Raw genomic sequence first — 53,105 nt, 5'->3', positions numbered from 1 at the left:
ACATCGCAGAAGCCGATACGCTAGAGAAACTCGAACAACTCTTGCCATGGAATGCTCCGCTTGAGAAAGCTTCAAAAAAAGTGACTCAGTACAGCTAGGGGTAGAGTGCTGATTTATTGGCACTTACAGTCGTCCTGTAAGGATCGATGGAGGCAAGTGCTTGCCGAAGCAGATAGAGTTAAGAAAAAACATCTTTTAACCCTAGAAGCAGCAATAAGTAAAAGTCAAACAGACGAGATGCAATCAAAGCAGCTGCAATTGGTTATTCCTAAAGCGCTACATGATTCGTATCTAGAGGAACAGAAAGCTTGGCTTCTGTCTGTTTCCGACTTCTCGTCGTATGTACTGGAAAGGCAGATAAATTAAAGAAATTTAAATCTAAATAGTAAGTAGCATGATTGGTGACTGTAAAAAATCATGCTACATCTGAATAATTGTGAATTACTGACTAGGATATCGACCCCATCTGTACCCTTGCATAGTCATACAACTATTAACAAGATTATTCCTTTCAGAAACACTTTCAATTTTGTTCATGCCAACTTTGAACTCACATTCAGCATGTGCATTCTGTGCCTGATGAAAACTTATGCCATCTTGATACCAAAATGTCCTTGATGGAGGGTTGCCATTGCATCCGGTTATAATTAAAGCACCTGCAATCAATCCTATGGCTTTTTTCACAATAAACTCCGTTAATGTCTGAAAAATCCTAACAAAAACAAAGACATTACACTTTTGTCGGCCCTTGATCAAGTCCAAAATTTGATAATTAAAACAATTTAATAGTCGTATTTTTTAGTTAATATATTGAAAATAATATGTTTTTTCGGTTATTTAAATCAATTTTTCAATATCTCTTGCCAGAAATTATAGGCCATTGACGATATGAATTTCTTTCTTTATGGTGACTCTTATAAATGACATCAGAGGCGTATGGTATCGATAAGTTTGGCAAAAATGGCCTGAAGTATGGATGGATAAACAGTGTCCCTCCCTGACCGCCACTTACTTATTAATCAATAAGTTACGTCAAACTTTATCGAAGACTACATGATTGCTCTCTGGTGTGCCACTTAACGGTGACACTTGGGGTAAAAATTTATGCCAACTTCGATTCCACATACCTACCGAAAACCCAGCAGTGCGATGGACTAATCAAACTTCACAAAGCACGAAATGACAAAAATGTAATCTACCCGTCATGTTTCAGAAAGACGTGAACGACTAATATGAATGTGAAACTATTCAATAAGGAGTTCGTCATGCGTAAAGTACTTATATTAGGTGGATTATTGGTCGCATCAACAGCGGCATTTTATGTCTTTGCAGGCAGCCATCAGCAAGCAGGGCATCATGGTCACCATGGGCATCATGGCAGTAGCCCAACTCAAGAGTCAGTCTCTGCTTCTGTAGCCGCGTACCAAGCGATTAACGATCAAATGCATTCTGCCATGAGTATCGAGTTTACAGGTGATGCAGATATCGATTTTGTTCGTGGTATGATTCCCCACCATGAAGGTGCAGTAGAGATGGCCAAAGTGGTGTTAGAGCATGGTAGTGATCCAGAGATACGTGCTTTAGCTGAAGCTGTTGTTGAAGCACAAGAGGAAGAGATCGAAATGATGCGTCGCTGGCTTGCCGAAAGAGGGCTTGATTAATCTAAATGAAAATACTGATTGTCGAAGATGAACATAAAACCGGAGACTATCTTCGTCAAGGATTGAGCGAAGCGGGTTTTGTGGTTGATCTGGCCCGAGACGGTATCGATGGTATGCACTTAGCACTGACAGGCGAGTATGACCTGTTAGTGCTGGATATCATGTTACCGGGTATCGATGGTTGGGGGATTCTTCAAGCGGTACGTCGAGCAGAATTGGAAATGCCCATTCTTTTTCTAACGGCAAGAGATAGGGTTGAAGATCGCGTGCAAGGATTAGAAATGGGTGCAGATGATTATCTGATTAAACCCTTTGCCTTCTCCGAGCTGCTCGCCAGGATTAGAAGTTTATCGCGTCGCGGCAAAAGTAAAACTATCGACAATTTTTACATTGCGGATTTAGAACTCGATATTGCCAAACGTCGTGTCACTCGCAGCGGTCAAAGAATCGACTTAACTGCAAAAGAGTTCAGCCTACTAGAATTACTGTTAAGGCGTCGAGGCGAAGTGCTTTCTCGTTCCCTCATTGCTTCACAAGTCTGGGATATGAACTTTGATAGTGATACCAATGTAATTGATGTTGCCGTTCGTCGTTTGCGCGCTAAAGTGGATGAGCCTTTCGATCCGAAACTCATTCGGACCGTCAGGGGAATGGGCTACGTTATCGAGGTTGATGAGGTGTGAAGCGATCCTTGTCCCTCACGGCACGATTAGCCTTTCTGTTTGCTTCCATGGCCTGTGGTTTGTTAGTACTGATGGCGATTTTCATCGATCGAAGTGTCTCAGCTCATTTTGATGAACTGGATCTCTATGATTTATCAACAAAACGGGTTCAGCTTGAAACCTTAATGAGTCAAATCACCTCTGATGATGAGCTTGAACGACTGCCAAGTCGTATTCATGATGCCTTTGTAGGTCGTGATACCGTTGCTTTGTTGATTAATGTCACTCAACCATCATGGCAATATGCTTTAAACGCCGATAGATTCAGTCATATTCAAGACAACCTTCAAAATTCTCAGGATTCGTTTCTAAAATGGGAGACAGCAGAGGGCGTTCGTTTTATTGGCCAAGCCACTAGGTTAAAGATTGAAGCATTCAGCTCATCTGACATGAATCTGTTGATTGGATTAGATATTTCTCATCATGTCCATTTTTTAAATCAGCTAAGACTCTATCTAGGTATTGGTATATTGGGAGCGACAGGACTGGCCGGATTACTGGGTTGGCTTGTCGCACATAAAGGACTGGCACCTATCCGCAGAGTTGCTTCAACTGCTCGTCGACTCTCTGCTAAACGACTAGAAGAGCGTCTTTCGAGCGATGACGCGCCTACCGAAATGCAAGAACTGGTGGAAGCATTTAATGGTATGTTAGAGCGCTTAGAAGCATCATTTCGTCGATTGAATGAGTTTTCTGATGATATTGCCCATGAGTTAAGATCACCCGTTTCTAACTTAATGACTGAAACGCAGGTTGCACTTTCCCGTGCGCGATCTGCTGAAGAGTATCGTGAAGTTCTACATTCCAATTTGGAAGAGTTTGATCGCTTAGCACGAATGATTGCGGATATGTTGTTTTTAGCGAAAACGGAAAATGGGCTACTGCCAACGCCCTTGCAAACGGTTCGATTGGAACATGAAGTCAGCGCTTTATTCGAATTCTATGAAGCTCTTGCTGAAGAGAAGCAGCTACCGCTCATTCTTGAGGGGCAGGGGAGTGTGATCGGTGAGCCGCTGATGTTGCGAAGAGCGTTATCTAATCTGCTATCAAATGCTATCCGTCATACCCCAGCAGGGGGTGAGATTTTTATTAAGATTCACCCACAAGACAGCGGTGTCAGACTGACCATCAGTAATCCGGGTGAGCCCATTCCCTCGGATCAAGTTTCACGTATATTCGAGCGTTTCTATCGTGTTGATCCATCCCGATCAAGGCAAGGAGATGGATCAGGGCTGGGTTTATCGATCACTCGTTCCATTGTTGAAGCGCATGGTGGTCAAATTTCTGTAGAATCTAGCCAGTTAATGACCACTTTTACAGTAAATTTTCCTCGGTAAACCCAAGTGCTTGCAGAACCTTCAAAAAATCCAACTTTCGATTTGAGTCGTAATAAATGACAAAATTAACGAGAGATACGCTATGCAACAGCACCCTGACGAACACTCACGTATTATTGAAATGGCATGGGAAGATCGCACACCCTTTGAAGCCATAAAGTTACAGTTTGGTTTGTCTGAACCCGAAGTGATATCCATGATGCGATCAAGTCTTAAACCCTCTAGCTTCAGACTGTGGCGGTCTCGTGTCAATGGACGAAAAACGAAGCATCTCCAGTTACGCAGTCCTGAAGTGAAGCGTGGTTATTGTTCAAGACAGTATAAACACCGATAAGCTGTTCTATCTTCATACCTATTTATACGAAAGCCCTTTAAAATACTTTCATCATAAATGGATGAACTGAAGGTTATTGGAATGCTACGTTTTCTAGGCAATGTGATTTGGATTGTGTTCGGTGGTTTTGTTATGGGGGTTGCATGGTGGCTAGCAGGACTGCTTGCACTGATCACCATTATTGGAATTCCCTGGGCACATTCTTGTTTTGTGTTAGGTCTGTTTGCATTTTGGCCTTTTGGTCGACAAGCGGTAAATCGTCGAGAGATTAAAGGTACCGATGACATAGGTACAGGCTGCTTGGGGCTGATAGGTAATATTATTTGGTTTATTTTTGCAGGTATTTGGTTAGCCATCGGCCATCTCACTGCAGCATTGCTGTGCTTTATCACGATTATCGGCATCCCTTTTGGGGTTCAGCATATAAAACTCGCATTGATCGCATTAGCACCTGTCGGCCAAACGGTTGTAGAAATCGATAGGCAGCGATGGGATTGATCATAGATCTATGATAGAGAAATATTCTGCTACACTCATCTTTTCGATACATGGTTTTTATTTTTAAATGAGACTGTCAGTTTGAGTAAGAGTCTAATTGTTGTCGTTGTTTTACTTCTAAGCGGTTTGTTATTAACTGCTGGGGTTGAGTTATACGATCGTGGACGACATGACAAAGTGACACTTAACAAATTATCTGAACAGCTAGCGACTCCTGCTTATCAACTAGAGACCAGCCTAAAATCTATCATTGAGGTCAATGAGTTTTTTGCCAGGTTATTAAATGATAATCCGAATATAAATACTAGAATGTTGGCTAGTTTTGCTGAGGAGTGGATTAATAAAAACCCTTTGGTTACCAGTGTATCATCATCTAAAGAGTATCTTGTTGATTTTGTGTACCCTTTGCGGGGAAACGAAAGACTTATTAATTTAGATTACAGGCTAAGGCCTGAGCATATTGAAGCTATTCAATTAGCCTTGATCACCAATAATACTGTCGTTGAAGCGCCTATACGTTTGTTACAAAATGGTCGTGTGGGCGTTATTATCAGCTCTCCCTATAAGCTCAGTTCTGTTCAATCCCTAAGAGGTATTTCTTGGGGTATGACATCCATGACTGTTGATTTGAACAGTCTCTTGAATGAAACGGGTTTTTTAAATCCTGCTTTAGATTTTAACATCACAGTAAGAAAACTTCATGATAGTCAGCAATTTGTCGACATTGTTGGGAATTCAAGAAATTTAGGGCGTTTGTATGTCAGCCAAACCATTGATCTACCAAATGGTCAATGGGAGTTGCTTGCTTCTGAAAAGGTTATTTCTTCCTATAGTGTTTTTCGCATAGGTCTAATACGCTCTATCGGCATTATTATGACTTTAACAACTATTTTTGTTTTGTTGAGGTATTTAAGTCGTCCTTCTTTGCTTAAAAATGGTGATTCGAATTATGTTTCAGATAATACCTTTACGTTTAAGAGTATTATCCGCTTGTGTTTAATTATTCCGTTCACCTTGATTATCGTAATGTCCAATATCTTTTCTTATAAAGCTTCTATGAAAAGTGCTGAGCAACTTAAGCAGGCTCAGATATTCGAGATTTCTGCTCAGTTGCATGAGAAAGTGAAGGAGTTCTTTACCATCCCTAGCCGTATTTTGATCTTTAACGCCGAACAATTTCGTTTAGGTCTTATCGATCTTGATAGGCCGGATCAAATGTTACAAAGCTTTCATTTACAGCTTCGTCAACATCCGCTTCTCACTTTTTTATCGGTTGGTACGGTTAAGGGCGAATATTTTGCAGCTAGCCAACCCCCCAGAGGAGAAGATAGGTCTGTACGTATCATTTATGCCACGATTGCTAATGACCGTATCATCAGAATTTATCAAGCTGATGATTTGGGGCAGCGAAGCGAATTATCATCTGTCGGAAATGAATATTTTGATGCGCGTACACGGCCTTGGTTTAGGTCAGCGATTGCGTCAGACACGGTGCAATGGTATCCGATTTATAGATACTTGATTAAAGACTTAGAGGGGATTTACGACACCCTTGGATTCGGTATGTCCGCTGTGATAAGGGGACTCGAGCAGGAACCGATAGGTGTGATTACAGCGGACGTGGCTTTATCTCAGGTTGATGAGTTTCTAGCAAGTTACATGGCACGCTTAAACGGCATTGCTTTTATAGCGGAGAAACCAAGTCTAGAATTAATAGCAAGTTCTGCAGCAGAGCCAACTTTCTTTTTTAGTGGTAACCAAACACTCAGAGTGACGATCTCTGAAAGTAGTAATCCTGTGATTCGCCATATAGGGAATAGGATTGAAACAGCTGAGTCGAATTTCGGTACTGAGTTTATCAACATTAATAATGAACGATATTTAATTGATTGGCAGATAATTCACATACCTAATGGCCCGCAGTTTACGATTGGCGTTGCATTACCTGAAAGTCATCTTGTTTCACCAGCACGAAGTGTGTTGTTAACAAATGTCATATTAACACTGTTTCTTTGGGGTGTTATGTTGATCACTACGCTTCTGCTTACACGTTGGTTTGCCAATCCAATGCACTCTTTGAATGATTGGTTGGCTGGCATCATGTCGGGCGATTGGAATGTTAAGCCTCCCATCGCAAGTCGATTCAAAGAACTTGAAGATATTCGTCGATCGACGGGTTTAATGGCTCAGTCTTTTAAGCAAACTATTGATACGTTAGAAATTAGTCTCAAAGAAAAAACTAAGTTGCTTGACGATACTGAGCAGCAGTTAAAAGAGATGTCGACCTCTGATCCAGTCACGAGTATGGCTAATAAGCATTATTTTGAGCGATTTTTTTCTCAAGAATGGTCAAGAGCGGAGAGAAGTCGTCAATCTATGGCAATAATGTTACTGGAGTTAGATGATTTTGATCTTTACCTAGATCTATTTGGTGACCTAGATGGAGTGGAAGCACTGCAGCAGATCGCAAAAGTACTGAATGACTCGCTTATGTCGTCTATTGATTTAGTGGCTCATTTAGGAGTGGGTCAGTTTGCGATCATCACACCCAGTACTGAGTCAGAAAATGCAATGATTCTCGCTGAAAATATACTCCGAGGCATCGAGTATCAAGGAATAGTTCATCCTAAATCAGAATCTGGGGTGTTTACGGCTTGTGTTGGCGTGGGTGTATATCAAGGGGGAAGTGATATTACCCCTGAAACGTTTATTGAATCGATTGAAGATGCTCTTAAACAAGCGAAAGCTGAGGGTAATAATCGAGTAGTATTAGCGGATGATGTGGCTCACTAAGGTATTTCTTTCCCTGTGAGCCACTGTCTATTTAATCGATTAAAAATATCGCCAAGCGCCTAGGTCCATGCGCACCCATTTGTAGTTTTTGTTCAATATCGGCACTGCGCGATGGGCCAGTGATCATATTGACCGTTCTGGGCATCTTGCCTTGGTTCAGCTCGCGCACTTTAGCCCAGGCTTCTTCATACACGCCGACAATGTCGCTGCGGTTTAATACCACTAAGTGGTTGTCAGGTAGAAAGTTCAACGTGGTTGGGCTGTCAGGGCGCGAATACAGCATTAGCGTGCCGGTTTCAGCAATACCCAAAAAAGCAGTGGTTAAACTGGCGAGATCTCCCGCCTGCGCAACCCCAGTTCGGATATGAATAGTTTCAGGCAGTTTTTTACAGAGTTCAGGTAGTGGCGCGTCAACAGCTGCAACCAGATCTGTTATAGAGTATTGATCGAGCCACTCAGCAATGGCGCTGGGCAGTGCTTTTAAACTGTTTAATTCGATCACATCTGCGGCTGCTTCACGAGCCATATCTATGAATAATTGCTGGCACTCTTTCTCAGGAATCTGTGCGCGAGCCGGTATTAAGTTCGCTTTATGGGCTGCTATTCTGGATGCAACAGCATCACGGTCAGCAGCGCTGGGCTCAGTGCGACCTAATCCACGTCTGATTTGACCTAAAATCTCTGCTTTGCTCATGATGAAGCTCCATTTTTTTGCTTTTCAGACCACAGCTGCATAAAGGTTTTGTCACTAGGCGCAGGCATATCTCGTCCATCCGTCCAGCCACTAGCGAGCGGCAGTTTGTTTATGCGAGCTTTTTTTCCAGCTAGAGTTCTAAGTGCAAGATTACTAAAGCTACTCAATTGTCGATACAAAGCGGGGCGCTTGGCAAAGAACCCCCATACGCCAATACCCCATCGTGCTGCTTTAGGTGTCAGGTGTTTTTCAAATTCATTGCGACGCCAGTAGCGCATCAGCTTAGGCAGCGGGATTCGAACAGGACAGACGGATTCACACTTGCCACAAAAGGTGGATGCGTTGGGAAGTAGAGCGCCTTTTTCAATACCAATCATTTGAGGGGTCAGTACCGAGCCCATAGGACCTGGATAGACCCATCCATAACTATGCCCACCGACAGCACCGTAAACAGGGCAGTGATTCATACAGGCAGCACAGCGAATGCATCGCAGCATCTCTCGCAGTTCTGATGCAATCATCTCACTGCGACCGTTATCCACTAGAACAACATGGTACTCTTCTGGACCATCTTGATCGCCTTCACGACGAGGCCCAGTAGATAACGTGTTATACACGGTAAATTCTTGCCCAGTAGCAGAGCGTGCCAGCAGGCGTAAAAACAACGTCATATCTTCCAAAGTAGGAACGACTTTTTCAATCGAGGTCACCACTATGTGGGTTTTGGGCAGAATCTGTGTCAGGTCGCCATTACCCTCGTTCGTCACAATAATACTGGAGCCTGTCTCGGCAACCAGAAAGTTCGCGCCGGTAATACCGACGTCCGCCGCCACAAATTTGTTGCGTAACTCTTCACGCGCTTCTTGCATCAGTACCGCTGGGTCCATCGACTTGGGCTTATGGTGATTGGCGTGGAAGGTTTCAGAGACATCTTCAAGGTTTAAGTGAATGGCTGGTGCGATAATATGGCTGGGGTGCTCACCACGCAGTTGCAAAATATACTCACCTAAATCGGTTTCAACCGGGGTGACGCCGTTAGCTTCCAAATATTCGTTCAGATTGATTTCTTCGGTGACCATCGACTTGCCTTTGGTCACGGTACGCGCATTCTTTTCTTGGCAAATTTTTAGAATCGTTTTACGTGCATCTTCCGAGGTGCGACACCAGTGAACATGGCCACCGTTCTCTAATACCTTGGACTCAAAAGCTTCAAGGTAGATGTCTAGGTTTTCGATGATGTGATTTTTTAAGTCACGTGCTTCATCACGCAGTTGATCAAATTCGGGTAAGCGTGCCATGGCAGTGGCGCGTTTGTGTGGAAAGCCTGTTTTAACGTTACCCAGTGCTTTTTGCAGGCCGACATCCTGCAGGGCAATACGCGCGTTTTGCTTAAAGTCGGGGCTGGTAATTTGCATGGTTTTCTCCAGTTATCCGGCTTTAACCGATGATTGAGCTTCGCCGAGGGCAGGCTGGTCGGTCATGCCTGCTAAAATTTCGACCACATGACGTACTTCAACCGCATGGCCTTCACGTTGCAGTTTGCCTGCCATATTCAGTAAACAGCCAAGGTCGCCGCCTAGTAAGGTTTTCGCACCGGCATCGACGATGTTTTGTGTTTTATTGCCCACCATACGATTGGATATGTCTGGGTATTTAACGCAGAATGTGCCACCAAAGCCGCAGCAGGTTTCACTTTCTTCCATCTCTTTTAACTCGACACCGTCGACTTGTGCAAGCAATTGGCGAGGTTGGGCTTTGATGCCCAGTTCACGAAGTCCAGAACAAGAGTCATGATAAGTCACACTGCCATTAAACGTGGGTGCGGTTGCATCAACCTTGAAGTCATCGATCTTCAGAACATCGACCAGAAAGCTAGTAATCTCAAAAGCGCGCTTTTTTAAATCTTCAGCGCGAGCTTTCCATGGGTCATTGTCTTCAAACAATTCAGGATAATGATGCAGCATACCAATGCAGGAACCAGATGGAGCAACGACATATTCAAAGCCATCAAACGCAGCAATGGTTTGACGGGCAATATCGGCACTGGTGCTATAGTCACCGGTATTAAAAGCGGGTTGGCCACAACAGGTTTGTTGAGAGGGTACCTCGACTCTACAGCCAGACTGTTCAAGCAGTTTAATGGTGGCAAAGCCCACTTCTGGACGATACAGATCAGCAAGGCAAGTGATAAACAAGCCCACGACAGGTTGATTCTTATTTGTATTCACGCTCTATCCTCAAAGGGTCACACATCCATACACGATAGGTGATAAATCGTCTAAAATAAATGCAAAGTCTTAAACTGGTCTTACCAAATGACGATTCCTCCTCAATTGACAGCAAAAGAGCGTTTGCAGCAGTTTCTGATGAAACAGATTGCAGCGGGTGAGTTGATACCCGGTAACTCGCTTCCATCTGAGCGAAAGTTGGCATCCGATTTCCAACTATCACGTAATTCTGTTCGAGAAGTCATGCAGTCTCTGCAGCAAAATAATTTGGTTGAAACCACCCAGGGTGGCAGAAGTCGATGTCAAAATTTGCTGCAGCCTCATTTGGAGATGCCTAAATCGGTGGAGATGAGCCTTGCGCTACAATTAGACGTGATGGAAATGCGAGCATTCTTAGAGGGTGAAGCGGCCTACTATTGTGCCTTGCGTGCGACGGATGAGCAGTTACGCCTGTTAAAAATTGAATATCAAGCGATGCAGCAGCGCCGAAGAGGGCAATCTACCTTGCATAAGGCGAAAGCGGATTTAACCTTTCATATGATGATCGCAGAGTCGAGTCATCATCTACTGTTGATCAGCTTTAGCCAGTTATTTTATGCGCGTTACTTTAATGCCATTCATGAAGTGTTATCGACCACGCTGAAACGCTATGGCCGTTATCCTGACGGGATTGGACGGCAGCACGAGAAGATTCATAAAGCCATTCAAGCGCGCAATGCAGAGCAAGCGCGCTTGGAAGCCAGTGAACATATTTTATATACCCGCCGCTTGCTTGAAGCCAGTTGAGCTGGCTTCAGGGCTGCGAGCAAATGCATTTAGGACTGCCTGCAAGGTTGCCGCAGAAGTGTCTTCCGCAATTGTGACAGCCGAGTAAGTCATGCCTGCAACGCTCAACGCAACACAGGCTTGGGCTAAGGCATGAGTTCCTTGGGTCAACGCCCGTTCATCAAACTGAGTCACCTCAATGTGCACTCCAAAGCGTTTTTCTAACGCATGGACTAAGGCTTCAACAGCACCACTGCCTTGTCCTTCAAACGGTGGTTGTTGACCATCGACATTAAAATGACCTTTGACCACACCTTCGGTGGTGTGAATGTCGTAGCCTTTTAATGTCCAACCTGCAACGGCATCATGGAAATGTTCATCAAACAGTGACTTGATCTGTAAAGAAGTGATCTCTTTGCCGGTTTTCTCAGAGGCGTTTTGTACCACGCGGCTAATTTGACTGTGCATCCACTTGGGCAATTCCACCCCATAATCACGCTCTAATATTAAAGCGACTCCACCTTTACCACTTTGGCTGTTGATGCGAATCACGGCTTCATATTCGCGGCCAATATCACGCGGATCAATCGGTAAGTAAGCCACTTCCCAGTGCGTTAATTGATGTTTTTCGTGATAGTTAATCGATTTGCGAATGGCGTCCTGATGGCTACCTGAAAAAGCGGTATAGACTAACTCGCCAGCCCATGGATGACGTGCGGCAACCGGCAACTCGGTGCAGTATTCAACCACTTGGATAATCTCTTTGATATTAGAGAAGTCCAGTTCGGGGTCGATGCCTTGAGAATACAGGTTCATGCCCATGGTAACGATGTCCATATTACCGGTACGCTCACCATTACCCAACAGGGTGCCCTCAATACGATCAGCACCGGCCATGACACCCAATTCTGCCGCAGCAACACCGCAGCCACGGTCATTGTGAGTGTGTAAGCTGATGATGACTTGCTGGCGTTGCGCTAAGTGGCGACAGAAGTATTCGATCTGATCCGCAAATACATTAGGCGTCGACATTTCCACCGTTGCTGGCAAGTTGATAATGACGCGACGACCTGTTTCTGGCTGCCACTCGGCAATCACCGCATCACAGACTTCAACGGCATAGTCTAATTCTGTACCGGTAAAGCTTTCTGGTGAGTACTGAAACTGCCATTCAGTTTGCGGATAGCGCTCTGAATATTCTTTGACCCAGCGAGCACCTTGAACGGCGATCTGCTTAATACCATCGCGGTCTAAACCAAACACCTGTTCACGCTGTACGGTGGAGGTGGAATTGTAAACATGCACAACGGCTCGTTTTACATTTTCCAAGGATTCATAGGTGCGAGAAATTAGATCTTCACGCGCCTGAGTGAGCACTTGAATGGTGACATCATCAGGAATCAGATCGTCTTCGATTAACTTGCGCACAAAGTCAAAGTCAGGCTGAGAGGCAGAAGGAAAGCCCACTTCTATCTCTTTAAACCCCAGTTTCACCAATAGTGTGAACATGCGTGTTTTTTGTTCAATGTTCATCGGATTGATTAGCGCTTGATTACCATCGCGAAGGTCAACACTACACCATAATGGTGCTTGTGTGATCTGCTTGTCCGGCCAAGTGCGATCGGTCAAGCGCACTGGGGTAAAGGGACGATATTTGCGATGGTCAAACATAATAAAATCCTGTCAATCGAAACGTTGATGTATAGAACATAGTTTACGCTGATTGTTGCGCAATAGCTTTGCGAAATGTGTCTAAAAAAGATTTATTCCGCAATGAAATTGAATCAAAAGTTATATATAGTTATTAAAAATTGCGAAATAAGTGGAGTAGTTGAAAGATGCATGTTGAATTAGACCGTTACGATGTGAAGATTTTACAGATACTTCAGCAAGATGCCTCGATCTCTAATCAAGAGCTTGCCGATCGCATTGGATTAACCGCTGCTCCCTGCTCAAGACGGGTAAAGCATTTAATAGATACCGGGGTCATTGAACGCCAAGTGGTTAGAGTCAATGAACGAAAAGTAGGCTTAAACTTGATTGCTATGCTACATATTATTATGGATAAGCATATTCCTGAGCGATTTGAAGCGTTTGAAGCTGCCATCGCAGAAATACCTGAAGTGATGGAATGCTATCTGATTACTGGGCATGACGCTGACTATCAGTTGAAAGTTGCCGTAGCGGATATGGACAGCTATCACGACATCTTGTTGGGAAAAATTACCCGAATTATGGGTGTCAGTGGTGTTAAGTCATCTTTTATTATGAGAAAGGTGGTTGATACAACGGCGGTACCTTTACGCTATGTTTAAATCTCTTTACCGGGGATCGTGAATGCAGAGCAGTGTACTTTCCAGAAGAGGTAAGTTTGATGACTAAATCTGAACTTAAAGCATTGGCTTTATCGCTACCCAAGGCAGAGTTGCATCTTCACATTGAAGGCAGTCTAGAACCTGAGTTGATGTTTACCTTGGCTAAACGCAATGGTATTCGGCTTTCTTATGCCTCGGTTGAAGAGATTCGTCAGGCGTATCAATTTCAAAATCTACAAGAATTTCTGGATCTTTATTATCAAGGTATGTCGGTTCTGCAGACCGAACAAGATTTTTATGATCTCACGTGGGCTTACTTACAGCGTATTCATCAGGAAGGTGTTGTTCATACCGAGATCTTTTTTGACCCTCAGGGACACCTGGAACGAGGTATTTCATTGGAGACGCAAATCCAAGGCATACATAAGGCATTAGTCAATGGACGTTCTGAATTAGGTATTAGCTTCAAGCTGATTATGTCTTTCCTGCGTCATCTATCCGAGCAAAGTGCTTTTGAGACATTAGCATTAGCCATGCCTTGGTTAAGTGTTATTGATGGTGTTGGTCTTGATTCGTCGGAGGTAGGTCATCCGCCAGAGAAATTTACTCGAGTATTTGCTAAGTGTCGTGAGCTAGGTTTGCGTGTGACCGCGCATGCAGGCGAGGAAGGCCCACCTGAATATGTTTGGCAGGCGTTAGACCTATTGAAAGTTCAGCGAATTGATCATGGTAATCGTGCGCTAGAGGATAGCGCATTGGTGGCTTGGCTAGTCGAAGAACAAATTCCTTTAACCATGTGTCCCTTATCGAATCTAAAGCTCTGTGTGATTAAGGATGTAGCAGATCATCCGATTCTTCGATCATTAGAAATGGGATTGTTGGTTACCGTGAATTCAGATGATCCAGCCTATTTTGGAGGTTATATGATGGATAATTTTAACGCTTTGATTGATGCATTGCCTTTGACGGAAGATCATGTTCGACAACTGGCTAAGAATAGTTTTGTGGGGAGTTGGTTGTCAGCTGAAACTGATCACAGCAAGCCCAATCCTAAGTGAATGCTAGAATTTCAACTTCATGTCTGTATAATATTCATAAGCTGTACTTGGTTTGTACGGCTTTTTTATTTTCCAGCATTCAATATGCTTATGTGGCCTGTCGTAGGGGTCACCACTAAGATAAGGACTTACTCATGCCTGTAATTACACTCCCGGACGGCAGTTCACGCCAGTTCGATGCACCTGTTTCCGTATTTGACGTTGCCGCTGATATCGGCGCTGGTCTTGCTAAAGCCGCTCTCGCTGGCAAAGTGAATGGCCAATTAGTCGACACCAGTTTCACCATCGACGAAGACGTACAACTGGCTATCGTTACAGCCAGGGATGAAGAGGGCGTCGATATCATTCGTCACTCTTGTGCACACTTGATGGCGATGGCAGTACAAGATCTGTTCCCGGGTGCGCAGGTCACGATAGGTCCCGTGATCGATAACGGCTTTTACTACGATTTCGCCTATGAGCGTCCCTTCACGCCAGAAGATCTTGAAAAGATCGAAGCGCGCATGAATGAGCTATCTAAGCAGAACCTACCCGTGCATCGCTCACTGATGAGTCGTGACGAGGCGGTAGCCCTGTTTGAAGAGATGGGTGAGTCATACAAGGTTGAGATCATCAGTGATATCCCTTCAGACCAACCTTTGTCTTTCTATAAGCAAGGTGAATTCATCGATCTTTGTCGTGGTCCTCACGTGCCATCTACGGGTCACATCAAAGTCTTTAAATTGATGAAAGTGGCCGGTGCTTATTGGCGCGGTAACTCAGAAAACGAAATGCTTCAGCGTATCTACGGTACCGCTTGGGGTGATAAAAAAGATCTTAAAGAATATCTATTCCGTCTAGAAGAAGCGGAAAAACGTGATCACCGTAAGCTGGGTAAATCCCTGCATCTATTCCATATGCAAGAAGAAGCGCCCGGAATGGTGTTCTGGCACCCGAATGGCTGGAAAATCTATCAACAGATTGAACAGTACATGCGAGCCAAACAGATTAAGCATGGCTACCAAGAGATCAAAACGCCGATGGTGGTCGAGCGATCTCTTTGGGAGAAGTCAGGTCATTGGGATAAGTTCCATGAGGAGATGTTTACCACTCACTCAGAAAGCCGTGACTTTGCTATCAAGCCGATGAACTGTCCTTGTCACGTTCAGGTGTTTAATCAGGGTTTACGTTCTTACCGTGATCTGCCGTTGCGATTGGCTGAGTTTGGTTCATGCCATCGTAATGAGCCATCGGGTGCATTGCACGGTATTATGCGCGTGCGTGGCTTTGTTCAGGATGATGCGCATATTTTTTGTGCTGAAAGCAGTATTCAAACAGAAGTTGCCAGTTTTATCGACTTCTTGCATGAAGTGTACAACGATTTCGGCTTCAGCAACGTTATTTATAAACTGTCTACTCGCCCTGAAAAGCGTGTGGGTTCTGATGAAAGCTGGGATAAGGCTGAGAAAGCGCTTGCGGATGCACTTGATGCAGCAGGATTGGATTGGGAAGAGTTGCCAGGTGAAGGTGCTTTTTATGGTCCTAAAATCGAATTCTCGTTAAAAGATTGTCTAGGACGTGTCTGGCAGTGTGGTACTATCCAAGTCGATTTCTCGATGCCGGGTCGCTTAGGTGCTCAGTTTGTGAACGAAGCGGGTGATCGTGAAGTGCCTGTGATGTTGCATCGTGCAATTCTCGGGTCTTTTGAGCGCTTTATCGGTATACTGATAGAACATTACGCAGGCGCATTGCCACTTTGGTTAAGTCCAAAACAAGCCGTGGTTTTGAATATTACCGATAAACAAGCTGATTTTTGTCAAAAAGTGAACGAAAAACTGCAAGAAGCGGGGATTCGTTCCGATATAGACTTGAGAAACGAGAAGATCGGCTTTAAAATCCGCGAGCACACTTTACAGAAAGTGCCCTACTTGTTAGTGGTAGGTGACAAAGAAGTGGAATCCGGCAGTGTGGCTGTGCGTACACGTACAGGTGAAGATCTAGGTAGTGTTGCCGTTGATGATCTGATTGCACAGCTTAATGCTGAGATCAGCCGCAAGGCGGCTCAAGAATAAAGAACTCGTCAGGAGATAGAATTATCAGGCGTGATAACAAAAGAGGTGGCCGAGCAGCGTTGCCACCCATTAATGAGAATATCCGTGCAACTGAACTGCGCTTAATCGGTGCAGATGGTTCACAGGTTGGTGTCGTAACAATAGATCAGGCGCTTGAGATGGCTCAAGCGGCTGAACTTGACCTAGTTCAGATCTCTGATTCTGATCCTATCGTCTGTAAAATTATGGACTATGGAAAGCATCAGTATGAACTGAAGAAGAAAGCAAATGAGGCTAAGAAGAAACAGACTCAGATGCAGGTCAAGGAAGTGAAATTCCGTCCCGGTACGGAAGAAGGGGATTATCAGGTAAAACTGCGCAACCTGATACGTTTCCTTGAAAGCGGAGACAAGGCTAAGGTCACACTTAGATTCCGTGGTCGTGAGATGGCTCACCAAGAGCTGGGCATGCAACTGTTAGAGCGGATCGAAGCTGATCTGACTGAATACGGTAGCGTTGAACAGCGTGCTAAAATGGAAGGTCGTCAAATGGTCATGGTGATTGCTCCGAAGAAGAAATAGTCACTCGTGCAGCTAACCCGCAAACCGAACAGTCTTCTGAACGGTATGTGGGTTTTTGTTGTTTGGTTTGTGACCAATTAATAAACGAATGCGTGGAGAAGAGTAATGCCAAAGATTAAAACTGTCCGCGGTGCGGCAAAGCGTTTCAAAAAAACTGCCAATGGCATCAAGCACAAGCAGTCCTTTAAAAGCCACATTTTGACCAAGAAGAGCACCAAGCGTAAGCGTCAGCTTCGCCCGATGGCCCAGGTTCACGAGAGTGATATCAAACTGGTTAAGCGTATGCTCCCGACACTGTAAGTGTCTCTTGTGTTAAGACTGAAATTTTATAGGAAGGAAATGTTATGCCTCGCGTAAAACGTGGTGTTGTGGCGCGTCGTCGTCATAAGAAAATTCTGAAACTGGCCAAGGGTTACTACGGTGCTCGTAGCCGTGTATTCCGTGTTGCTAAACAAGCGGTTATCAAAGCTGGTCAATATGCTTACCGTGACCGTCGTCAACGTAAGCGTCAATTCCGCGCTTTGTGGATCGCTCGTATCAACGCAGCTGCACGTATCAATGGTCTGTCTTACAGCCGTTTCATCGCTGGCCTGAAAAAAGCCAACGTCGAAATCGACCGTAAAGTACTGGCTGATCTAGCGGTTAACCAACAGCATGCGTTTACTGCTGTGGTTGAAAAAGCTAAGGCTGCACTGGCGTAAGCCAACACCCACCTATTGGTAGGTTAAAGACTGATAGATAAGGGGAGGGGTGTATACCTTCCCCTTTTTTTTGCGGAGTTTGAGTAATGGAAAATCTTGCACAATTGTTGGAGCAGGGTAAACAAGCGGTAGCACAGGCAGATAATGTGCGTCTACTTGATGAGGTGCGTGTTCAGTATCTGGGTAAGAAAGGTGAGCTTACCCAGCTATTGAAAGGTCTTGGCAAACTCTCAGCAGAAGAGCGTCCAGCAGCTGGCGCTAAGATCAACGAAGCTAAAGAAGCGTTACAAGAAGCCTTGGATGCGCGTAAAGCACACCTTGAAGCAGATGCGCTGAGTGCTAAATTAGCCTCTGAGAAAATCGATGTGACCTTGCCAGGTCGAAAAACAGATTTAGGCGGCATGCATCCAGTGACGCGGACCTTGGAGCGAATTGAAGCCTTTTTCGGTAGCATTGGTTACAGTGTTGCAGAAGGCCCAGAAGTTGAAGATGATTATCACAACTTTGAAGCGCTCAATATTCCTGCGCATCACCCGGCTCGTGCCATGCACGACACTTTCTACTTTGATGCACACACCTTACTTCGCACGCATACCTCACCTGTGCAAGTGCGAACCATGGAAGAGAAGCAGCCACCCATTCGTATCATCTGTCCTGGTCGGGTTTATCGTTGTGACTATGATCAAACTCACTCGCCGATGTTCCATCAGGTGGAAGGGTTGTTAATAGATAAAAACGTTAGCTTTGCAGACCTAAAAGGGACCTTAGAAGAATTCTTACGAGAATTTTTTGAAGAAGACGTCAAGGTTCGCTTCCGTCCATCTTACTTCCCATTTACTGAGCCTTCCATCGAAGTGGATATCGACCGTGGTGATGGCAAATGGCTTGAAGTGCTTGGCTGTGGCATGGTTCACCCGAAGGTATTTGAATACTCTGGTATCGACCCTGAAGTTTACACCGGCTTTGCGTTCGGTATGGGGGTAGAGCGTTTGGCAATGTTGCGTTACGGCGTCAATGACCTGCGATTGTTCTTTGAAAATGACCTACGATTCCTCGGTCAATTTCGTTAATTCATCAACAAGCAGGTTTTATAGGAAAGCAGAATGAAATTCAGTGAACAGTGGTTACGTGAATGGGTTAAACCCGCTCTATCAACACAAGCACTTGCTGATCAGCTTAGCCTTGCTGGTCTAGAAGTTGATGAAGTGAGCGATGTTGCAGGTCATTTTGAAGGCGTTGTGGTTGCCGAAATAATCAGTGCAACACAGCATCCAGACGCTGATAAATTGCAAGTGTGCCAAGTCAGTGATGGCAGCGAAACCTTTCAAGTCGTCTGCGGTGCAGCCAACGCAAGGGCAGGTCTGAAAACCGCTTTTGCTCGTGTCGGTGCGGTGCTTCCTGGTGATTTTAACATCAAAAAAGCAAAACTACGTGGTGTTGAGTCCATGGGTATGCTCTGTGCTGAAGATGAGCTGGGCATCTCCGATGACCACGGCGGTATTATGGAGTTGGCTGCAGATGCGCCGGTGGGTCTGGATTTGCGAGAGTTCTTAAATCTCAACGATAGCTTGATTGATGTCGACCTAACCCCTAACCGAGGCGACTGTTTAAGCATTTCTGGGCTAGCGCGTGAAGTGGGTGTACTAAACCAAGTGGCGGTAACGTCGGTTCAAGTTGCAGACGTTGCGCCTGTTTGTGCAGATACTTTCTCGGTGAAATTGGAAGCCCCACACGCCTGTCCACGTTACGTAGGACGTGTCATTCGTAATATCAATCCAGGCGCAACCACACCGCTATGGATGCAAGAAAAACTTCGTCGTTCCGGCATTCGTAGCATTGACCCAGTGGTCGATGTCACTAACTATGTCCTGCTGGAGTTGGGACAGCCAATGCACGCGTTTGATCTGAATAAACTCAGTGAAGGCATCGTTGTACGCATGGCGAATGCGGGCGAAACACTCGTGCTGTTGGATGAAACAGAAGTCACTCTCAATGATGACACGCTGCTGATTACCGATGCCAAAGGGCCTTTGGCTATGGCAGGGATCATGGGAGGCGATGCCAGCGGTGTGACCGATGAAACGCGCGACATCTTCCTGGAAAGTGCCTTTTTCAGTCCATTATCTATCGTGGGTCGTGCTCGTAATTATGGTCTGCACACCGACTCGTCACATCGCTTCGAGCGTGGTGTCGATTGGCAATTGCAGCGTAAAGCCATCGAGCGCGCAACGGCATTATTACTCGATATCGTCGGTGGTGAGCCGGGTCCTGTGACAGAAGCCTTCAGTGAAGTAGATCTTCCCAAGGTTCCTGTTGTGATCCTAAGAGAATCACGTGTCAATTCGATGTTAGCAATGGAAATGCCCCAGGCAACGGTTGAAGATATCTTGTCTCGCCTCGGAATGACCTTGAATCGTCGTAATGACCAAGCGTGGGATGTCACCGTTCCTTCATGGCGTTTTGATATCACGCTAGAAGTTGATCTGATAGAAGAAATTGCGCGTGTTTACGGATATGACAATTTACCTGTTCGTACACCCATTGCTCAATTACCGCTGCCTCCAATTGCTGAAAGGCAAGTTACACTAAACCGCATTCGTCGTCATCTGATGAGTCGTGACTATCAAGAAGCGATTACTTACAGCTTTATTGAAGCGGGTTTATCCGCTCAATTTGATCCGGATACTCAACCTTTGGCACTGGCCAATCCCATTTCCGCGGAAATGGCGGTGATGCGAACGTCTTTATGGCCTGGTTTGGTGAAGGCAGTGTCTTACAACCAGAATCGTCAACAGGCTCGTATCCGTTTATTTGAAACCGGACAGCGCTTCCTACCGCAGCCAAATGGTGGACTTCTTCAGCAAAATACGATCGCTGGCGTCATTACTGGAAATCGTGATGCTGAAGGCTGGGTTGCCGCTAAAGATAAAATCGATTTCTTTGATATTAAGGGTGATGTAGAGAGTTTATTAGCGCTGGGTGGTTGCCCTGAAGAATTTAGCTTTGCCGCAGCCGAACATCCAGCCTTGCATCCTGGTCAATCTGCGCAGATCCTGCGAGCAGGTGAGGTTGTTGGCTACCTAGGTGCGTTACATCCGTTGTTGTTAAAGAAGTTAGACCTTAATGGTCCTGTATATCTATTTGAGCTACAACAAGATGCTGTTACCTTAGGTCACTTACCCCGTTATTCGGCACTATCTAAGTATCCTGAGATGCGTCGTGATCTATCGTTAATCGTTGATGAGCAGATCGAATTTGATACGATTCGTCGTACCGTCATTAATCAGGCAGGGGATGCACTGAAAAAAGTCACACTTTTTGACCTATATCAGGGTCAAGGTATTGAAGCAGGAAGAAAAAGTCTTGCTTTGGGCTTGACCTGGCAGCATCCTTCGCGCACTCTTACTGATGAAGAAATAAACAATAGTGTAAAAGCAGTTGTGGCCGCACTAACGAATGTTTGTGGTGCATCATTGAGAGAATAAAAACAGGGTGATTGTCATGAGCTCTTTGACCAAAGCCGAAATGGCAGAACGTTTATTCGACGAACTAGGCTTGAATAAACGCGAAGCCAAAGAGATGGTAGAATCTTTTTTTAACGAAATACGTGAATGTCTGGCATCCAACGAACAGGTTAAGCTTTCAGGTTTTGGGAACTTTGATCTGCGCGACAAACGTCAGCGCCCGGGTCGAAACCCTAAAACGGGTGAAGAAGTGCCAATTTCAGCACGTAGGGTGGTTACGTTCAGGCCTGGCCAAAAACTGAAGGAGCGTGTGGACACCTATGCCGGAAGCCGGAGAGAAGAGTCCTGAGCTGGAACCCATTCCGGGTAAGCGTTATTTTACGATAGGTGAGGCCGCTAAGCTTTGCGACCTCAAACCTCACGTATTGCGCTATTGGGAACAAGAGTTCAAGCAGATACAGCCGGTAAAGCGAAACAACCGCCGCTACTACCAGCGCCAAGATCTATTGCTTATACGGCAGATAAGAAACCTGCTGTACGAGCAAGGCTTTACTATTACAGGTGCTCGTCAATGGCTTAGTAGTGATGAAGCCAGTGATGACACTACGCGTTATCAACAACTGATAAGACAAACGATTAACGAGCTAGACGATGTTCTTAAGTTGTTAAAATCAGTTAAATAAATGCTTCACAGATTCAATTCCTTGGTGTAGTATTTGCACCCTCTTCGGATCTTATCAATAGATCCAGATACAAGGTATAAGTACAGTCGGGGCGTAGCGCAGCCTGGTAGCGCACTTGCATGGGGTGCAAGGGGTCGCAGGTTCAAATCCTGCCGTCCCGACCAATTTTACGATAAATAAGTTAATGTCAATTCAGCCGTTAATTGACCAACCTAAAAGCATCTAATCCCTCCAAAAGACCGTATACTCCATGAATAATACATTCCGAAGAAAGGTCTTATATGTCGAATTCAAGCCCATCGCAAGATAAAGAAAAGCCACAGCGTCTTCCATGTCGCGGTTGTATGCCAGATTGCCCTAATTACGATAACTGTGATGGAACGCCTTGGCGTAGTGACAAAATCCCAAAACCAACTCTAAATTGATTGGTTATATATCCTGACACATTCAGTTTAGTCATGCGTTAACGTAAAAATGACAGACTTATTGGCAAGTCTAGACAAAAAACACCCGCTAAAAAGCGGGTGAATATCCAACATGACACTCGTTTGCTAAGGCATCAACTCCAATTCCCTCCGAATTTCTTCAGCACTAGGTCTTAGTTGCGGCAATCCTCTGCGTTCTCTGCGTTGTGCTAGAAGGTAGAGAATCGGTGACGCAATAAAGATCGATGAGGCCGTGCCAACCACGACACCAAATAACATTGGTATAGCAAAGCTGGACACAGCGCTACCCCCTGCAATAGCCATAGGTAACAAAGCCAGTAGTGTGGTCACTGAGGTAAAGAGTGTCCGAGTTAGGGTAGAGCTTATGCTCTCATTTAATAACTGCAGCATGGGTTTATGGGGTGTTAATCTTAAGTTCTCTCGAATACAATCAAACACCACCACCTTGTCATTCACCGAATAACCGATCAACGCCAGCAGTGCGGCCACCGCCGTTAAATTGAATTCAACACCGGTTAGCACGAAAAATCCGATGGTCTTGGTAAGGTCCAAGGCAATCGTGAGCGTTGCTGCCAAGGCAAAATGCGATTCAAAACGCCACCAGAGGTAGCTCAGCATACCTAAACCCGCAAACAGAATGGCCAATAGCGTCATATCACTAAAATCGCCACTGACTTTAGGGCCGACTAACTCAGTACGAGGAAATTCTGCATCTGCATCGGCCGCCAACACCGTTTGTTTCAGTTGTTCAACCTGAGCGTTAGCGACAGCTTGTTGACCTTGTTGTAAGGGCAAGCGAACAAGGTATTGTCCAGTGTCTCCTGACTCTTGAAGGCTTGCATCTGCTAGACCACCTAACACCAACTGATGACGTAGTGTTTCAGATGGCATGCCATCGGTATGTACCTCGACTAAGGTTCCTCCGGTAAAGTCGATACCGTATTTCATGCCCGGTTGAAAAAACAAACCCACTGATACAATGGATAGAGCTAGGGATAACGCTAAGCCGAAACGACGAGCAGCCATCAAGTTAGGCGCTTTTTTACTTAAGCCCTCTAACCAAGGAATACCGGCTATTTGCAATGTTCCACGAGCTTTACCCCGTATGCGCCATTCCATCAGTAAGCGCGTTAAAGTGATAGAGGTAAATAATGAGGTCAGTAAGCCTATCCCAATAGTGACCGCAAAGCCTTTAACCGGTCCACTGCCAAAGAAAAACAGTAAACTGACCGCGATTAAGGTGGTGATGTTTGAATCAAGAATGGTGCTCCACGCGCGTGAAAAACCCTCTTTCAGCGCCATGGCGGCAGAGTAGCCTTTGCGAGCTTCTTCTTTTATACGCTCGTTGATCAAGATATTGGCATCGACCGCCATACCCAGCGTTAAAATGATACCGGCAATGCCAGGAAGAGTAAGAGTGGCGCGAAGTAAACTCAGTACTCCTATAATCAGCCCTAAATTCGCCATCAGGGCCACACAAGCGATCAATCCCCAGCTGCCGTAGACTGCAAGCATAAAGGCGAGTACTAAGACTGCCCCGATTAATCCAGTAGTAACGCCCATATGGATCGCATCACTGCCAAGATCAGGACCGACAGTTCTCTCTTCAATAACCTGTAAGGGAACGGGTAAAGCGCCGGCTCGAAGTAATAAGGCTAAATCGCCCGCTTCTCTGGGTGTAAAGCTACCACTGATTTCGCCAGAACCACCACCGATGACACTACGAATCACTGGTGCAGTGATTACCTTATCATCTAATACGATGGCTAAGGCTCTACCTATATTGGCACGGGTTAACTCAGCAAAGCGCTTTGCACCTTCAGCATCTAAGGTGAAATTAACCACCGGAGCACCGGTTTGCTGATTAAAGGCCAAATGAGCATCACTGATATGCTGTCCTTCCAAGGCAACGCGTGATTCAAGACGAAAACGCTCTTCACCAAGACTATCCCATCGATCCATAGTGAGACCGCTAACCTGTGACCTATCCGCCACCCAGTGGAAGGTCATTTTTGCTGTGGTGCCTAGTAGTTCACGTACCTCTGCTGGATCAGCTACACCAGGCATCTGTACTAAAATGAACTCGCGTCCTTGTCGTGTAATGCTAGGCTCGACCAGTCCGGTCTCATCCAAACGGCGACGCACAACTTCCAGAGTGCTCTCCATAATTTCATCGGTAATGACTTCATCATTGGACAGTTTCATGGCTGCTTTATCGACTTGCAGAAGCAGGTGAGAACCACCCTGTAAATCCAGCCCTAGTGACAGGGTGTTTTCGGTATACCAAGCGGGCAATTGCTTGGCCAATTGGCTGGGTAATAAGTTAGGGACTGCACTAAACAGCATAGAGAGCACTAGCAAGCCACAAATAGCAGCACGCTGATAAAAACCTTTCATAGGTAACTCCATCAAAAAAAAACTAAGCGAAACTGCCAATGTAACGGCAGCAGTAGGAAGGCTTAGTGTTTAGGGGGAGCTCTTAATAGTGGTTGGAAAAAAAGCCGAGCAGTTGCCTGAGAAGGGGCTGATGAGAGAGGTTTTAGGCAGTGATCTGCCAGTAGTGCAACCACCAAAGCGGCGAAAAGGGCCAAAAAGTGATTAGGTGTATCAGAAGAGGTGGGTTCTAAATCATCTTCAAGCAGTTGAGCATCAGAAATTCGATGCTGTGAAGGATATTGTGAAGATTGAAGTACGACGGCCCAGCTTTTCGATTCTGAAATAAATCCTGTTTCAGTCTGAGTCGAATGTGGGGTCGGGAAGGCCGTAAACACCAACCACAGCAAAGCGAGCAGCAACATCTGAATTGAACCAGATTGTCTGGAGGTGCAAGCAGGCATGTAAGATTGTGTTGGCTTCAAGATGTGTCTTGACCTGAATAATTAATGATCAATTATCGATCTAAGTCATATGACTGTCAAACACTTCATCTATCTTGTCTGTCATTGAGGCGGTCTGTGAATCTGCGTTGAAACATTTTTTGACAAAATTTGGATTTGTGGGCGCTTGTATATATAATACTCGCCTTCAAATTCGTGTGGTGCGTTATGTATTTGAATAATTCTGCCGCACTATTTTAAAACCCTAGCTTATTGAGATGACTATGTCAGCAGATTTATCCCTATACAGAAACATTGGTATCTTCGCCCACGTCGATGCTGGCAAGACTACTACGACTGAACGTATCCTCAAACTCACCGGTAAAATTCATAAGTTAGGTGAAGTTCACGAAGGTGAATCGACTACTGACTTCATGGAACAAGAAGCTGAGCGTGGTATTACCATCCAATCAGCAGCAGTAAGCTGCTTCTGGAAAGGTCACCGTTTTAACGTAATCGATACCCCTGGGCACGTTGACTTCACCGTTGAAGTATATCGTTCACTAAAAGTATTGGATGGTGGTATTGGTGTGTTCTGTGGTTCTGGTGGTGTTGAACCCCAGTCAGAAACCAACTGGCGTTATGCAAACGACGCTGGCGTATCACGTCTGATCTTCGTAAACAAACTAGACCGTATCGGTGCTGATTTCATCCGTGTTACCGAACAAGTTAAGCGTGTTCTAGGTGCTAGCCCACTGATCATGGTGTTGCCAATTGGTGTGGAAGACACGTTAAAAGGTGTTGTTGATCTACTGACTCAAAAAGCCTACGTGTGGGATGACTCTGGCATTCCTGAGAATTTCGAAGTGACTGACGTACCAGCTGATATGGCTGATGACGTTGAAATGTACCGTACACAGTTGATCGAAACGGCCCTAGAGCAAGACGATGACCTGTTAATGGCATACATGGAAGGTGAAGAGCCTTCAGTTGAAGATATCAAGCGCTGCATCCGCAAAGGTACTCGTGACCTTGCTTTCTTCCCAACTTACTGTGGTTCTGCGTTCAAGAACAAAGGCATGCAGTTGTTGCTAGATGCCGTTGTTGATTATCTTCCTTCGCCGACAGAAGTTGATCCACAGCCTTTGACTGACGAAGAAGGTAATGAAACTGGCGAATACGCTATCGTTTCAGCAGATGAGCCATTCCGTGCACTAGCATTCAAAATCATGGATGACCGCTTTGGTGCCCTAACCTTTATTCGTATTTACTCAGGTGTATTGAATAAGGGTGATACCATTCTTAACTCGTTCACCGGTAAAACTGAACGTATCGGTCGTATGGTAGAGATGTACGCAAACGATCGTATCGACCTGACCAGTGCTCAGGCAGGCGATATCATTGCGTTGGTTGGTTTGAAAAACAACACTCAGACTGGTCACACCCTTTGTGACGTTAAAAAGCCTTGTACTCTAGAGCCAATGGTATTCCCAGAGCCAGTAATCTCTATCTCTGTTGCACCTAAAGATAAAGGTTCTATGGAGAAAATGGGTGTTGCGATCGGTAAAATGGTTGCAGAAGATCCAACCTTCCGTGTTGAAACGGATGAAGATTCAGGTGAAACCATTCTGAGAGGTATGGGCGAGCTACACTTAGATATCAAAGTAGATATCTTAAAGCGTACTTACGGTGTTGAACTAGTTGTGGGTCAGCCTCAGGTTGCTTACCGCGAAACGATCACACGTGCTATCGAAGACAGCTACACGCACAAGAAGCAATCCGGTGGTTCTGGTCAGTACGGTAAGATTGATTACCGCATCCGTCCTGGTGAGCAAAACTCTGGCTTTACCTTCAAGTCTTCTGTTGTGGGCGGTAACGTTCCTAAAGAGTACATCCCTGCAATTGAGAAAAGCTTTGCCGGTATGATGTCTGAAGGTACTTTAGCAGGCTTCCCAGTATTAGACGTTGAAATCGAACTGTTTGATGGTGCATACCACGCAGTAGACTCATCAGCGATTGCTTACGAAATCGCTGCTAAAGGCGCTTTCCGTCAGTCTATGCCAAAAGCAGGTCCACAGTTACTTGAGCCAATCATGAAAGTTGACGTGTTCACACCAGAAGATCACGTGGGTGATGTTATCGGTGACTTAAACCGTCGTCGTGGCATGATTGCGGGTCAAGAAGCCGGTGTGACGGGCGTTCGTATCAAGGCTGATGTACCACTATCTGAAATGTTTGGTTACATCAGTTCACTACGTACAATGACATCGGGTCGCGGTCAGTTCTCTATGGAGTTCTCACACTACGCACCATGTCCTGCAAACGTCGCTGAAACTGTTGTGGCTAAAGCGAAAGAAAAGAAAGCTGCTCTAAAAGCTTAATCGCTAACAGCTTAAATAAGCCCCGCCAGAGTAATCTCGCGGGGTTTTTTCTTTATTGAAGAATGCAGGTTAGGATGTTTTTCATATTAATCTGAACCTCCCATCTCTTTGAGTATTTTTTGAAATTCCTCTCGAATCCACATGCAACGATGATCTTGATGGTTTCTTTCATGCCAATACCAATAAAAATTGACCTTAGGTAAATTTAGTTCGTTAGGAAGTGGCGTAATCCAGATAGGTTGTTCAGCAGCAATGCGTTCTGCTACGCGTTGTGGCAGCGTAAATAATAGGTTGCTACCACTGCAATATTCCGCAACAGAATTGAACCCTGCCAGTCTGACCATCACTTGGCGTTGATAACCTTGCTCTGCTAACACCTTATCCATAAACCCAGGTCCTTTACCCGTGATTGATACTAGTCCGTGAGGCGCTGTTATATAGTCTTTAATAGTTAAAGGTCGATTTGCTAAGGGGTGTTGTGCATCCATCACGCAAACGATCGGCATTTGATCAACATGAAAGCGGTGTAACCTAGACTCCGAGTGTCCTGGCGCAATTCCACTTAAGCAAAAATCCGCCTCGTCACGATCCAGCATGTTAAAGCTATCACCTTCCTGACGAAGAATTTCGAAGCGCATGTAAGGTGCTTGCTGTCGAAGAATACGAATTAATTTAGGTATATACAGCGACAATTCCATATCTAAACCGGTGATACGAATTAGGTGATCATCTATAGCAGGATCAAACTGTGGTTGTGAAATAAGCTCTTCAAGCTGCTTTAAGTGCGCCTTTAACGGTGCTTTCAATGCCAATGCACGTGCACTTAGGTCGTAACCATCACCAGTCCTGACCAGTAACGGGTCTTTAAACCCATCTCTTAAGCGAGTTAAGGCGCGACTAACGGCAGGCTGACTCATGTGTAACCCTTGCGCAGCCCGAGATACATGACGCTCTTCTAAGAGTCGATCCAGGACCACTAAAAGATTCAAATCAAAGTTACGTAAATTCACTTGATGCATAGTGGTTATCCTTATAATTCATTAGAAGAATAATACTGGAAGCGATAGACTGCAATCCAGTTTAAAAGGAAGCAGCTCAGGAAGCGGTTATATGGCTTTGAATAGACACTTGATGAACTCGAAGGATAGCTACGGTTGGATCAATATTGCTGTGCACTGGGTCATGGCACTGATGATGTTAGGGATGTATCCATTAGGTCTTTATATTGTGTCGCTAGGATATTACGACCCTGGATATAGAATTTATCCAAACCTACATCGCAGCTTGGGAATCATCTTGGCAATCTTGCTATTGATGCGTTTGGGCTGGCGAGCCGTCAACCCAACACCACGAAGTTTAGCCCAGCAGCCTTGGGAAAAATGGGCCGCACACTCAGCGCACCTATTGCTGTATGTATTGCTCGTGATTGTTTTAGCATCAGGGTACTTTATCTCTACTGCTGATGGTCGAAGCATTCATGTCTTTGATTGGTTCCAAGTGCCAGCATCACCTTGGTTTCGTCGCCAAGAAGAGCTTGCAGGCATGATCCACTTTTACGCAGCAACGACCATGATGGTGTTAGTCGCCATGCATTTTCTAGCTGCACTTAAACATCACTTTATCACTAAAGACTGGACTCTGAAGCGAATGCTCGGAGTCAATGAGGAGAACACGCTATGACGTTAAAGCCACTTTATGGACTTATGCTCGCAGGTGCCTTGGCATCCACTTCTGTAATCGCAGCAGACTATGTTATTGATACACAAGGTGCTCACGCATCTATCAACTTTCGTATTGATCACCTAGGTGTAAGTTACGTCGTTGGGCGTTTTAATGAATTTGAAGGTCGTTTTCACTACGATGCCGATAACCTAGATGCAACCACTGTTGAAGTAGATATCAATGTCGCGTCCGTTGACTCTAACCACGCTGAGCGTGACCGTCATATACGCAGCGGTGATTACCTTGATGTCAGCCGCTTTGCAGACGCTCGATTTGTCAGCACTGCTTATACCGACCAAGGAGATGGAAAAGGTGTACTAGAGGGTGATTTAACTCTTTATGGCCAAACCCTACCGATTAGCATCGATGTAGAGAAAGTAGGTGAAGGTCAAGATCCTTGGGGTGGCTATCGTGCAGGATTTACAGGGACTACGGTGTTAAATCTTCCTGATTTTGGCATGAACTTTAATTTAGGACCAAGAGCCGAACAGGTGCATTTGGACTTAGTTATTGAAGGCATTCGTCAATAAAAGAGTAACGTTCAGTAAATCATCCTCTATGAGCTAGGCCAACATACAGAAACGTTTGGCTTGGCTCATTCTCTATGCATATTTATCTTGTCCCTAGATATCCAATAAATCTACCCTTTAAGTTTGCACCTTAGGCAGTCATTTCTATACCATCGCATGAAAATAACAATGCGTAAGGAATAGAACTGTATGTCTAACAATCTTGTAAAAACTCAAATTGACAGCCAAGGTGTGCAGCGACTCACTCTCTGTGATGCAAGTACCCGCAACTCTTTATCGGAAGCAATGTTAGCGTGTTTATCGGAACATTTTGCCACTGCTTCAACCGATCCTACAGTCAAAGTCATTATCTTAGCGGCTGAAGGCCCTGCGTTTTGTTCTGGCCATAACCTCAAAGAGTTAACCGCTGCCAGAGTGAATGAGGATGGCGGAAGGGCGTACTTCAGTAAAATCATGCAGATGTGTGCAAGCATGATGCAAGCCATTGTGAATTGTCCCAAGCCGGTTATTGCAGAGGTAGACGGCATCGCTACCGCAGCGGGTTGTCAGTTGGTGGCGAGTTGCGATTTGGCCGTATCTTCTGACAAATCTCAATTCAGCACCCCCGGTGTCCATATTGGATTATTTTGCTCCACACCAATGGTGGCTTTGTCACGTAATGTGGGCAATAAACACGCCATGGAAATGTTACTGACGGGCGACATGATTTCGGCTCCTAGAGCGTTAGAAATGGGGTTGATTAATCAAGTGGTCCCAGCAGATTCGCTACTAGAAGCTACCAGTGCGATGGCCAGTAAAATTGCGTCAAAGTCGAGCATGACGTTGGCAACGGGCAAAAAAGCCTTCTACGCTCAACGAGAAATGACGCTTTCCGATGCCTATGACTATGCTTCACAAGTGATGGTTGAAAATATGTTGGCTCAGGATGCAAAAGAGGGTATTGATGCTTTTATCAATAAGCGTCAGCCTCAATGGCAACATAAATAATCAGGGATTAACACTACTGTGAAATGATTAGATTGATAAATTTCGTGCATTAGAAAACCTATCACTTAGGGGTCGGACATGAAACTCAACTGCGATTTAGGCGAAAGCTTTGGGGTATGGAAAATGGGCATGGATGAAGCCGTCATGCCCTTGATTGATCAGGCGAACATAGCCTGTGGATTTCATGCCTCTGACCCTCTGACGATGCTAAAAACGGTTGAGTTGGCCTGCAAACATAATGTTGAGATAGGCGCACATCCCGCTTATCCAGATTTGGTTGGCTTTGGACGTCGCTCCATGGCTTGTAGCGCTGATGAGTTAAAAGCATTGATCTGGTATCAAATGGGGGCCTTAAACAGTATCTGTGAAGCATTCGGAACACATATCCAATATGTGAAGCCCCATGGTGCGATGAATAATGACATGATGAAGTCGACCGAGATGCTCAAAACGATTATGGAAGCAGTGGCAAGGCATGAAGGTGTAGCTTTGATGCTTCCTGTTAGCATGGCTCATGCTGATCATAACGCCATGGCCAATGACATAGGTTTACCCATCATATTTGAAGCCTTTGCAGATCGAGCTTATACCGATGAAGGGCAACTGGTTTCCCGGGCTATAGAGGGCAGCGTTTACCATGAGCCAGCAAAAGTGATCGCACAAGCGGAATCCTTCGCGCATCGAAGTGGTGTTAGATCGATCAATGATCATTGGTTAGACCTGCCAGTCGATAGTCTCTGTATTCACGGGGATAACGAAGCCTCCATTGCGGTCGTTAAAGCCATTCGTGATGCGATAGGTAAACAGTTGTGAAGGTCAGCTCGGTTTCAGAAAACGCCTGCTTGATTCAAGTGGGTGATCAGATTAGCGAATCACTCACGGCGGTGATCGCTAAACTATCATCAGCTATTGAAGAGATCTTAGGTGATGCGCTAATTGATTTGATTCCTTCCTACACCACCTTACTCTGTATCTATGATCTGAACAAAGTTGACGACTTGTGGATGCTAAAAACGCTTAGGCAAATTACCCAAGAAGTAGGCACAAACCAAAATCATGAAGTTAACACTCTTGAATCCTTGGGACGATTGATCGAACTGCCGGTTTGGTATGATCCTGAAGTCGGTTATGACTTGGAAGAAATGGCGAGTGATAAACAGATGAGTCACGCTGAACTCATTCAACTTCATACAGCCAAAGAATATCGAGTCTTTGCAAGCGGCTTTATGCCGGGTTTTGCTTATATGGGAAGTGTTAATGCTGCCCTGGCAACGCCAAGACAAAAGACCCCTCGTAAAGCGGTCGCCGCAGGCAGTGTTGGAATTGCTGATACACAGACATCCGTGTATCCCGCTCAATCGCCGGGTGGTTGGAACATCATTGGTCGCAGTCCGACGCGTTTGTTTGATATCAGTCGAGGTGATAAGGCAGCACTGCTTCAGGTGGGTGATAGAGTGCGTTTCCTATCCATAGACAAAGCCACCTTCCTAGAACTAGGAGGTCAACTTGGCTAACTTACACATCATCAAACCCGGTTGGCAATCCACGCTTCAAGACCTTGGCCGTCAGGGCTATTTTCGCAGCGGTTTGTCGGAAGGCGGCGCGCTGGATGAAATCGCCTTTCGTTGGGCAAATGCACTGCTCAATAATCCGTCGAATGCAGCCTGTATTGAAATTCTCATGGGTGATTTCGAGGCCGAGTTTGAACAAGCCACCTGTATTGCCATCACGGGAGCCGACTTAGGCTGTACCCTGAATGGTCAAGCTGTTGCTAATTGGCAAAGCTTGGCAGTGAAAAAAGGCGATCGAATTTGTTTTAACTCGCCAGAAACAGGATTGCGCGCTTATTTAGCGATTGCAGAGGGCTGGCAGACGCCGATTCAATTTGGCAGTCGTTCTACCGTGTTAAGAGAAAAACTGGGTGGATTAGATGGCGATAAGTTAAAGGCAGGGCAGCAGCTTGCGTATCAAGCCAATTCAGAAGCGCCCATGCAAACACTGAAACCTCAATGGATTCCTAATTACAACGCTGAGCTGATTCTAAAAGTATTACCCAGTTATCAATACGAACAGTTTTCTGAAACCGCCAAGCGACGCTTTTTTACCAGCGAATACATTGTGTCGCAACGAATTGACCGCATGGGCTATCGCTTAGAAGGCCCTGCAGTGATGGCTGCTAACCAACAACTCATCTCTGAAGGCATCGCCATGGGTGCCATTCAAGTACCACCGGACGGCCAACCCATAGTGCTACTCAAAGATCGACAAACCATCGGAGGCTATCCTAAATTGGGATGTGTCGGATCATTAGATTGCAGTTTGCTAAGCCAACAAGCGCCGGGCAAGCAGGTTAGGTTTGAGCTTTCGGATGTGGCGACGGTGCAAATTGAAAGAAGGTTGTTTGAGAGGAAATTGCGGTGTTTCAATAGTAAGCGTTCATAGTTGAAGTTCTCGAACCGTTGAAATACCCCTTCCATCATAAATAAACTCAAAGTGTCTTGTCTGCACGGCCGACTCTACATACATCGGAGACATCAATGCCCAGCAAATAGCACCATTATTTCTGACAGAATGATATTGAATACCCGCATCGCCAGATTGCTTAACCTTAGCGCCAAAAGTTCTGGATAGTGTGTAATCATCGGGTGCGTGTATGGCATCCATTACAACCGCATCAATCAACTTCGCTGAAAAAATTACTTTGATGAATCGCATATCTATCGTGTCGTAATGAAGTCCTTCGATGTTACGTAAGTAATTCTCCTGATGATATCGTGTCTCTGCAATAGCGGTTTTGGCGGTATCAGCTAGGTAGAGTATTCCAAATGATCCATCGCTAAATCGTGAACCTTGTGGGTTAACATGGGTGAATGGAGCGGTAGCATAGTTCGCCCCAGAAATGCCGTAGGGAATTTCGTTTTTCTGAATAAGATTCAGATCACCCAGCTCATTGAGAATTCTAGGATTCGTCAATGCTTGCAAGGCATAAGCCGTATCAAAGTCTTCAGAATCCATAACATCGTCAAATAATGTAGTGGGAGGAAACTTCGAATTCACCATTCGACAGGACTCCTGCCCGGATAAAGTGATATATTCTTGGTTTTCTACCATTGCCCATTTCTCATGCTGTCGATTCGCTTGAATACCTCATACAAAGCACCAAAGTTACCCGAGCTGATGATAGAGAGTGGTGAGCGGCCGTTAAAAAATGGGTTATGATTGATCATACTCATAAAACCATAAACGTTATCCGGATTAGAGAAGACGATTCGTAATGCTTGATGAATATTGGCAAGATAGCTTAGGCGTTCAAGCTGATCATTGCTTAATGTTACTGTGCTAGGGTCTTTTAGGTAACGATGAAATGAGCTTCTGGGAATTCCCAATATGGCATGCTTCTGTGCAGCGGAACATCCCCAGTTATCTAGGATATTGTTACCCAATTTAAAAGCCGCAGCATGATTGATTTGAGAGGAAGGTTTAGTCTCTGCTACTGTTGTCATCATGAACTCCTCTACATAACGGTAGTCATATAGTAGCTCCATATGGGATTTATTTCAATATTTAAACCCATTTGAGATATTGACCTTGCGTAGAGTTGTTGAATTCAATCATCTGACCGCATCCTCCCAAGCAAATGACTAAGAACGGCTATTTTGTCTTCATGCACTTCTTGGTTTAGTCTTGTTTCGACCAAAATAGCAGTGTCTTTTAACGCAGCAATACACTCGTCATAAGCCTGATTAGCTTGCTTCATGCTCAGTTGGCACGCATTCACACCAAAATCAATAAGATATTTTTTACCCCACCATTTTTTACTACCCATCAATGTCAGGGCGGCAATATCGTGTTTAATGTAGCAGGTTGTACTCACCACATCGTATGCTGGAGATAGTCGAATATCCTCAATTGAATCATAGAGTAACCCGAAGTTTTTTAAATGAGCATCACCATTTTGTAATCGAGTATTCATCACAATCATTTTAAAAAACTGAACTAAAGAGAATTGCTTATGATGAGGTGAAACAAATAACTTAATCGTCTTGGCAACCTGTTCATAACTGCCGCTGTATTTATCATCTCGATGCTTTGCCTGTAAAACACACATATCCTCAAAACCGGGGTGGGGTGGCTGTTCATTGAGATCGAAACGCTTCATGATAAAAAGCGCATCGTCATCAGATAAATAAAACTCGGGTACCGGGATTTTCGCGTGTTTAACCGCCTTCATGCAGAAATATTCATTCAGTGCCAGTTCGGGATACTCAGGGCCCCAGGCTTTCACGATATACTCTTCAAATGATAAAGATGCTTTGTTAAGAATCTGGGCCAGTACCTTTGGCTGGACACCACTCAATGCTGATTTAAGCGCAAAGCGTCCAACAAGTTCTTTAAATAATTGCTTATCCATTGGGTGAAGCAATTCACTCAACGTAACAGAGCTATCATGAATTGAATCATCCGGTACTGATCTATTATAGGACACTCTTCCATGAATACTCGGTGCTAACAGCCTTAAAAGACCAAAATCATCGGTATCAGTCAGCTTACTAAAATGCTTTTGTATAACAGAGCGAAGATAACCCTCCGGCAGGTGCATTTCGAAGAGTGGATGAAGTGTGCCATGGCTTACGTAGCTTGATAGGCGCTTTGGCATGGTTAACGAAACAAAATGATTTTCAAAAGAATCTTGATCATAGTTAAAGACAAACTGTTTCTTTTCCTTGGCCAGCTGCCCTGTAGCTTCGTTATTGACGAATAGATCCAAGCTATTCTCCATCCCTCAGCTCCTCATAGGTTGGAAAGGGTGACTTCTCTCGAAGTCGTATCTCGAAACCTAAAATATCCAGTATCTTGATCAGTTTGCGTGTTCCCACATCCCCAATGCGCCCGTTTTCCAAGGCATTAAGCGTCGCCCTAGATATGCCGGCATAACTTGCCAATTGTTCTTGGGTCAGCTTTTTGGCTCTACGCAAGTGAGAGATCTGTTGACCGAGTTCGATATAGTCCATTTTTTGTATAAAATACTTTACATAAATTTATTTTAATTCATATGTGTAAAGTATATTAGTCTAAATATTCAGCGTAATCTAGCTTACAGGGATCTATTCACGGCGTGTCAAATGGATGTAAAGGTATAAATTGACACAGATCAAATTAAGTGAATTTAGTAACTAAAATAACCAATTTTAGGAAAAACTCCTATATCCTTACGATATGTGTAACATTAAAGTTACAACATCAGATCGGCCAAGGACTGGCCTAAGACTTCAACGATAGAAGTGATCTGACATCTGCTCCAATCATGGGGTAGACGCTAGACAAGGAGTGTTTAGTGCGAGAGGGGATCGAGCAAGGATGCAACGTGAACCTCTCACTTTCCCGCCTCTAATAAACCCTTGTTAATCCAAACAACTGACTTATACTATGCTCATGTTTTACAAAGAAAATGGAGTAAGTAAGTGGCTGATCGTGAATGGTATCTAGTGCAGTGTAAGGTTGGTGAAACGCAACGAGCGCTGGAAAATCTTGAAAATCAGTCTTACGAATGCTTTCTACCTATGATCGGTGTGGAAAAAATTCGTAACCGTAAGCGTCGTCTAGTGCAAGAACCCTTATTCCCTGGTTACCTATTTATCCATATGGATCAGTGGGAAGATAACTGGCAACCCATTCGTTCTACGCGAGGCGTGACCAAGCTGGTGGCCTTTGGCGGTTATCCCGTTGCTGTTGATAATGGCCTGGTCGAACTCTTGAAGCAGCGTTGCGCCCAGCAAGAAATGCTTGCTGCGCTAAATGAGGGTGAAAAAATCCTCATCAAAGAAGGGCCTTTCGCTGGATTGGAAGCCATTTTTGAATCCTATGATGGCAACGAACGTGTCATTATCCTACTGAATTTCCTCAATAAACAGCAAAAGCTGACAATCCCTATAGGAAGTGTATCCAAAGCGCAATAGCGCTAAAGAGCAGCAATCCAAGGTTCCCTCACTACTCCATTCGGGGGTACAATAAGACCACAAATTAAACGCAGGGAAGGTAGTGCAGCAATGCACATGCCCTGCGGTAGCCTGCCTGTTAATCAAAAGTACGCAACGAAACGCTGATTTAAGACACCTCGGAGTCAATACGGATATGAAAATTGCCATTGCCGGTACCGGCTATGTAGGTCTTTCCAACGCCATGCTGCTGGCACAACACAATGAAGTGGTCGCGGTAGATATCATTGAAGAAAAAGTTAACCTGCTAAATCAAAAGCAATCGCCTATTGTCGATGCTGAAATTGAAGATTTTTTACAGAACAAAAAGTTAAATTTTCGGGCAACACTGAATGCGCAAGAGGCCTATCAAGACGCTGACTTCGTTATCATCGCTACGCCTACCGACTACGATCCTAAGACTAATTACTTCAATACTAAAAGTGTTGAAGCAGTCATCCAGCAGGTTATGGCCATCAACCCTGTTGCAACTATGGTGATCAAATCAACCGTTCCCGTAGGCTACACAGTCGATGCTTGCGAGCGATTTGGTACACAAAATTTAATCTTCTCACCAGAGTTCTTACGCGAAGGCAAAGCGCTTTACGATAACCTATATCCTTCGCGTATAATCGTGGGTGAGCAATCCACACGTGCAGAAACTTTCGCCAATCTTTTACAACAAGGTGCAATCAAAAAAGACGCTCCTGTTTTATTTACTGATTCCACCGAAGCAGAAGCGATTAAACTCTTTGCCAACACCTACCTAGCCATGCGAGTGGCCTATTTTAATGAATTGGATACCTATGCAGAGTCGCACGGTTTAAACACCAAACAGATTATCGAAGGTGTGGGCTTAGATCCGCGTATCGGTGATCACTACAACAACCCCAGTTTTGGTTATGGTGGTTACTGCTTACCCAAAGACACCAAGCAGCTGCTGGCGAACTACGACGAAGTTCCGAGCAACCTGATTCGTGCCATTGTTGATGCCAACACCACCCGTAAAGACTTTATCGCCCAATCGATCTTAAAGCGTAACCCCAAAGTTGTTGGAATCTATCGACTGGTGATGAAATCCGGTTCCGACAACTTCCGCGCCTCAGCGATACAGGGCGTGATGAAGCGTATCAAAGCCAAGGGTATAGAAGTGGTGGTTTACGAGCCCGTAATCGAAGAAGACAACTTCTTCAACTCCCGCGTGGTTCGTGATCTTGAAGAATTCAAACAGATCAGTGATGTGATTGTGGCCAACCGTCCATCGGATGCACTGACCGATGTAATGGACAAAGTCTACACACGGGATCTGTTTGGGAGCGATTGATAGTGCCTACCATATCCATGTTTTATGGTGTCTTGATTCAACTATACTATTTTGATAATGAGAGACATCACATCCCACATATACATGCTAGATATCAGAGCCAAAGTGCATCCTTCTCAATATTAGATGGAGAGTGTTTGTCAGGTTCGCTACCATCAACAAAGATAAAATTGATACAAGCATGGATAGAAATTCATAGAGAAGAGTTGTTAGCTAACTGGGAATTAGCTATTAATGGACAGGAACCGTATAAGATAGAGCCGTTAAGATAAATTTCTTGGAGGTAATTATGCACAAAGTAATTGAGGTAGAAGTGCTCGAAAATTTCAAACTTCTTTTAACCTTCAGTGATCAACAAAAGCGTATATTTGATGCTACAGAATACCTAAATAAAGGTGTTTTCATTAAGTTAAGAAATGGAACGGTTTTTAATCAAGCTTATGTTCAATGGGATACAGTATGTTGGCCTGGTGAGTTAGATATTTCACCAGATACGCTTTATATCAAATCAAAACCGATCGATGAGTTAGCAGCATAACAATGTGTCTATCCCCTAACCAAGTAAAGATCCTGACGTGTTTTTAGATGTGCTAACGACAGAATTTAAAAATTTAGATGTTCTTAAACAATTTGTCTATGGTTTACTCAATCAAGTGGATGAGTTAACTAGCTAACCCAACCCGGTAACGGACTACCATGAACATACCAATACAACATCACGGCGCAAAAGATGGCGTCACTGGCTCTTGCCATCAGCTACACATTGATGAATACCACAGCTTACTCATCGACTGCGGCATCTTTCAAGGCAACGAAGCCAACGAGCACAATACACAACAACTCGACATAAATTTTGACATCAGCAGCGTCAAAGCCCTGATTGTCACCCATGTACATATAGATCATGTGGGACGTATCCCTTGGTTGCTGGCAGCTGGTTTTGAAGGGCCGATTATTTGCTCACAACCATCAGCTAAATTGCTCCCGCTGGTGCTTGAAGATGCATTTAAACTCAGTATCAGCCGCCAGAAACACCTGGTTGAAAAATACCTGAAAACCATTGAATCACGCCTCGTTGCTCTGCCTTACAAGCAATGGTTTACGCTTAAAGATACAGCAGAAAACAGCACAAAAATTAGACTACAACGAGCAGGGCATATTTTAGGCTCGGCCTATGTCGAAATTAACGTTAACAAAACACGTATCGTTTTTTCAGGTGATCTTGGTGCACCTCATACACCCTTGCTACCGGCGCCGAAGCCACCTTACAAAGCCGATATATTGGTACTAGAAAGTACCTACGGTGATCGCAACCACGAAAACCGAGCGACTCGTAAGCAGCGACTCAAAGCCGCCATTGATCATGCACTGGAAAACCAAGGGACTGTGCTAATACCGGCCTTTAGCATCGGCCGCACGCAAGAATTGCTGTATGAGTTTGAAGAGATACTCGACGGACAGCTTCCCGTCATACTGGACTCACCCTTAGCCAGTCGATTTACTCAGATCTATCGTGAACTCAAGCCCTTTTGGAATGAAGAAGCACACGAAAGACTCAAAGCAGGGCGTAAACCGTTGGCCTTTGACAATCTACTCACCGTCGAAAGTCACGATGATCATTTAAAAATGGTTCATCACCTAGCGACCTCAGGGCGACCTGCGATAGTCATCTCTGGCAGTGGCATGTGTACCGCGGGAAGAATCGTCAACTACTTGAAAGCCATGCTAGGCGATGAACGACACGACATATTGTTTGTAGGCTATCAAGCAGAAGGCACACCCGGTCGCATCATCCAACAATATGGCCCTAGAAATGGCTATGTGGAACTCGATGGTGAACGCTACACCATTAAAGCCAAAGTCGACACGATTGGTGGTTATTCAGGCCATGCGGATCAAAATGGGCTGGTTAGGTTTGTGAAAGGGATGAGGCATAAACCAAACGAGATAAAACTCGTGCATGGCAGCCAAAAGGCTAAAGATTCACTTAAACAAGCGTTACAAAAAGTAGTAAAATCAAACATTAGCTAAAGTATAGATACCATTGCTCCCTTCAGTACGGTTACAATTTTACCCTTATTTCAAACGCTACAAGGTAGTGCGCCATTCGCACATGCCCTGCGGTAGCCTGCTTAACGGTTGGGTATCTAGCCAGCGTAAAGGAATTACATAGCACTCCATGAATTTGATGAATGAAACCAGAACATTTGTTGTCTGGTTTGCCCGCCTGAACAAAGTGTGCCTCAAAACGCGTCCATTCTGGACACTTTTTGTCATTGGTGCCACTGTGGTATCCAATGTTGCAAAACTATTGGCATTTTTACTTCCCTTAAAAGTCGTTTTACTGGCTGGCTCTGATGGAGTCCCTCGCTATTTTGCATTCTTTATAGATTCAGCTGATAAAGATGGATGGATCATCGGTCTCACACTTGGCGCTATTGTAAGTTATATACTACACCTATCACTGGAAGCTCTGACTAAGCGTATGTCATTGAAAGGTGGTAAGCTGGTGTTACAAAATGCAAACGCATTGTCAGTAGCAGGTAATCAAGAACGTATAGCACAAAAATATTATGGACAAGTGACAGGCCTAACGGCAGAAGGTCTGCTGCTTTTTTTAATGTTGTTAGTTATTAGCATCATTAATACGGGCTTAGTATTAAAACTACTGGCTTTAGCACTAATATGGCTCATGATCACAATCATTTGGTTGTCTACAGGAAAGGAATTCAACCCGAGTTGGATTGAAAATAACGCGAAGCTCTATATCAGTGTCGTGACATCGACATTATTCTTGGCAGGCTTTCTGTTAATCATACACCCTTACATTGTCGGAGGGGGTCCCAATCTATTGCTTTCCCTCGTTTCAATTGTATTACTTAAGCGCAGTTCAAAGGCTAGCTACAGTTTAATATATGGAAGTATTTCGCTAAGAAGTGATCGAGCACAAGTAGATCCACTCATGTTTCGAAGTGGAAAGATAACCAGAAAAGAGCTTCCGACACGAAATGCTTTACAAGACCTTTTTCAAAAGCCCCAGCGCGAGGCATTAGTGCGTGCGCATCTACCAGAAAAATATGCGACTTACCAAGTAGATGTAAAGTGGGAGGATCAATCTATTCGAGGGCTATATAGTTTTAAAATTGTGGCAACACCTGCTAACGGTGGTGAGCAAGAATTTTTAAGATTAAATGTAGTCAGTTACCGAAATAAACACCTATTCGAACGAGAAGAACACTTATTCAAATATATCAGTCGTGAATCGCTTAACGCACCTGAGTTAGTGACGAGTTTTAAAGTAGAAGAGTTTTTCTGCAAGATAGTTGAATATGTTACGGGAGTGACGTTTACGCTTCCACAGTGGCGTAAATCGGCTTTATCAGTTTTAAAAAAGCAGTGGATGGTAAGACCACCCAAGCAACTGGTGCAAGATTACAAGTTGAGTCACCAAATGATGTGGCGTCGTTTCAATGCAGAGTTTTTTGAAAGGGCTAGAATTGCAGTTGAAACAGAGGAAGAGCAATTAGCACTCGATCATTTTATTAATGGGCTAAATATAACACTCAAAAGGCTATCAAAGATGCCTCTTTATATTGCTAATTCAGAAATGCGTGCAAGTAATACTATTTCTCACAAAAGTGAAATGGATAGAGAAGGATTAATTTTTTGGGGTAGATGGCAAATAGTACCCTTAGGGTACTATTTGCCTAGGCTTGAAACTATTAAATCTACACTGGATGAAGTAATATCAGGATCACACACCAGTTTAGAAGATGTTTTATGGGTGAATAATTTAGCAAAGATAGAGCAAGCTATTATTGGACAAAATTACAAGAAAGCTATTTTACTTATTATGAAATCTGAAAAAGCAGTGAAAGGTGTTGAGAAGAAATGAAAAAGATTGGTTATACAACTGGTGTATATGATTTATTCCATATTGGACATTTAAATCTTCTTAAGAAAGCGAAGTTGGAATGTGACTATTTAATAGTAGGTGTGACAACAGATGAGTTGAGTGAGTCGCGTAAAGGAAAAAAACCAATCATCCCTTTTTTGGAAAGAATGGAAATTGTTGAGCATATAAAGTTTGTTGATGAAGTTGTACCACAAACCAACATGGATAAATTTGAAGCATGGAATAATCTTCGCTTCAATAAAATGTTTGTAGGTGATGATTGGAAAGGCACTGATAAGTGGAACGAGATAGAGAAAGAGTTTGGCGAGGTGGGTGTTGAGATTGTATATTTCCCTTATACTAAACATACATCAAGTACAAAATTGCGTGAAGTCCTTGAAAAGATAAGCTAAATTTTTAATTAAATAATAATGATGATAGATATGCTAAGCGAAACGCAAAAAAAACAGTATACTGAATATCTTTTATTTCGAAGTTTTTATACAGGTTTTGAACCACATGAAAGTGTGCTTGATGTACTACCAAAAGTTAATTCAATAAAAATTGCAGAAGAAATTATCAAGAGTAAGCTTGACTGTTTAGCCTCACCTGCAATACTCCTTAGTAGTGGTATGGATAGTGCTTCAATACTTCCATATGTTTCGAAGCAAACAAAAGCATTCACGATACTTCATGAGGGGGATAGGTTTTCGGAGGTTGAAATTGCAAAAGAATACTGCTTGAAGTACAAAATAGAACATGAAGTTATCATGATAAATTCATCTGATTATCTTAGTTCTATTAATGCTTTGATGAAGAATAAAAAAATGCCTTTGAGCCCGGCTGAACCAATTTTCTATTTGGCTTCGAAACATATAGCTTCTCAAGGTTATACTGAAATAATCACAGGTGGAGGTGCAGATACCAAGCAAGGAGGGTTTGCAAGATTTCGAGGTGATTGTAGTGTAGACGAAATAATCAAAAAATATGAGAAAAAATATTTGAAGGCAAGTAAAATTTTAAAAGAGAGTGTAAATCCAGATTATGTGTTTGAAAACTATTTAAAGCAGGTAGAAGGTAAGTTAGTTGTTAATAGTCGGAAGATTCTGGCGGAAATAGGTGTTGAGAGATTTGCATTTGATAATGCAATATCCTTTGGAGGTTGTGCGCATGTGGCACCTTACTCAGAATTCTTATTCGAGTTCGATGAGGAAAGAAATCTTTCAGAGCCTAAGTACATGATTAGCAATCTTTTTGAGCATAATTATGGTATGCTGCCGCCAAAGAAGATTGGAATGCAAAAGCCACCTGACGCTCTAAGATTTTTTCTGCCAAAAACTCAGATTTTTAAATCAATCGACTTTAGAAAACTTAACTTCCCTCAGGTGTTTCTAATATATTCACTTGATTTATGGCATCATCAAGAGGTTTGTAATGAGTTTTAAATTGCTGAAGCGAAAAATTATTTCATTATTAGGAATGAATATAAAGTACGTATATGATTTGCTAATATATTGTTTTAATGTGACATCAAGTAACAGATTAATTAAAAAAGCAAGATATTATGAGTTTAAAAGAAATTTTTTATTGGCTAATCATTTCGGCAACGAGTTCAATGATCCTCTGGTAGATCTTTCGATTTTTAGGTTTGATGATACATATATTAAAATTAGTGGCATTAAGTTTAGTGTAGTTAGATCACCTGTAGGTCTTCTAGTAAAATTCTCATGTCCGAGTTATTATAATATTGATAGTGTTGAGTTATTGTGTAATGAATTTCTCTTAAGGGCTATAAATCTGAAAAAAGGTAGTAGATACTCAACTGTAAAGTACTTTATTAGGAGGTCGTCATTAAAATTTTTACCTAGATCCTTCTATATTAAATTCAGAGCTAACTTTAACTGTGGTAAATTGATTCAACCCGATCCTATTTTTGCTTTTATAAATCCTATTGGCATAAATTTAGAAGTGCCTTGTGATATTAGGGTTTTAAATAAAAAGGGTTTCCCAGTTTATACAATTTCTAAAAACATTCAGGTTCAAAATCAACAGGTTTTATTGTACGAAAGAGTTAGTTGTTTTCTTAAAGAAAGGTTTGGTATTGAGTTATTTGCGCTTTACGGAACTCTGCTAGGAATTGTTAGGGATGGAAAGTTAATAGAGCATGATGATGACTTTGATGTCGGATTTTACCTTGATGCTTACTCTCAGGAGTCTGTAAAAAAAGATCTGATAAAAATTATGATGGCTTTAGTTGAAAATGGTTTTATCGTGAGCGTAAATGGGAGAGGAAGGGCTTTCTGTGTATGGGATAGCTTAAGCAGTCATACATCACGTCTCGATGTCAGAGCTGTTTGGTATCAAGATGGAAAAACTTGGGCTCACTTACAAGCGTGCTTAGATATGACTAAAGATGACTTCTTACCTGCTATTTACAGAGAAGTGAATGGTATACGCGTGTTAATTCCTAAAAATGCTGAAACCTTTTTAATGCAAAACTATGGTAGTACGTGGAGAATTCCGGATCCATCATACAGTAATGCATCAGTTTCCATACCTGAAAAAGTACACAAACACTTGTCATTAACTACATTCAGTATTAAAGAGTTAAAGGAAATTAAAAAATCTATAAGAGGTGACTGCTCACATAACTTTATACCCAAGCAGTTACTTCCTTTGAGTGATTTTATAGATTTACAAGATGATTAGTAACCATTCAGACCATAAATAACTAAAAAGTACTTGGTATGGTTTTTTTTCAGTAACCCATTTTAAATCAATTGCTTACTGATAATTTCAGGATGGTTGTTGCGCCTTTCGTTAAACTCACTTAAACATTTACGTGCGTTTGGTGATGTGTATACTTGGTTACTCAGAAGAGCGACGTGAGGCCGTTATCAGGGGGCTTGATCAGTATCCAATATCACAAATACATCGGACAACTTATGCCTATAATACGGCTCAACCCTGACCGCTACATGTTAAGCTATAGGGATCTCGGTTCTAACGCATGAAGTCTGGATGAGGGCAGTTGAGATTAAAGCGGACTATAGAGAGCCCTTTGGCTGAACGTCCAGCGCCTGCCAAGGGCTTTTATGATCTCACGACAACTCAGCAGATGGTTCTAGGCTTTCTGCAGTGGTACGTCCATGAACATCGTCACAGCGCTATCCGGTGCGTGATAATGATGCAGCTTCATACCGGAGAGGAAAAAGTGATACTGGCGCAGCGATATGCACTCAACCTCGTCGCCAGGGCTGTACATCCTGTGTGCTGGAGCGGTCGCACCCGTAACTGGGAATCGGGCGCATTAGTGACTTTGAATTCAGAGCGAATATTGGTCACTGAGACAGTGCAGATGGCTGCATAAAATCGACAGGGTGACAAATATCTTGACAGTTAACGGTTGTAACTTCACGCAAACTGAGAAAAATTTTATGATGCACCTACTTCATTCGCTTAAGCGCCACGCCCGTTTTTTACTGACATGGCGAAATAGCCTTGCAGGTGTTTTTGTAATTTTTGGTTTAATTTCATTCAAGTTTGGCTTGCGAAAACTATCTCTCGTATTGCTAAATAATGCTGTATCTGCTAGCAAGAACACAAAATCTAACAAGGTTTTTAGCTTTTTCCAACAGTGCCAATTTTCACTTGAACATACATATACACAGGCTCATGGTATGTCTCGTGTAGAAGATCCTCTGCTACACTCACACATCCAATATAAAGATCAAATACAATCTCAGCGTCAAACTGGTGTTTTTGAAGCGAATTTTACTCATTTAGGTTTGCGTTTAGATGGCTTTGTTAAGCCTAATGTAACTAAAGAAAAATATGTTGAGTTATGGTTAAACGATCAATGTATTAGAACTTTGCCATTACATCGTAAACGCTTTATCCCACCTTTTTTTCATTTTCAGTTAAAACGTGAGGTTTTATCTCGTTTCCCAAATACAAGTTATTTGTGTATCAAAACAGTTGAAGGCCATAACTTGAGCGTAAATGGCTTTGAAAGCTTGAAACTGACCTTACCGCATGCAGATGGTTCAATCTTCAGCTTTCTCGATGCTGGTGGACGTATCGGTAAAAAAGGGTTTCTTGCATTAACGCCTGATGTGATTCATCAGCGACAAATGCGCTATTTGATGATTTATACAGAGGCTAGACAATATTTTACCCACACCTTTGGTTCCCCTTTGTTTTTGATGTATGGCACTTTGCTTGGTCTTGTTCGTGAAGGTGACTTTATACAAGGTGATGATGACTTTGACTGTGGCTATATTTCACACAAGCAGTCGGCTAATGAAGTGAAGAAAGAAACAATGCAGCTAGTGGTTGACTTGGTTTTGGCTGGGTTTACCTGTAGCTTTAATCGTAATGGACGTCTTTTTCGTTTAAGGTTGAAGGATGATAAACCCGATGTTCATTTGGATGTTCGACCTGTTTGGTATGAAGATGAGCATATTTGGGCGCACAAACAGGCACGATTACCCTTAAACCTTTCGGACTTTAACCCTGTACGTACAGAACAACTTCGAGGGGTTGATGTGGACATACCCCGTCACTCAGAATCCTTTTTAGCGGCCTATTATGGTGAAGGCTGGAAAGTTCCAGACCCTACCTACTCAAATGCATCACAGAAAACGCCTCTCTTCGTCAAGCGTAAGCTTAATTCGGTATGTATTACTCCCGTTGATTATCATGCAATGCAGGCACAAATAGAGCGTAAACGATTCGATCATCCAGGCGCGGGTCAATTGATCGCTACCGGTCTTTATCCTCTGTATCCTCTCGAGGAATATGAAGCTAATTGTGAATGGTAAATATTCTTGTCACCTAGTAAAAACTATCAGTTACTCCGTTACTTAAATCGTCAGCACAATATTGTTGAAAGATCTTTTTTTACAGTATTAGGATTTTTTGGCTGTTTATTCATCACGCAACGTTGGGTACTTGCGCGACATATAAGTCGTGTTTTCTGGCATGATCATTTTAAAGATGGCATGCGTTTAGCCTATTGGTACACCTGTCGTAGTTGGCTACCGATTGGTAAGCCTGGTAACGATCCTTTTTTTGTGGTGGTCGATGGAATGACTTTGAGCGAATGCCAAGCATTTCAAGCTTGGTTAGATCAACGTTCAGGTAAGCTTCCTCAGGTTGAATATGCCGTGTCCTCTTTGTTTGCGATGGCCCAAGTGGTCCATGAAGCAATAGCACAAAAAAACGCTAAACAGGGGGGGTATTTAGCTCAGTTTTGTTTAGCCTTGAATACAACGCTTAAAGGTTTAATAGATAAACGTACACAAGCGCAGACCTCCCCAATCAGTCAATTTGAGAAAGCCACTGTAAACGATCGCGAAGGTGACTTTGCCAGAGACGATGCAGAGGTTGCTTTGTTAGCGGTTTCAGACTTGCTACCTTTACAGGAATGGCGATGGTGCACACTATCCGGCACCTTTTTAGGACTGTACCGGGAAGGTGATTTCCTTGCTCATGATTTTGATATTGATTTAGGTCTCAAGGCAGAGTGTACAAACATTACAGCCTTAGTCGAAATATTAGAAAACTCTCAATTTTTTCAATCAGTTGAGACGACTTGGCAACGTCAATTGCAGTACAAAGATGAACAGTGGTCATTGATCAGATTGCCAGTCCTGGTTAAAGCAGTACATAAGAACGGTATCGCAGTAGACTTTTCAATACTGTATCGGGAAAAAGGTTACTTATGGCATGGTTCTATGATGCACCGATGGGAGCATTTGCCTTGGCAATGGCATCTGTATCAATTACGTGATGTTGAAGTATTTGGGCCTTTAGAAGCGGACCGTTACTTAACAGAAGCCTATGGTGACTGGCAAACACCTGTGAAATCCTTTAACTGCTCTAGTGGTCGTCATAACTTAGTGGTCGCACCTAATTTGTTGAGTGTTGCATTATTTTTACGTCGTTTGGCCTGGCATCTAGAACAACAAGACATTGCTGGTTTCGATAATGTGTTAGCGCAAATGAGACAGCAAAATGTGATATGTGATAATAAGATGAACCTAAATTGGTTTTCATCCTAATAGGAAGTGAAAAGAGGTTATCATGCAAAATGAATTAGCGCTTTTTCGCAAAAAATTTCAGTTAGATGATTTAACCTTAGTTGAGAATGATCATTGGGTACTATCTATACGTCCTCAGCAATTAACATTAGGCTCCATGGTTCTGAGTGTTAAGCATGAAGTGTACGACTTCTCAAGCTTAAGTGAAGATCAATCCTTGCACATGGCTGAATTGCTTGGAGTTGCTGAAAAGTTAGTTAAGGCCCGTTGGGGAGCGGTGCGTCTGAATGTTTTGTGCTTAATGATGCAAGACCCACTGTTACACTTTCATATTTTTCCGAGATATGATCGAACGGTCGAGTTTGCAGGTCGAGAATGGAAGGATGCTGATTGGCCTAAACCACCAAGTGTTGTGCCAACCGACATTTTAGCCGATGTAAACGCCGCCATTTACCGTGAATTGGTGCAATAGCAGGGACTCACTTTGACACAAGATTCGTTTTTACCCTTTTCTCGACCAGAAATCAGCGAAGAAGAAATTGCTGAAGTGGTTGATACACTGCGTTCTGGTTGGGTAACAACTGGCCCTAAAGCCAAGCAGTTTGAGCAGGACTTTTCTCATTACCTCACGGGTAATGAAAGTGATGCGTCAATCTATTCTGTAGCCGTGAACTCAGCGACAGCTGGGCTACACTTGGCGCTTGAAGCCTTAGGGATTGGTCCTGGTGATGAGGTCATTATCCCGACCTATACTTTTACGGCTACCGCTGAAGTTGTGCGTTACATGGGCGCTACGCCGGTATTGGTCGATATCCAACCTGATACATTTAATATCGACCCTATTGCTATAGAGGCGGCCATCACACCCAGCACACGTATGATCATCCCCGTACATTTTGCTGGTTTAGCCTGTGATATGGGGCAGATTTTACAACTCGCTGAAAAGTATCAATTACGGGTAGTGGAAGATGCGGCACATGCATTGCCGACCACCTGGGCAGGAAAAAAAGTGGGTACCCTGGGCAGTGATGCCTGTGTATTTAGTTTTTATGCTAATAAAACGATGACCACAGGTGAGGGCGGTATGCTGGTTACTCGTCATTCAAGGATTGCAGAGCGAGCGAAGGTCATGCGCTTGCATGGTATTAGCAAAGATATTTTTGACCGTTACCAGTCGAATAAACCTAATTGGTTTTATGAGGTGATCGCGCCCGGGTTCAAGTACAATTTAACGGATATCGCTGCGGCGATAGGTATTCAACAGCTTAAAAAAATCGATCAATTTCATCTTGCACGTGAACGTTTAGCACAAGAATACAACCAGTTGCTAAAGGACCTACCTTTAAGGCTTCCCACGGATGCGCCATCGGGTGATCTTCAGGCGAGGCATCTGTACCCTATTCGTTTGCTGGATCAGTCGGCTATTACCCGTGATCGCTTTATTGAGCGTATGGCTGAAGCGGGCGTCGGTTGCTCTGTTCATTTTATCCCGCTTCACCTGCATCCTTACTGGCAGTCATGTTGTCATGTGACGCCTGCTAACTTTCCCATTGCTCAGGCGGCTTTTGAGCAAGAGGTTTCACTGCCACTGTTTCCAAGTATGCAGTCCGAGGATGTCGTACGTGTTGTTGAAGCCTTAAAAAGGGTATTAGCACAGGAATGATGAAACGCTTACTGGATCTTCTGCTTTCAAGCATTGGCTTGATCCTCCTTCTACCGTTATTTCTCGTTATATCGATTTGGATAAAACTGGACTCAAAAGGACCAGTTTTTTTTCGTCAAGAAAGAGTAGGGCGTTATGGTGTCCCGTTTCGTATCTTTAAGTTTCGTACCATGTCGACGGATTCGGAGCAAAAGGGGCGTTTAACTGTAGGCAATGATCAGCGGATTACCAAAGTCGGTCATTTTCTTCGCCACTATAAGATAGATGAGTTACCCCAGCTTATTGATGTGTTGCGTGGAACCATGAGTTTGGTTGGGCCAAGACCCGAAGTGCAGGAGTTTGTCGATTATTACACACCTCATCAGAAAGAGGTTGTGCTATCGGTCAGACCTGGCATTACGGATGAGGCGTCGATCATGATGGTCGATGAGAATCAAATTCTCGGACAGTATGATGATCCTAAAGAGGCATACATTCGCTATGTACTTCCTCAGAAGTTGCAGTATTATGAAGCTTATGTGAAAAGCCATTCATGGATAAAGGATTTAAAGATTATTTATAAGACTATTCATAAAATTATGGCTCGTTAATAGGTTTTTATGATTCATACTTAACACATTGGGTAAATGATGCGTAAAGCAGAAACACCAGACTCATTAAAGCAACCCATCCATCTGCGATTGCTGTCGATGGAGCGTGGTAAAAAACGCTGGATCATGGTGTTAGCTGACCTTATTGTTTTGCCTTTCGCTCTTTATACCGCTTATGTGTTACGGTTTCATGACTTTTGGCCTGTTCGTTTTCTTGAGCCTGCCATTTGGCTTTTCCTGTGGGTACCTGTTTTTGGTATAGCTGTCTTTATTAAGTTAGGCCTCTATCGAGCCGTCGTTCGCTATATGGGTTCACAAGCGATCTGGACGGTAGTTGCTGGCGTCAGTATCTTATCGCTATCGCTCTGGGCTGCAGCCTTTGTTTTCAGAATTCAACCCTTCCCTCGATCTATCCCGATCAATTTTGCCCTGCTTGCCTTTGTTTATGTTGGTGGTACGCGCTTATTAATGCGTAGCTACTATCACTGGTTAATGAACCGTTTTTTAGAAAAAGAATCGGTACTCATATACGGCGCTGGTTCAAGTGGTGTGCAGTTAGCCAAAGCCTTGTCTGGTACTCACGAACTTTGCTGTATCGGTTTTATTGATGATGATCCAAGCCTATGGGGCAGTTCTGTTGCAGGTTTAAAAGTCTTCAAACCTGGACAGGTTCAGTCGTTAATACAAGGGCGCAAAATTGATTCAGTGTTGTTGGCAATGCCGTCCGCCACCCCCAAGCAACGTAAACGAATTTTGAATCGTTTAAGTAATTTTCCTGTGCATGTTCGAACCGTCCCACCGATGCATGAGATTGTGTCTGGTGAGTCCGTTGTTAACCTTCGTGACGTGGCTATTGAAGACCTGCTAGGCCGTGATCCTGTTCCCCCCATTAAACCGTTAATAGATGCTAGTGTCCGTAACAAAGTGGTCATGGTGACAGGGGCGGGAGGGTCTATTGGCTCAGAGCTTTGTCGACAAATACTCAAATACGAGCCTAAGTGCTTGGTCCTTTATGAGTTAAGTGAGTATGCGCTTTATTCTCTAGAGCAAGAGGTTTCCTCGTTATTAAGTAAAAAAAGTTATGATGTGCCATATATTTCGATGCTGGGTTCCGTGTGTGATGTGCCGCGCATAGAAGATACAATTCAACGCTTTCAAGTTCAAACCATTTACCATGCAGCGGCTTATAAACACGTACCATTGGTTGAGCACAACGTCCTTGAGGGGATTCGTAATAACACATTAGGTACCTTGGTGTTGGCTAAATCGGCACAAAAACTGGGTGTAGAGCGTTTTGTGCTGGTGTCTACGGATAAGGCAGTGCGTCCTACCAATGTAATGGGAGCAACTAAGCGTTTAGCTGAGCTTATTCTCCAAGACTTAGCAACACAGTCTTCAAATACCATTTTTTCCATGGTTCGATTTGGTAATGTGTTAGGCTCATCGGGCTCGGTGGTTCCGTTATTTCGTAAGCAAATAGAGGAGGGAGGGCCTGTTACCGTCACCCATCCGGATATTACCCGTTACTTTATGACCATACCAGAAGCGGCATCTCTGGTGATTCAAGCTGGTTCTATGGCGAAGGGCGGTGATGTGTTTGTGCTCGATATGGGTGAGTCCGTTCCGATTGTTGATTTAGCCAGACGTATGATTCGTTTGATGGGTTATGAAGTGTGCGATGATAAGCATCCCGATGGCGACATCGAGATCATCTTTACTGGACTTCGACCCGGAGAAAAGCTTTACGAGGAGTTACTGATTGGTGATGATGTGATTGGTACTGATCATCCCAAAATTATGCGCGCTTTAGAAGAAAAACTCTCCTCGGATGATTTGCAAAGAGTCTTGTCAGGTATCCAGTATGCACTGGATCAACACGACTCAACTGAAGCGCGTTTCCAACTGGAAAAGGCGGTTGCTGGCTTCAAACCATCCACCGCCATGGTTGACTGGCTAGCAATAGACTTGGTTAAGCAATCGGAAATGCGGTAAAGCGAGATGAGGAGATGAGGGTTGAAGTAACAATTCAAACGAGGATCAGAGACTAGCAATTTTTATACAGGTCTTAATGGGCAGCCACATTTCAGGCCGAATCTTATCACCAGAATCGGCAGGCAAGAAACCATACTATTGGTAAAAGGGAATGACGTCCGGAGTCATCGGGTCAACAAATAAACCTATTACAGAAATTTGGTGTGCGACCAGTGCCGTTCGATAGATAGCGTCAATCAGTAACCGTTCACCTATGCGCTGAGCTTGTTGTGAGCGATCTACTTAATCGTGCTAATTTTACAGCGCTGAGTGGATGAGGATAGTTTGCATAGTGATTGTGAGCCAGTGGCGTTGTCACTGAATAGCCGGTCAGGGTGTAATAGTCAATGATAGCAATGGGGGCTGCTTCACGGCAGGCTAAGCAGGTTTTTGATATGTTCTTTGCGGTTTTCTGTCTGGCTTGTTGTTGTAAAAAATAGATTTAGTTATGTGACACCACTATCAAATCCCTTTCGTTTATGTTGCCGATTTATTTCTTCAATGATTATCGACATTCACCGTTTCCTTGTAATGCTGTGTGGCTTTCAGCAGTTTACTGTTTGGTTTAGGTGGATTATCTAAGGCGGCAAACAAGGCATCTGCACTAGTCACTGAAAGATGTAATGTTTCAGTTTCCTGAATAACGTTGCATGCTTTTTCCATTGCCGCTTCAATCATGAACTGCGAAACACTGGCTCCAGTGTGCTCAGCGTAAGTGCCAATAAATCAGCACTCTACCCCTAGCTGTACTGAGTCACTTTTTTTGAAGCTTTCTCAAGCGGAGCATTCCATGGCAAGAGTTGTTCGAGTTTCTCTAGCGTATCGGCTTCTGCGATG

At 43.8% G+C, this 53,105-nt stretch carries 53 protein-coding genes and 1 tRNA gene; 42 read left to right on the top strand and 12 right to left on the bottom strand.

Translation table 11 applies throughout. From position 1 onward, the window contains the following. Positions 1–105 precede the first annotated feature (105 nt). The 7 genes from F7R24_RS15020 (at position 106) to F7R24_RS13580 (ending at position 7,345) form a co-directional block, all read left to right on the top strand. Positions 106–366: a type II restriction endonuclease gene (locus F7R24_RS15020; protein ID WP_151671813.1), complete on the top strand. Its 261-nt coding sequence runs from the start codon at positions 106–108 to the stop codon at positions 364–366. 899 nt (positions 367–1,265) lie between these two features. After that, entirely contained in the window at positions 1,266–1,661 is a 396-nt protein-coding gene (gene copM, locus F7R24_RS13605) for a CopM family metallochaperone (protein ID WP_151671812.1), read from the top strand. 5 nt (positions 1,662–1,666) lie between these two features. Continuing rightward, entirely contained in the window at positions 1,667–2,344 is a 678-nt protein-coding gene (locus tag F7R24_RS13600; RefSeq protein ID WP_151671811.1) for a heavy metal response regulator transcription factor, read from the top strand. Continuing rightward, positions 2,341–3,720: a heavy metal sensor histidine kinase gene (locus F7R24_RS13595; protein ID WP_151671810.1), complete on the top strand. Its 1,380-nt coding sequence runs from the start codon at positions 2,341–2,343 to the stop codon at positions 3,718–3,720. The genes F7R24_RS13600 and F7R24_RS13595 overlap by 4 nt, the downstream gene beginning before the upstream one ends. A gap of 82 nt (positions 3,721–3,802) precedes the next feature. Continuing rightward, on the top strand, positions 3,803–4,054 hold the full coding sequence (locus tag F7R24_RS13590) for a TIGR03643 family protein (protein WP_151671809.1): 252 nt from the start codon (positions 3,803–3,805) through the stop codon (positions 4,052–4,054). 81 nt (positions 4,055–4,135) lie between these two features. Then, on the top strand, positions 4,136–4,552 hold the full coding sequence (locus F7R24_RS13585; protein WP_151671808.1) for a YccF domain-containing protein: 417 nt from the start codon (positions 4,136–4,138) through the stop codon (positions 4,550–4,552). Positions 4,553–4,633: 81 nt separating this feature from the next. Next, positions 4,634–7,345, top strand: coding sequence for a sensor domain-containing diguanylate cyclase (locus F7R24_RS13580; RefSeq protein WP_151671807.1), 2,712 nt, complete (start codon positions 4,634–4,636; stop codon positions 7,343–7,345). Between the two features lie 31 nt (positions 7,346–7,376). Here the strand turns inward: F7R24_RS13580 and F7R24_RS13575 are convergent, their stop codons facing one another. From F7R24_RS13575 to F7R24_RS13565, 3 genes are read right to left on the bottom strand one after another with little or no spacing between them, the layout of a single operon-like run. Beyond that, positions 7,377–8,039, bottom strand: coding sequence for a LutC/YkgG family protein (locus F7R24_RS13575; protein ID WP_151671806.1), 663 nt, complete (start codon positions 8,037–8,039; stop codon positions 7,377–7,379). Beyond that, the gene (locus tag F7R24_RS13570; protein ID WP_151671805.1) at positions 8,036–9,454 is read right to left on the bottom strand and encodes a LutB/LldF family L-lactate oxidation iron-sulfur protein; all 1,419 of its coding nucleotides are present in this window, start codon (positions 9,452–9,454) and stop codon (positions 8,036–8,038) included. Before F7R24_RS13570 ends, F7R24_RS13575 begins: the two co-directional genes overlap by 4 nt. A gap of 12 nt (positions 9,455–9,466) precedes the next feature. Further along, positions 9,467–10,267 carry a (Fe-S)-binding protein gene (locus F7R24_RS13565; RefSeq protein WP_151671804.1) on the bottom strand — a complete coding sequence of 267 codons (801 nt, stop codon included), beginning with the start codon at positions 10,265–10,267 and terminating at the stop codon, positions 9,467–9,469. A gap of 87 nt (positions 10,268–10,354) precedes the next feature. Between F7R24_RS13565 and F7R24_RS13560 the strand changes: the two genes are divergently transcribed. Next, positions 10,355–11,053, top strand: coding sequence for a FadR/GntR family transcriptional regulator (locus F7R24_RS13560; RefSeq protein ID WP_151671803.1), 699 nt, complete (start codon positions 10,355–10,357; stop codon positions 11,051–11,053). Here the strand turns inward: F7R24_RS13560 and leuA are convergent. Further along, entirely contained in the window at positions 11,021–12,703 is a 1,683-nt protein-coding gene (gene leuA, locus F7R24_RS13555; RefSeq protein WP_151671802.1) for a 2-isopropylmalate synthase, read from the bottom strand. The genes F7R24_RS13560 and leuA overlap by 33 nt on opposite strands. Before the next feature lie 167 nt (positions 12,704–12,870). Between leuA and F7R24_RS13550 the strand changes: the two genes are divergently transcribed. From F7R24_RS13550 to F7R24_RS13500, 11 genes are all read left to right on the top strand, one after another. After that, the gene (locus tag F7R24_RS13550) at positions 12,871–13,347 is read left to right on the top strand and encodes an Lrp/AsnC family transcriptional regulator (RefSeq protein ID WP_151671801.1); all 477 of its coding nucleotides are present in this window, start codon (positions 12,871–12,873) and stop codon (positions 13,345–13,347) included. A 59-nt stretch (positions 13,348–13,406) separates the two neighbouring features. Beyond that, positions 13,407–14,405 carry an adenosine deaminase gene (locus F7R24_RS13545; RefSeq protein WP_151671800.1) on the top strand — a complete coding sequence of 333 codons (999 nt, stop codon included), beginning with the start codon at positions 13,407–13,409 and terminating at the stop codon, positions 14,403–14,405. Between the two features lie 134 nt (positions 14,406–14,539). After that, on the top strand, positions 14,540–16,456 hold the full coding sequence (thrS, locus tag F7R24_RS13540) for a threonine--tRNA ligase (RefSeq protein ID WP_151671799.1): 1,917 nt from the start codon (positions 14,540–14,542) through the stop codon (positions 16,454–16,456). A gap of 59 nt (positions 16,457–16,515) precedes the next feature. Further along, a complete protein-coding gene (infC, locus tag F7R24_RS13535; protein WP_240776125.1) occupies positions 16,516–17,016 on the top strand; it encodes a translation initiation factor IF-3 in 501 nt (166 codons plus the stop codon). Positions 17,017–17,121: 105 nt separating this feature from the next. Beyond that, positions 17,122–17,316: a 50S ribosomal protein L35 gene (gene rpmI / locus F7R24_RS13530; RefSeq protein WP_151671797.1), complete on the top strand. Its 195-nt coding sequence runs from the start codon at positions 17,122–17,124 to the stop codon at positions 17,314–17,316. A 44-nt stretch (positions 17,317–17,360) separates the two neighbouring features. Next, a complete protein-coding gene (rplT, locus tag F7R24_RS13525) occupies positions 17,361–17,717 on the top strand; it encodes a 50S ribosomal protein L20 (RefSeq protein ID WP_151671796.1) in 357 nt (118 codons plus the stop codon). 86 nt (positions 17,718–17,803) lie between these two features. Beyond that, positions 17,804–18,787 carry a phenylalanine--tRNA ligase subunit alpha gene (gene pheS / locus F7R24_RS13520; protein WP_151671795.1) on the top strand — a complete coding sequence of 328 codons (984 nt, stop codon included), beginning with the start codon at positions 17,804–17,806 and terminating at the stop codon, positions 18,785–18,787. Positions 18,788–18,820: 33 nt separating this feature from the next. Continuing rightward, complete coding sequence (gene pheT / locus F7R24_RS13515) at positions 18,821–21,202, top strand: phenylalanine--tRNA ligase subunit beta (RefSeq protein WP_151671794.1); 2,382 nt, start codon at positions 18,821–18,823, stop codon at positions 21,200–21,202. Positions 21,203–21,218: 16 nt separating this feature from the next. Then, positions 21,219–21,530, top strand: coding sequence for an integration host factor subunit alpha (gene ihfA, locus F7R24_RS13510; RefSeq protein WP_151671793.1), 312 nt, complete (start codon positions 21,219–21,221; stop codon positions 21,528–21,530). After that, positions 21,502–21,864: a MerR family transcriptional regulator gene (locus F7R24_RS13505; protein WP_151671792.1), complete on the top strand. Its 363-nt coding sequence runs from the start codon at positions 21,502–21,504 to the stop codon at positions 21,862–21,864. The genes ihfA and F7R24_RS13505 overlap by 29 nt, the downstream gene beginning before the upstream one ends. An 87-nt stretch (positions 21,865–21,951) precedes the next feature. Continuing rightward, a tRNA-Pro gene (locus tag F7R24_RS13500) sits at positions 21,952–22,028 on the top strand. Positions 22,029–22,415: 387 nt separating this feature from the next. Here F7R24_RS13500 and secD read toward each other — a convergent pair. Both secD and F7R24_RS13490 read right to left on the bottom strand, forming a co-directional pair. Then, positions 22,416–24,707, bottom strand: a complete 2,292-nt coding sequence (gene secD / locus F7R24_RS13495) for a protein translocase subunit SecD (protein ID WP_151671791.1) — start codon at positions 24,705–24,707, stop codon at positions 22,416–22,418. Between the two features lie 62 nt (positions 24,708–24,769). Then, complete coding sequence (locus F7R24_RS13490) at positions 24,770–25,108, bottom strand: hypothetical protein (protein ID WP_168926839.1); 339 nt, start codon at positions 25,106–25,108, stop codon at positions 24,770–24,772. A 302-nt stretch (positions 25,109–25,410) separates the two neighbouring features. Between F7R24_RS13490 and fusA the strand changes: the two genes are divergently transcribed. Beyond that, the gene (fusA, locus tag F7R24_RS13485) at positions 25,411–27,507 is read left to right on the top strand and encodes an elongation factor G (protein WP_151671789.1); all 2,097 of its coding nucleotides are present in this window, start codon (positions 25,411–25,413) and stop codon (positions 27,505–27,507) included. A gap of 86 nt (positions 27,508–27,593) precedes the next feature. Here the strand turns inward: fusA and F7R24_RS13480 are convergent, their stop codons facing one another. Then, complete coding sequence (locus tag F7R24_RS13480) at positions 27,594–28,526, bottom strand: LysR family transcriptional regulator (RefSeq protein ID WP_151671788.1); 933 nt, start codon at positions 28,524–28,526, stop codon at positions 27,594–27,596. 91 nt (positions 28,527–28,617) lie between these two features. Between F7R24_RS13480 and F7R24_RS13475 the strand changes: the two genes are divergently transcribed. The 6 genes from F7R24_RS13475 (at position 28,618) to F7R24_RS13450 (ending at position 33,188) form a co-directional block, all read left to right on the top strand. Beyond that, positions 28,618–29,187, top strand: coding sequence for a cytochrome b (locus tag F7R24_RS13475; RefSeq protein WP_151671787.1), 570 nt, complete (start codon positions 28,618–28,620; stop codon positions 29,185–29,187). Further along, positions 29,184–29,759, top strand: a complete 576-nt coding sequence (locus tag F7R24_RS13470; protein ID WP_151671786.1) for a YceI family protein — start codon at positions 29,184–29,186, stop codon at positions 29,757–29,759. Before F7R24_RS13475 ends, F7R24_RS13470 begins: the two co-directional genes overlap by 4 nt. A 189-nt stretch (positions 29,760–29,948) precedes the next feature. Next, on the top strand, positions 29,949–30,746 hold the full coding sequence (locus F7R24_RS13465; RefSeq protein ID WP_151671785.1) for an enoyl-CoA hydratase: 798 nt from the start codon (positions 29,949–29,951) through the stop codon (positions 30,744–30,746). Positions 30,747–30,824: 78 nt separating this feature from the next. Then, a complete protein-coding gene (locus F7R24_RS13460) occupies positions 30,825–31,559 on the top strand; it encodes a 5-oxoprolinase subunit PxpA (RefSeq protein ID WP_151671784.1) in 735 nt (244 codons plus the stop codon). After that, positions 31,556–32,260, top strand: a complete 705-nt coding sequence (pxpB, locus tag F7R24_RS13455; protein ID WP_151671783.1) for a 5-oxoprolinase subunit PxpB — start codon at positions 31,556–31,558, stop codon at positions 32,258–32,260. Before F7R24_RS13460 ends, pxpB begins: the two co-directional genes overlap by 4 nt. Beyond that, positions 32,253–33,188: a 5-oxoprolinase subunit C family protein gene (locus tag F7R24_RS13450; protein WP_151671782.1), complete on the top strand. Its 936-nt coding sequence runs from the start codon at positions 32,253–32,255 to the stop codon at positions 33,186–33,188. Before pxpB ends, F7R24_RS13450 begins: the two co-directional genes overlap by 8 nt. Here F7R24_RS13450 and F7R24_RS13445 read toward each other — a convergent pair. From F7R24_RS13445 to F7R24_RS13430, 4 genes are all read right to left on the bottom strand, one after another. Next, the gene (locus tag F7R24_RS13445; RefSeq protein WP_240776123.1) at positions 33,183–33,806 is read right to left on the bottom strand and encodes an RES family NAD+ phosphorylase; all 624 of its coding nucleotides are present in this window, start codon (positions 33,804–33,806) and stop codon (positions 33,183–33,185) included. The two genes, F7R24_RS13450 and F7R24_RS13445, sit on opposite strands and share 6 nt — an antisense overlap. 44 nt (positions 33,807–33,850) lie before the next feature. Next, positions 33,851–34,249, bottom strand: coding sequence for an antitoxin Xre-like helix-turn-helix domain-containing protein (locus tag F7R24_RS13440; protein WP_151671780.1), 399 nt, complete (start codon positions 34,247–34,249; stop codon positions 33,851–33,853). Between the two features lie 104 nt (positions 34,250–34,353). Then, positions 34,354–35,526 (bottom strand): type II toxin-antitoxin system HipA family toxin, encoded by a 1,173-nt coding sequence (locus F7R24_RS13435; RefSeq protein ID WP_151671779.1) that lies wholly within the window; start codon positions 35,524–35,526, stop codon positions 34,354–34,356. After that, the gene (locus F7R24_RS13430; RefSeq protein ID WP_151671778.1) at positions 35,516–35,758 is read right to left on the bottom strand and encodes a helix-turn-helix domain-containing protein; all 243 of its coding nucleotides are present in this window, start codon (positions 35,756–35,758) and stop codon (positions 35,516–35,518) included. Before F7R24_RS13430 ends, F7R24_RS13435 begins: the two co-directional genes overlap by 11 nt. Positions 35,759–36,208: 450 nt before the next feature. Between F7R24_RS13430 and rfaH the strand changes: the two genes are divergently transcribed. The 16 genes from rfaH (at position 36,209) to F7R24_RS13350 (ending at position 52,229) form a co-directional block, all read left to right on the top strand. Continuing rightward, positions 36,209–36,703 carry a transcription/translation regulatory transformer protein RfaH gene (gene rfaH / locus F7R24_RS13425; protein WP_151671777.1) on the top strand — a complete coding sequence of 165 codons (495 nt, stop codon included), beginning with the start codon at positions 36,209–36,211 and terminating at the stop codon, positions 36,701–36,703. Between the two features lie 175 nt (positions 36,704–36,878). Then, positions 36,879–38,045, top strand: a complete 1,167-nt coding sequence (locus F7R24_RS13420; protein WP_151671776.1) for a nucleotide sugar dehydrogenase — start codon at positions 36,879–36,881, stop codon at positions 38,043–38,045. 17 nt (positions 38,046–38,062) lie between these two features. Then, entirely contained in the window at positions 38,063–38,317 is a 255-nt protein-coding gene (locus F7R24_RS15015; protein ID WP_420812991.1) for a DUF4160 domain-containing protein, read from the top strand. A 17-nt stretch (positions 38,318–38,334) separates the two neighbouring features. Then, positions 38,335–38,583 carry a DUF2442 domain-containing protein gene (locus tag F7R24_RS13410; RefSeq protein WP_151671774.1) on the top strand — a complete coding sequence of 83 codons (249 nt, stop codon included), beginning with the start codon at positions 38,335–38,337 and terminating at the stop codon, positions 38,581–38,583. A 158-nt stretch (positions 38,584–38,741) separates the two neighbouring features. Next, positions 38,742–40,076 (top strand): MBL fold metallo-hydrolase RNA specificity domain-containing protein, encoded by a 1,335-nt coding sequence (locus F7R24_RS13405; protein ID WP_151671773.1) that lies wholly within the window; start codon positions 38,742–38,744, stop codon positions 40,074–40,076. A 148-nt stretch (positions 40,077–40,224) separates the two neighbouring features. Beyond that, entirely contained in the window at positions 40,225–41,940 is a 1,716-nt protein-coding gene (locus F7R24_RS13400) for a hypothetical protein (RefSeq protein WP_151671772.1), read from the top strand. Continuing rightward, positions 41,937–42,353 (top strand): FAD synthase family protein, encoded by a 417-nt coding sequence (locus F7R24_RS13395; protein ID WP_151671771.1) that lies wholly within the window; start codon positions 41,937–41,939, stop codon positions 42,351–42,353. The genes F7R24_RS13400 and F7R24_RS13395 overlap by 4 nt, the downstream gene beginning before the upstream one ends. 30 nt (positions 42,354–42,383) lie before the next feature. Next, positions 42,384–43,385, top strand: a complete 1,002-nt coding sequence (locus F7R24_RS13390; protein ID WP_168926838.1) for an asparagine synthase-related protein — start codon at positions 42,384–42,386, stop codon at positions 43,383–43,385. Then, positions 43,375–44,649 carry a LicD family protein gene (locus tag F7R24_RS13385; protein WP_151671769.1) on the top strand — a complete coding sequence of 425 codons (1,275 nt, stop codon included), beginning with the start codon at positions 43,375–43,377 and terminating at the stop codon, positions 44,647–44,649. The genes F7R24_RS13390 and F7R24_RS13385 overlap by 11 nt, the downstream gene beginning before the upstream one ends. A 352-nt stretch (positions 44,650–45,001) precedes the next feature. Then, a complete protein-coding gene (locus tag F7R24_RS13380; protein WP_151671768.1) occupies positions 45,002–45,310 on the top strand; it encodes a hypothetical protein in 309 nt (102 codons plus the stop codon). Positions 45,311–45,620: 310 nt separating this feature from the next. Then, on the top strand, positions 45,621–46,763 hold the full coding sequence (locus tag F7R24_RS13375; RefSeq protein WP_206057560.1) for a hypothetical protein: 1,143 nt from the start codon (positions 45,621–45,623) through the stop codon (positions 46,761–46,763). A 6-nt stretch (positions 46,764–46,769) separates the two neighbouring features. Next, positions 46,770–48,005, top strand: a complete 1,236-nt coding sequence (locus F7R24_RS13370) for a hypothetical protein (protein WP_151671767.1) — start codon at positions 46,770–46,772, stop codon at positions 48,003–48,005. 22 nt (positions 48,006–48,027) lie between these two features. Next, positions 48,028–48,456 carry an HIT family protein gene (locus F7R24_RS13365; RefSeq protein ID WP_151671766.1) on the top strand — a complete coding sequence of 143 codons (429 nt, stop codon included), beginning with the start codon at positions 48,028–48,030 and terminating at the stop codon, positions 48,454–48,456. A 12-nt stretch (positions 48,457–48,468) separates the two neighbouring features. Beyond that, a complete protein-coding gene (locus tag F7R24_RS13360; RefSeq protein ID WP_151671765.1) occupies positions 48,469–49,647 on the top strand; it encodes a DegT/DnrJ/EryC1/StrS family aminotransferase in 1,179 nt (392 codons plus the stop codon). Then, positions 49,644–50,237, top strand: coding sequence for a sugar transferase (locus F7R24_RS13355; RefSeq protein ID WP_151671764.1), 594 nt, complete (start codon positions 49,644–49,646; stop codon positions 50,235–50,237). Before F7R24_RS13360 ends, F7R24_RS13355 begins: the two co-directional genes overlap by 4 nt. Positions 50,238–50,276: 39 nt before the next feature. After that, on the top strand, positions 50,277–52,229 hold the full coding sequence (locus tag F7R24_RS13350; RefSeq protein WP_240776121.1) for a polysaccharide biosynthesis protein: 1,953 nt from the start codon (positions 50,277–50,279) through the stop codon (positions 52,227–52,229). Between the two features lie 537 nt (positions 52,230–52,766). On the opposite strand, the gene F7R24_RS13340 is transcribed toward F7R24_RS13350, so the two are convergent. After that, a complete protein-coding gene (locus F7R24_RS13340; protein WP_276613256.1) occupies positions 52,767–52,991 on the bottom strand; it encodes a type II toxin-antitoxin system TacA family antitoxin in 225 nt (74 codons plus the stop codon). Positions 52,992–53,105 lie beyond the last annotated feature (114 nt).

This window comes from Nitrincola schmidtii (assembly GCF_008973715.1).
GTDB classification, from domain to species: domain Bacteria; phylum Pseudomonadota; class Gammaproteobacteria; order Pseudomonadales; family Balneatricaceae; genus Nitrincola; species Nitrincola schmidtii.
This window is presented reverse-complemented; position numbering and strand designations above follow the sequence as displayed.

Coding starts and splice junctions, on each gene's coding strand:
- F7R24_RS13440 (WP_151671780.1), bottom strand. CDS start 34,249: ATGACAACAGTAGCAGAGACTAAACCTTCCTCTCAAATCAATCATGCT.
- F7R24_RS13545 (WP_151671800.1), top strand. CDS start 13,407: ATGACTAAATCTGAACTTAAAGCATTGGCTTTATCGCTACCCAAGGCA.
- fusA (WP_151671789.1), top strand. CDS start 25,411: ATGTCAGCAGATTTATCCCTATACAGAAACATTGGTATCTTCGCCCAC.
- F7R24_RS13395 (WP_151671771.1), top strand. CDS start 41,937: ATGAAAAAGATTGGTTATACAACTGGTGTATATGATTTATTCCATATT.
- F7R24_RS13365 (WP_151671766.1), top strand. CDS start 48,028: ATGCAAAATGAATTAGCGCTTTTTCGCAAAAAATTTCAGTTAGATGAT.
- rplT (WP_151671796.1), top strand. CDS start 17,361: ATGCCTCGCGTAAAACGTGGTGTTGTGGCGCGTCGTCGTCATAAGAAA.
- leuA (WP_151671802.1), bottom strand. CDS start 12,703: ATGTTTGACCATCGCAAATATCGTCCCTTTACCCCAGTGCGCTTGACC.
- pheT (WP_151671794.1), top strand. CDS start 18,821: ATGAAATTCAGTGAACAGTGGTTACGTGAATGGGTTAAACCCGCTCTA.
- F7R24_RS13570 (WP_151671805.1), bottom strand. CDS start 9,454: ATGCAAATTACCAGCCCCGACTTTAAGCAAAACGCGCGTATTGCCCTG.
- F7R24_RS13350 (WP_240776121.1), top strand. CDS start 50,277: ATGCGTAAAGCAGAAACACCAGACTCATTAAAGCAACCCATCCATCTG.
- F7R24_RS13435 (WP_151671779.1), bottom strand. CDS start 35,526: ATGGAGAATAGCTTGGATCTATTCGTCAATAACGAAGCTACAGGGCAG.
- F7R24_RS13590 (WP_151671809.1), top strand. CDS start 3,803: ATGCAACAGCACCCTGACGAACACTCACGTATTATTGAAATGGCATGG.
- F7R24_RS13490 (WP_168926839.1), bottom strand. CDS start 25,108: ATGTTGCTGCTCGCTTTGCTGTGGTTGGTGTTTACGGCCTTCCCGACC.
- pheS (WP_151671795.1), top strand. CDS start 17,804: ATGGAAAATCTTGCACAATTGTTGGAGCAGGGTAAACAAGCGGTAGCA.
- F7R24_RS13465 (WP_151671785.1), top strand. CDS start 29,949: ATGTCTAACAATCTTGTAAAAACTCAAATTGACAGCCAAGGTGTGCAG.
- F7R24_RS13480 (WP_151671788.1), bottom strand. CDS start 28,526: ATGCATCAAGTGAATTTACGTAACTTTGATTTGAATCTTTTAGTGGTC.
- F7R24_RS13475 (WP_151671787.1), top strand. CDS start 28,618: ATGGCTTTGAATAGACACTTGATGAACTCGAAGGATAGCTACGGTTGG.
- F7R24_RS13355 (WP_151671764.1), top strand. CDS start 49,644: ATGATGAAACGCTTACTGGATCTTCTGCTTTCAAGCATTGGCTTGATC.
- F7R24_RS13400 (WP_151671772.1), top strand. CDS start 40,225: ATGAATTTGATGAATGAAACCAGAACATTTGTTGTCTGGTTTGCCCGC.
- F7R24_RS13410 (WP_151671774.1), top strand. CDS start 38,335: ATGCACAAAGTAATTGAGGTAGAAGTGCTCGAAAATTTCAAACTTCTT.
- F7R24_RS13560 (WP_151671803.1), top strand. CDS start 10,355: ATGACGATTCCTCCTCAATTGACAGCAAAAGAGCGTTTGCAGCAGTTT.
- F7R24_RS13585 (WP_151671808.1), top strand. CDS start 4,136: ATGCTACGTTTTCTAGGCAATGTGATTTGGATTGTGTTCGGTGGTTTT.
- F7R24_RS13405 (WP_151671773.1), top strand. CDS start 38,742: ATGAACATACCAATACAACATCACGGCGCAAAAGATGGCGTCACTGGC.
- F7R24_RS13445 (WP_240776123.1), bottom strand. CDS start 33,806: ATGGTGAATTCGAAGTTTCCTCCCACTACATTATTTGACGATGTTATG.
- F7R24_RS13550 (WP_151671801.1), top strand. CDS start 12,871: ATGCATGTTGAATTAGACCGTTACGATGTGAAGATTTTACAGATACTT.
- thrS (WP_151671799.1), top strand. CDS start 14,540: ATGCCTGTAATTACACTCCCGGACGGCAGTTCACGCCAGTTCGATGCA.
- F7R24_RS13390 (WP_168926838.1), top strand. CDS start 42,384: ATGCTAAGCGAAACGCAAAAAAAACAGTATACTGAATATCTTTTATTT.
- F7R24_RS13600 (WP_151671811.1), top strand. CDS start 1,667: ATGAAAATACTGATTGTCGAAGATGAACATAAAACCGGAGACTATCTT.
- secD (WP_151671791.1), bottom strand. CDS start 24,707: ATGAAAGGTTTTTATCAGCGTGCTGCTATTTGTGGCTTGCTAGTGCTC.
- F7R24_RS13375 (WP_206057560.1), top strand. CDS start 45,621: ATGTCTCGTGTAGAAGATCCTCTGCTACACTCACACATCCAATATAAA.
- F7R24_RS13460 (WP_151671784.1), top strand. CDS start 30,825: ATGAAACTCAACTGCGATTTAGGCGAAAGCTTTGGGGTATGGAAAATG.
- F7R24_RS15015 (WP_420812991.1), top strand. CDS start 38,063: ATGTTTTATGGTGTCTTGATTCAACTATACTATTTTGATAATGAGAGA.
- rpmI (WP_151671797.1), top strand. CDS start 17,122: ATGCCAAAGATTAAAACTGTCCGCGGTGCGGCAAAGCGTTTCAAAAAA.
- F7R24_RS13470 (WP_151671786.1), top strand. CDS start 29,184: ATGACGTTAAAGCCACTTTATGGACTTATGCTCGCAGGTGCCTTGGCA.
- F7R24_RS13505 (WP_151671792.1), top strand. CDS start 21,502: ATGCCGGAAGCCGGAGAGAAGAGTCCTGAGCTGGAACCCATTCCGGGT.
- F7R24_RS13430 (WP_151671778.1), bottom strand. CDS start 35,758: ATGGACTATATCGAACTCGGTCAACAGATCTCTCACTTGCGTAGAGCC.
- F7R24_RS13420 (WP_151671776.1), top strand. CDS start 36,879: ATGAAAATTGCCATTGCCGGTACCGGCTATGTAGGTCTTTCCAACGCC.
- F7R24_RS13575 (WP_151671806.1), bottom strand. CDS start 8,039: ATGAGCAAAGCAGAGATTTTAGGTCAAATCAGACGTGGATTAGGTCGC.
- F7R24_RS13385 (WP_151671769.1), top strand. CDS start 43,375: ATGAGTTTTAAATTGCTGAAGCGAAAAATTATTTCATTATTAGGAATG.
- copM (WP_151671812.1), top strand. CDS start 1,266: ATGCGTAAAGTACTTATATTAGGTGGATTATTGGTCGCATCAACAGCG.
- ihfA (WP_151671793.1), top strand. CDS start 21,219: ATGAGCTCTTTGACCAAAGCCGAAATGGCAGAACGTTTATTCGACGAA.